Source organism: Rhizobium sp. BR 314 (assembly GCF_047445805.1).
GTDB classification, from domain to species: domain Bacteria; phylum Pseudomonadota; class Alphaproteobacteria; order Rhizobiales; family Rhizobiaceae; genus Rhizobium; species Rhizobium lusitanum_B.
In genome coordinates, this window is sequence record NZ_JARWLA010000038.1 from 1 (window position 1) to 57671 (window position 57671).

The window sequence follows — 57671 nt, forward strand, 5'->3', positions numbered from 1 at the left end:
GCGGAGCATGTCTCTAGGATCAGCGTTTTGGTGTGACGCGATCGTCGGAGCGTTCGATGAGCCTGGGCATGATGAGGGCTTGCAGTGCCTCGGGCGGTTCGCCTTCCATGCGGCGCAGGATGTAGCTGCCCAGAAGCTCGCTCGGCTCGTGGATCGGCAGGAAATAGGTGGTGATCGGCGGCGCGAAATACTGGCTGACATTGAGATCGTCGGTCGCATTGATCACCGCATCGCGGCCATGCACCAGACCGCGCTCGTGGAAGCCGGAAAAGGCGCCGAGCGCCGAGGCCTCGTTGGCGCAGATATAGGCCGTCGGCGGATCGGGCAGACGCGACATGACAAGCACGCTTTCGCGGCCGAAGGCCGGCGTCAGCCGGTCATGCGCCACCAGCACCGGATCGAAGGCAAGACCTGCGACATCGAGCGCCTGCCGATAGGCTGCAAGCCGGGTGATGGCATAGCTCAGATCCGCCAGCGGATTGATGAGCGCGATGCGGCGATGGCCACGCTCGACGAGCCGCGCCACCGACCGGCGGATCATCTGCTCGTTGTCGGCATCGACATAGGCATGCGCATCATTGTGGATCGTCGTGCCGTAGGTGACGAAGGGAAAATCCGCCGCCTGCATGATGCGGATGCGCGGATCGTCGGCGCGCGTGCCCGAGACGATGATGCCGTCGGCCTTCTTCAGCGCGACGATCTGCCGGATCGTCGAAAGGCTCTCCTCGAAATTGCGCACGGCATAAAGCGAGACGCGATACGGACTATCCTCCAGCGCCCAGGAAATGCCGCTCAAGAGCTGGGCATATTCGACGCCCTCCCATTCCTGCTGCTTCGGGCCGGGGGCCGTCATGATCGCCGCGACCTGATAGGTCTTGCCGGTGCGCAGCTGCACGCCATGCATGTTCAGCTCGTAGCCGACGCGTTCGGCAGCGGCGACGACGATCGCCCGCGTCTCCGGCCGCACCTGCGGCGAACTCTTCAACGCCTTCGATACCGTGGCGATCGAAAGGCCGGTTTCCTGCGCGATGGTCTTGATCGTCGGTCTCTGCATCCGGTCCGGCTCGCTACGACTTCATCTTACTCAGGGAGGCGGCCAGAAGAATATAGACCGCCGACGTCCAGGCGAACGCCCGGTCGCGCAATCCCATCCCCGACACGGCCGCGAAGTTCTCGGCCATACCGCTTCTCAACGCAACTGAACAGAACTTTTCCGAGATCGCACGGCCTATTTCTACCTAACCTTGACGGCGCGCCGCGGCAATACCCGTGACATCGCACTGTCGAATGAAAGGCAATGGAGATTCAGGTGAGATGGGCTCTTCGCTCGAGTCCGGTTTTGCAGGCAGCCATCGGCGCCGCGATGAAGCAATCGCGGATCAATCGCGGACGCTTCGTGGGAGATGGCAAGGCGGGCATTTTACCGCCGGCCTTGCCAAAGCCGATCAGGCGGCGCGCTTCAGCGCATCGCCAATAGTGGAGACGATCGTTTCGATCTGAGCACGCTCGATAATGAGCGGCGGCGAGAGCGCCATGATATCGCCGGTCACGCGGATCAAAAGCCCCTTGTTGAAGCAATCCACGAACACGTCATAGGCGCGCGTGCCGGGTGCGCCGTCGCGCGGCGCAAGTTCGATTGCACCGACAAGGCCGAGATTGCGGATATCGACCACATGCGGCAGGCCTTTCAGCGAATGCAGGGCATTTTCCCAATCGCTTGCCAACTCGCTGGCGCGTGTCAGAAGGCCCTCTTCCTCATAGACTTCCATCGTTGCGAGACCGGCGGCGCAGGCGACCGGATGGCCCGAATAGGTATAGCCATGGAAGAGCTCGATCTGGTTTTCCGGGCCGGTCATGAGGCCATCATAGACCTTGCGGCTGGCAAAGACTGCGCCCATCGGGATGGTGCCGTTGGTGATACCCTTGGCCGTCGTCACGAGGTCGGGGACGACGCCGAAATAGTCGGTTGCGAAGGGTGTACCCAGGCGGCCGAAACCGGTGATGACTTCATCGAAGATCAACAGGATGCCGTATTTGTCGGCAATCGCCCGCAAGCGCTCGAGATAGCCCTTCGGCGGCAGGATGACGCCGGCAGAACCGGACATCGGCTCGACGATGACGGCGGCGATGGTTTCAGCGCCATGCAACGCGACCAGCCGCTCCAGATCTTCCGCAAGCTCGATGCCGTGCGCCGGCAGTCCTTTGCTGAAGGCATTGCGCTCGACGTCAAGCGTGTGGCGCATATGGTCGGCCGGGATCTGCGGGAAGACGCGGCGGTTGTTGACGAGACCGCCGACGGAAATGCCGCCGAAGCCGACGCCGTGATAGCCTTTTTCGCGGCCGATGATGCGGGTGCGGGTGCCCTGCCCGATCGCCCGCTGATAGGCGATAGCAATCTTCAGGGCGGTGTCGACGGATTCGGAGCCGGATCCGGTAAAGAATACGCGGTCAAGCCCACCCTTCGGGCCGCCCGGTGCGTGCGCAGCAAGCTTTGCGGCGAAGTCGAAGGCGATCGGATGCCCCATCTGAAAGGTCGGGGCGAAGTCCATCGTCGAAAGCTGGCGTTCGACCGCCTGAGTGATTTTCTTGCGGCCGTGACCAGCGTTCACGCACCAGAGGCCGGCGGTACCATCGAGCACCTTATTCCCATCGATGTCGGTGTAGTACATGCCCTCGGCCGCAGCCAACAGTCGCGGCGCCGCCTTGAACTGGCGATTTGCCGTAAACGGCATCCAGAAATTGTCGAGAACCGGGGTGTTGGTGTGGGTAATCTTGTCCATCATCGCCTCCATTGCGCCAGCACTGAATCCGCGATTTCCCTGAGCCGAACAAGTCCTTTTCTATGCCGATTTAACCCTTTGATTTTCAAGAGGCGGCGTATAGAGTTTTCGATATTTCGAACACGTGAAACGCGGGATCACAATGTCCGTCGATATCGGCAATCGCCTCCGCCACCTGCGCCTCGGGCGCAATCTTTCCCAGCGCGAGCTCGCAAAACGCGCCGGCGTGACCAATTCGACGATTTCGCTGATCGAATCCAATTCGGCCAATCCGTCGGTCGGCGCTCTCAAGCGCATTCTCGACGGCATCCCGATCGGCCTTGCCGAATTCTTCGCCTTCGAGCCGGAAGCGCCAAAGAAAGCCTTCTACGCTGCAGAGGAACTCGTCGAAATCGGCAAGGGTCCGATTTCCTATCGGCAGATCGGCGAGAACCTGTTCGGCCGCAGCCTGCAGATCCTCAAGGAATGCTATCAACCCGGAGCGGATACCGGCAAGGTGCCTTTGGTGCACGAGGGAGAGGAAGGCGGCATCGTCCTGTCAGGCCGCCTCGAAGTCACGGTCGATGACGAGCGGCGCATTCTGGGGCCGGGTGACGCCTACTACTTCGAAAGCCGACGGCCCCACCGCTTCCGCTGTGTCGGGCCGGTGCCTTGCGAAATCATTAGCGCCTGCACGCCGCCGAGCTTCTGATCACCCGTACGTCGGAGGGCGCGAATGCGGATATGCCGTCAGCCGAATGTGAACGCATAGGCCTGGGCACCGGGATCGAGGAACTTGATCTCGAAGGTATGATCGGCGACGGCGCCGCTCGTGCGGACGAGTTGATAGAGCCTCTGCTCCGTCACAACGCCATTCCCGTTTGTATCCGTATCGACGCCGTGACTATCCCCGGGCGGCTTGCCGTCGATGGTGATCCGGAAGCGGACAGGTTTTCCATCCGCCGCCGGTCCAAGCACCAGATGCAGATCGCGCGCATGAAAACGATAGTACAGACTGGTATCGGCCTTGTTTGACATCGCCTCTTGTCCGCCCACCGTCCAGTTGCCGACGAGCCCCCATTCGTTGAGCTTCGGAGTTCCGGCAACATAATCATGCGCAGCGTCGTTTACCGTACCGGCGTCGTCGACGAAGTTCTGTGAGCGCAGATAGCCGACATAGGTTTCCGGCGACTGCACATCGGCCTCATCCGAGGCCGCGGCTTCGGCGCCCGTTGCCTTCACGTTGACGATATCGCCGGAAACATTCACCTTTCCCGCCTCAGCAAGGAGCTGCTGGATCACCCGCTCGGACTGATCATAATCGCCCTCGCCAAAGTGATGGTGACGAACCTGGCCCTGCGCATCGATGAAATAATGCGCCGGCCAATATTCGTTGTCGAAGGCGCGCCAGATCGCGTAATTATTGTCAATGGCGACGGGATAGGTAATGCCGAGTTCGCCGATCGCCTTCTTCACGTTGTCGGCATTCTTTTCGAAGGCGAATTCCGGCGCATGGACGCCGATGACGACAAGGCCCTGATCCTTATATTTCTGAGCCCAAGCTTCGACATAGGGAATGGCGCGCAGGCAATTGATACAGGAATAGGTCCAGAAATCGACCAGGACGACTTTGCCCTTCAATCCGGCTGCCGTCAGCGGCTCGGAATTGAGCCATTGGACCGCACCGTCAAGCGACGGGATGGAGCCCTCGGCAGACAGCTGGATAGCCGCGGCCTTCTGCGCCATTGTCATTGAGCCACCGGCGTCGGGTCCGTTCGAGTTCGCGCTCATCATCGCGCCGCCGTCGCTCTTCATGACCACGGACGACGGCTTGCTCTGATCCTGCGCACGGAAACGATCCACAAGGCCCTGCTCGAGCGAGGCGGTGCTGGCGAGTGAAGCCCGCGTCAACAGGCCTGTGTCGAGCCCCATCGCAATCGCAACAACGGCCACCAGAACAGCAACGCCGACGCCGCGTCGGAGCCACTCGCCAACGCCGAGCGATTGCTTCATGGCCTGATAGGCACGGCCGCCGATCAGGAGTGCCAGAGCCAGCGAGGTCGCAGCACCGAGGGCGTAGGCAAGCAGCAACAGTGTCGTACCCACGCTCGCCCCCTGCAGAGCCGCACCCGTCAAGATAAGGCCGAGCACCGGTCCTGCGCATGGCGCCCAGAGTAGCCCCGTCGCTACACCGAGGAGCAATGAGGCCAGCATCTTCGAGCCCCCACCGCGGCTGGCGCGATCGGCCGACTGCGACAAGCGTGCCCCGAGCGAAACCAATGGTCGGGTCAGATGGTCCGAGAGCGACGGAAAGAGCAGAATGGTGCCGAAGACGGCAAGCAGCGCCATCGCCGCATAGCGTCCGTATTCGTTGGCTTGTACCGCCCAGCCGCCGCCCAGAGCTGCCAGTGTCGCCACCGCCGCGAAGGTCGCCGCCATGCCGATAAGCATGGGCAGCGTGCTGCGCAGAAATGGCTGGCCTGCCCGCGCAAAGACGAATGGCAGCACCGGCAGGATGCAAGGACTGACGATGGTGAGAACACCGCCAAGATAAGCAAGAATGAAGAGGATCATGGTCGTCTCTGATTTCGGTCAGGCCGCAGCGGGATGGAATTTCATGGCTACGCCATTCATGCAGTAGCGCAGGCCGGTCGGCTTCGGTCCGTCCTCGAACACATGCCCAAGGTGACCGCCGCAACGGCTGCAATGCACCTCGTTGCGCACCATGCCGAAAGATGTATCGCGCGATGTTGCCACCGCTCCTTCGATCGAAGCCCAGAAGCTCGGCCAGCCCGTGCCGCTGTCGAACTTGGTGGACGACGCGAACGCATCCTGATTGCAGCCGGCGCAGGCGAAGTTTCCCTTTCCATGCTCGTTCAGCAGCGCACTGGTGAACGGACGCTCTGTCCCCTTCTCCCGGAGCACGGCATATTGATCGGCGGTCAAGATCTTGTGCCATTCCTCATCGCTATGGGTGACAGCAAATATCCCCGACGCCTTGGTTGCCGTTGCCCCCATGCCCAGTCGCAAGCCAATGCCGCCGAACGCGGCGGCGAGAAGTAACAGTCGTCTGCTCAGCATCACACTCTTCTCCTTGACGGATAAGCCGCCTGCCCGCAGAACGCTTGAAGCACCGATTTTCTCGGCGTTGATCATGTCCTGCCGCTATGGATACGAAAGCGGGAGCGATCTTGTTACGCACATGCCGGTGAAAACACCGAAACGTGATTGACCGTCACTCGGCAGCCGCCAACGGCTGCGCAATCGCTGCGGCAAAACTGGCCAGACTTGCGGAACGCAGCGGCAGATAGGGCTTATTGCTTTCGCGGCACAGACGTTTGACCATGTCAGCCGCCGAATGGCTGATGCAATCGACCGGGAAGATCGCCCAGGAGACGCGGCTGACCATGCCCGGCAATAGCGAGAGGTTATCTTCAACGCCGCCGTCATGGAGCATAAGATCGATATTCTGGTGTTCAGCGAGTTTCCGCAATCGATCGAAAAGGTTCTTGCGGCCGCCGACGTAAAGCAACGTCTGAAGCTCATTCGAAAGTCCGAGAGCGACTGCGGGTGCGGCTACCTCCGATGCGGTCAGCGCCGTCTCCAGGAGATTCAGCTCATGCTGCAGAGTACCGTTTTCCTCGGCAAGCGCCGCAGCGCGCCGCTCGGCCTCCGCGAGTCTCGCTTCCAGGGCGGCAACACGTTCGTCATATCCGCCGGCACGCTGGGCGGCGACTTGCAACCTTTGTTGCAATCTTGATTCCTCGCCATTATCGGCACGCGCCGGCTCGGCTGCAACGGTCTGCCTGCGCAACAGATCTGCTTCCAGCTCATTGATGCGTCTCTTTAGACACGCCTGATTATTGGTCGCCGCCTGAAGCCTGGCTTCCTGACGCGCAATCTTGTTGTCCTTGGCTTCGGCGTCCAACTGCAGCTTGCGTAACCGTGCAAGATCGAGCCGGCTGGAGCTGCCGACGAGATGCGACAGCATGTGCACTTCGCCGAAGACCTCCTGCCGCAGCGAGCGATCGCTCGCCGGGTGGCTCATGACAGCCCAGTAGGCTCCCGATATGTCTCCGTCATCGACGGCGACATTCCATTGAGACCTGACCTCAGACGCGGTCGAAAGCTTCGAAAATTGCTTCAGGATCCGGTCGTGGCGACGCTCAAGGGCCTTGTTCAAGAGCTTGCTGGCAATGTCGTGCTGTCCGGCAGCCCTGACGCCGCGACTATGCAGTGCATGATCAGTCGCCATCTTCGCATCGATGTCGCCGACCTTGGCAAGGACTTGCCGCAGCTCGGCAGTGGTCAGGCAGGTGCCGACGATCGAGCAATGAAACATCGACGGCAGCTCCCAAGTCTTCAGCCTCTGGGCTCTGACGACGACCACAGATTCCGCAAGCGGCAGCTGATCTACCTTCGGAAGCGAAAACGAAAGCGGCGGCTTATGATTGAACAGAACGGACATGGTCGCACTAGCGTTATATTTCGTTAGATATTACGCTAGTGCGTCTTCTGTCATCAGGCAAGCTCGGCCTTTACGGCCAAAGTCGCTCTCTTACCCAACCAAGCTTTTTGCGGCTGTATCGCAAACGATAATGGCGGCGGTCGCTGTCCCCCTGGCAGAACTCCACCTCATGCGGCATGACGATGAAGACCGCCCAGCTTGGCGCGACAAGGTCAGGCTCTTCCTGCAGTCTGTGATGCTGTCGGTTCAGTGCGTCCTCCAGCTCTTGCGTGGAGCCCAGCACCTCGCTCTGCCTGGCAAGCAGCGCCACCGCTTTCGCGCCTCGCGAGCGCGCACGAAAATCCGCGTCACGCTCGTGAATTTCGGCTTGCAGCGCCATCCCTCGCAGACGGACCTGTCGCCCGAGTGCCGGCCAATAGAAAGTCAAAGCGACTGCGGGATTGAGGGCGATCTGGCGCCCTTTTGGCCCGCTATCCGTCGTTGCAAAGTGCCAGCCTCGCTGATCGAGATTCTTCAAAATGACGACACGGGCATCCGGCCCACCATTCTCGTCGACGGTGGAGAGCACCATGGCATGCGGCTCCTTCACGCCGGCCTCGATCGCGTCACGAAGCCAATGCAAAAACAGTTCTCGCGGCTCATTCGGCGTCAGATCGGCATCGAAGGCGGGAAATGGCCCTGTTAAAGATTTCAGCAGGCGTAGTTCATCTCTCATCACCTCACCTCATGGCCTTGCAACAATGAGCCGCAGCGAGCCTTCGAAGAAGGGCTGCGTGCGAAGGACGCCATATCGACGATCCCAGCTTCCATCAGCGAGATCACGACCAAGTTCGGCCGCAAAGCGTTCACCGATCGACGGATCAACGAAGCTCCAGGCAGAATTGGCAAGCCGTGCACCAGGATCGAGCATACGCCCCGGCCGGCCGTAATAGGCCTCGCCGAAACCATCGACACAATTCAGTGGGATGGGTACCGGACGGACCTCAGCATTACCGCCAAGACCTGCAACAATGCTCGTCATGGATGGATAGCGGCGCGCCTCGACGGCGATCATTTCTGGCGCATAGGCATGCAACCAGGATCGCTCTAGCAACTCCGGGTCGCAGCTGAGAATGAGAACAGGTCCGCGCGTGACACGGCGCATCTCGCTCAGCCCGCGCTCAAGGTTCGACCACTGATGAACCGTGAACGTCGCCATCGCGGCGTCGAAGGCTTGGTCTGGGAAAGGAAGGTTCTCCGCAGCGGCATCGATCGCAAGGGGAAGAAGCGCCGGCCTTTGCGCACGCATCGATGCCGATGGCTCAACGGCGGTGACCTCCCGATCGACCGGCTCGTAGGAGCCTGCTCCGGCCCCGACGTTCAAGACCGTGGCCGCATCGCCGAGTGCCCGTCGAATGAATTCAGCGATGTGAGGATCCGGCTGCCGATAGCGGCTATAGCCTGCTCCGATGACGCCGTAATTGGCGTCTCCAGCGCTCCCATCCTGATGTCTATTGTGCATTTCATGTCTCCATTGCCATTTTCGGGCCAAGCTTCGGCGCAGATGAAAATGCTTATCGCACCGTCATCTCATTGTTCTGTGATCACACAGCGCTTGCGTTTAATTGGTAAGAAACATGCTATCTCGCAGAAAGAAAATCGATATGATCGAACAGTCAATGTTCGGAAAATGTACATGAGTAGGCGTATTCCCTCCCTCAATGCCTTGCGTGCCTTCGAAGCCGCCGGCAGGCTCGGCCGCATGACGCTTGCGGCGGAAGAGCTCAACGTCACGCACAGCGCGATCAGCCGGCAGATACAACATCTTGAGGACGTGCTCGGCATACCATTGTTCGAGGGGCCGAAGAACCGATTGAGACTTACGGAGGGTGGCGCGACCCTGCTCTCGGGCCTCACGACCGCCTTTGACCAGATCGACCTGTCGGTCCGCGCGGTCGCCGACGCGGAAGACGGGCAACTCGACGTCTCCTGCCCCGGCACATTCACAATGCGCTGGCTCATTCCGCGCCTTTATCGCTTTCAAGCACAGTATCCCAACATAGAAGTGCGCCTGTCGGCTTCGTCGAAACCTGTCGATTTCAGCCGGGATGGCTTCGATGTCGCCATCAGAGTCGGCGTCGCCCCGTGGCCGCAGGGCGCCGACGTCATTTCATTGTTTCCGGAACAGACCGGGGCGGTACTTGCCCCGTCACTGCTTGCCGAAACCACGCCCGAATTCGACAACCTGCCGCAACTCCACACGCGCACGCGACTACGTGCCTGGGGCGATTGGCTTGCCCGCTCGGAAAGGCTGGTGCGGACAGGACCGCGCGTCGAATATGAACATTTCTATTTCATGCTCGAAGCTGCCAGCGCCGGGCTCGGCGTCTGCGTGGCCCCGTGGCCCTATGTCGGCGACGACATCCGTTTCGGTCGGCTCATCGCGCCCTACGGCTTTCTCGAAAGCGGCCATGAATATGTTGCGCTTCGCCGGGCCCGGCGTAACAGGAAATCCGTTCTCTTCTGCGAATGGCTGAACGGTGAAGCCGAAGCCTATCAGCGATCGAGCCGTCCTCCCACGATCTGATCTTGCCGCATGTGCCATTCGCTAGCCGATCGGAGAAAATCCAGCTTCGCTCAAAATCCACTGGCCGCGGGGAGAGAATAGACAATTCCGCAAGTGCGCGGTTCTGCTGTCTGCGCCCTTTCGAATTGCCACGCCATACTCGATGAACGGCTGAAACGGGTCGGGGATATCGACAATGGCGAGCGCTGGATCGGCGGCCAGCAGACGCGCGTTCGAAGAATAGCTCATCATAAGATCGACTTCACCGTCGGTGATCAAATAGCCGCTGGGCTTGCCCGGAGGTGTCGGGGGAGAATTGCGCCCGCCGACCAACTGACGCGACCGGGACTTCATCGCCTGTCCTGTTCCCGGGTGTTGAGCCTCTATGCGATCGAAAACCTCGAAGGCGTAGTCACCGCCCGGATCATCGCCCGGCGTCGATGTGCCGATCCTGACCTCTGGGTTCGACAGGATAGTGAGGAAGTTTTCCGTCGTGAGGCCGAGATCGGCCCGGGCAACGACGCTCAGTCTGTTTCGGGCAAAACATGCGGCATTTTCTGTTAGACCGGCCGCCGCCAAGCGGTGCGGATGTTCCATATTGGCCGACGCGAAAAGATCGAATTCCGCACCCGCCTCGATCTCCTCACGCAGCAGCCCAGCCGGCCCGAGCGTCAGCGAAACTGCAATGCCGGTCTCCTCACCAAAGGCCTCTATGATCGCCGGGAAGGCATGACGCAGACTTCCGGCGGACAGAACCCGAACTGTGTCGCTCACAGGCGATTTCCTTTCCATTTCCTCTGGCGGAACAGCGGCACGAAAGCCGTCTCCATGAGCTCACCATTTCCAAGCACTGCCGAGCGGACCGGAACGCCATAGAGCGTTTCAAGGTTAGCCTCGGTCATGACCTCCGCCGTGGCGCCGAAAACTGCCGCAGCCTGGTCGAGCATGAGCAAGACCTTGTCGGCGACTGCCGCGGCATGGTTTGGCTGATGTGTCGTAAAGGCAATAGCCAATCCTTCGCGATCGGCAAGCGTAGCGAGGAGCGAAAGCACCACATCCTGATTTTTGAGGTCGAGCGCAGAGGCCGGTTCATCGAGCAACAATACCGCGTTCTCGCCGGCCAGCGCCCGGGCGATCAGAACGAGCTGACGCTCGCCGCCGGAAAGCGCGTCGATGTTGCGCTGCGCATAGCCAGCCATACCGGTGGCATCCAGTGCTTCCATCGCCTTCTGCACATCGATCCGATGCGGCGTGCGGAAGAGACCAATGTGACGGGCACGCCCCATCAAAACAACATCGAGCACGGAATATGGAAAGGAGCCAGCAAACTCCTGCGGGACGAAACCGGTGCTCTCATTCAGCCGCATGACACCGGAGGTCGGCTTTTGAAGCCCGGCCAGCACGCGCAGCAAAGTCGATTTGCCACGGCCGTTCGGCCCGAGGATGGTAACGATTTCGCCTGCATTGAGCGCGAAATCGAGATCGCGAAACTGCCACCGTTTCCCGTCATAGGATTGGCTTGCGCCTGATATCTGTACCCTGGCCAGATCAGAAGCCACAGGCGCCTCTCTGGCTCTGCCGCAATATAAAAGCGAAAACAGGCGTGCCGATCAGCGCGGTGAGAATCCCAAGCGGAATTTCCGAACCGGTCGCAGTCCTCGCAACGGTATCGATAACAAGCAGATAGAGGCCACCGATCAACAAGGAGGCTGGCATCATGACACGATGATCCGGGCCAACAAGCATGCGTGCTATATGTGGAACGACAAGCCCGACCCAACCGATGATGCCACTGACGGCGACCTGCGCCGCGACGATGCAGGAAACGAGTATCAGGGTGAGCCAGCGCAATGGCTCGACGTCGACACCGAGGGCGCGGGCATCCTCGTCACCAATCGACAGCAGGTTGATCCGCCAGCGCAGGCCCAGCAAAAGCAGGCCCGCGACGAAGATCGGCCCCGCCACCAACGAGAATTTCTGCCAATTGGCGGTGGCGAAGCTGCCAAGCAGCCAAAAGACCATCGCCGGCAACTTGTCCTCAGTATCGGCAAGATACTGCACCAGGCTCACCAGCGCTCCGAAAAAGCCGCTGACGACGACGCCCGCCAACACCAGCGCCAGGATGTTGCGGCGGGCGACGATGCCGTTCAGAGCATAGACGATGACGAGAGCCGACAGCCCGAATGCAAAAGCCGAGCCGAGCAGGCCATAGCGCGAAAAACTCAAGAGGATGGCAAGCGTGCCGCCAAAGGCGGCGCCAGAGGAAACCCCGACGACCTGTGGACCGACCAAGGGATTGCGGAACACCCCCTGCAGCGTCGCCCCCGACAACGCAAGACCGCCCCCCGTCAGCAGCGCCAGCAGGATACGCGGCATGCGCACCGTGAAGACAACATTGGCTTCCGTCGCCGTTACGGGCGTTGCGGGCGCCGAAATCGGCGACCAGAGAATTTCCACCACCCGCAGAAACCGAATATCGTATCGCCCCACTCCAAGAGAGACCACCGCCGCGACTGCGAGCAGCATCGCCAGTATGGCGATGACAACCCGCGGCGCATGCCGGGAAGCGACACCAGCGCTCATTGCGCTGCGCGATAATCGATACGGTAGAATTCCTTGTAGTAGACGTTGGCTTCCTTCTGCATGTCGATATCCTTGAACCACTCCGGATACAGCTCCTTCGCCATCCAGAGTTCGCCGAGCGCCATGGCTTCCGGCATCGGATAGCCCCAGGCCTTGGCATATTCCGGCATCAGGTAGATGCGTCCACTCTTCACCGCATCGATGGTCTGCCATGAAGGCGACTTCTTGATATCGTCGATAACGTTGGGGTAGCGCTCCTGCACGAAGATGACGGTCGGATCCCATTTCAGCACGTCCTCCATCGTCACCTGCTTGAAGCCGCTGATCGAGTTGGCGACGTTGCGAGCGCCGGCGCGCTCCATCATCAGACCGGTATATTTGCCGCGGCCGTAGGTGGTGAGGTCGGGATTGGCCATATAGACCGGTAAACGCTTGTCTTCCGGAATGTCGGCAAGGCGATCGGCGATCAGTTTGCGTGCCTTCTTGGTGACCGCAATCATTTCCTCGCCCTTGTCCTTGCGGCCGAGCACCTCGGCAATCAACCGCACGCCGATCGCAAATCCTGCATCGATCGCGGCCGGCTCATCCTTGACGGAGGGGTTGAGCTTCACCGCTTCTTCCGGCGGTACATCAAGAAGTGAGATCGCGACGACGGGAAGCCCTGCCTCCTCGATCTGCTTCACCATGTCGGCTGGTGCATAGTTGGTGACGAAGACGACGTCCGGCTTCAGCTTCAGAAGCTCCTCGATGTTCACCTTGGTCAGACCACCCGGCATCGGCAGCTTGGGAAGCTGCGGCGCGAGCCGCACATAGTTGGCGCCCAGTTGCTTCTTCCATTCGTCGAGAACACCAACCACTTTGTCCATAGCATCGAGCTGGACCGCAATGTTGAGCGTCTGATGCTGCAGGATGACGACGCGGTTGACCGTATCGGGAATATGCACCTGCCGGCCGATCTGGTCTGTGACGACATGATCGGCCCAGGCGGGCGCGGAAAACAGCAGACCGCCGAACAGAACAGAGATTTTCGCAAGGAAGAGCAGATGACGACGGCTGAGCATGGGATTCTCCTGAGATAGTCCCAATCGCTAGCATTATATTTTTCCGTATACAACGACCGTGTTGCTGCAGAAATCCGAAGGCTCGCGCCACCGGCATTGCACGCCGGAAACTCCGGAAATATTTGAGTTTTCTGAAATAGTGCAACGCTCCGGGTCGATGTCCGGAGCAACGAAAACGGCGCGAGGCAACCCTCGCGCCGCACCTCACCCACCAAGGTTCGACTGCGTGTCAGCGCGTCTCGAGTATCCGCATTAGGCGGCCACGATAGCTGTCGAGAATGACAGCCAGCACGATGACAGCGCCGATGACGATCGGTTTGATATTGTCGTCCGCGCCGAGCAGCTGCAGCCCCGTAGACAGTACCTGCAGAATGCAGGCGCCCACCAGCGTACCGATGATCGACCCTTTGCCGCCCGAGAGGCTGGTTCCGCCGATAATGACTGCGGCAATGGCATTCAGCTCGTAGCCGATACCCGCGACGGGGCTGCCGACGTTGAGGCGAAGCAGGTAGACCATGGCTGCGATGCCTGCCGTCAAGCCGGAAATCGTGAAGACGGCAATCTTGAACTTCTTCGGTTCATGCCCCGACAGACGAACCGCCTCCTCGTTGGTGCCGATCGCGAAGACGAAGCGCCCGAATACCGTGTAGCGCAGCACGAACCAGCCGATGAGCACAACAACGATCGCGATGAGGAAGATCGAGGGCAATACGCCCCAGAAGATCAGATTTCCGAAATCGACAAATGGTTGCGGCAGGCCGGTGATCGTTGAATTGTCGCTGACGACACGCGCCAGACCGCTCGCGACGTTCAGCATGCCGAGCGTGACGATGAAGGACGGTAGCTTCCACTTCTCGCACACCCAGCCATTGATCGCGCCAAGTACGGCACCGGCGCCCATGGAAGCGAGCGATGCGAGCACGATCGCCTGCCAGGGAGAGAACCGCGGATCAACCATGATCGTCGCACCGATAACAGTGCAAAGGGCAAGCAGCGAGCCGACCGAGAGGTCGATGCCGCCCGTCAGAATGACGAAGGTCATGCCCGAGGCCAGCACCGTATTAATGGCGATCTGCACGAAGATCTTCAGAAAATTCTCAGGCGTCGCGAAATAGGGCGCCGTTGCCGAGAAGAATATCAGGATGATGACGAGCGCGATGGCAACGCCGGCCTCCTTCATCGATATCCGAATGAGCTTGTCCCAGAAGCTGCTTTCTCTCGCCTCGATTTTGCTTTCAATGTTGCCGGACACGACTGTACTCCTTGTAGGCGAGCGAGAGGATCCTGCTCTCTTCGAATTGGTCCCGGGCTATCTCTCCGGCGATCTTGCCGTCCGAAAAGACGATGATGCGGTGGCATATGCCGATCAGCTCCGGCAGATCGGAGGATACGACCAGAACGCCCTTTTCTTCGGCGGCGAATTTCCACAGGAGATCATAGATTTCGGCCTTTGCACCGACGTCGATCCCCCGCGTCGGCTCGTCGAAGATCAACACCTTCGGGCCGCGGAACAGCCATTTCGCGATGACGACCTTTTGCTGATTGCCGCCGGAAAATGTCCTGACCAGCTGGTGTATGGACGGCGTCTTTATGCGCAGCTCCCGCACGAGGCGTTGCGAATAATCGTCTTCGACCCTGCGGCTGATCAGACCGTTGCGTGAAACCTTATCGAGATCCGTTATGGTGGTATTTTCGGCGCAGCTCATGTCGAGCATCAGCCCCTGCATCTTGCGGTCTTCGGTTGCCAGGCACAGCCCGGCCGCAACAGCATCCTTCGGCGAATTGATTTCGACCAACTCGCCATCGATACGAATTTCGCCGGCGGCCTTTGCGTCCGCGCCGAATATCGCGCGAACCGCCTCGGTGCGGCCGCTGCCGACCAGGCCAGCAATACCGACGATTTCACCCTTGGCAACGGAAAAGGACAGTTCCGGGCTGTTGCGTGTGACCTTCAAGCCCGAAACACCGAGCGCCTCACCGGAGATGACGCTGTCACCGCGAAAGGCGTTGTGATGTGAGAGCGTCCTGCCGACCATGAGCTCGACGATCTCCGGAATGCCCAGCCCTGCCAGCGGGCGAGTGATCACCTGCTGGCCGTCGCGAAGCACAGTCACATCGTCGCCGACTTCGAAAATCTCCTCCAGCCGGTGCGAGATATAGAGCGTCGTGACGCCACGTGCCTTCAGCCGTCTCAGAATTTCGAAGAGACGATCGACCTCCTTGGAGGTCAGGGTCGCCGTCGGCTCGTCGAGAACCAGAAGCTTGCTTTCATAGCAGAGCGCCTTGGCGATCTCGAGCAGCTGAAGCTGGGCAACACTGAGACGGCTCGCCGGCGTTGTTGGTGCGACGTCGAGCCCGACCTCCGCCAACAGCTCTGCCGCTCTGCTGTTCATTTCCTTGTAATTCACTAGGCCATAGCGGCGCGGGATATGCTCGAAGAGCAGATTTTCAGCGACCGTAAGGTTGGAAAGAGGATGCAGTTCCTGATGGATGACGCGGATGCCCGCCTTGAACGCTTCGAGCGGAGAGGTCGGACTATAGATTTCGCCATCGAACAGAATCTGTCCGTCGTCCGGCTTGAATACGCCCCCAAGAAGATTGATCAGCGTGGACTTCCCAGCGCCGTTTTCGCCGAGCAAAATGTGGCCCTTGCCGCGGCCAATCTGTATGGAAACGTCCTTCAGCGCGACAACGCCCGGGAAACGTTTGCCTATTCCTTCCAGCTTCAGAATGAAGTCATCATCTGTGACTGACACGTCCACCTCATGCATGTTCTATGTCGAATGGGAGATGGCCAACCCTCCGAGTGCTATGCGCAGGGTGCTCGGAAGCGAGCCTCATCCTGGGCATTCAGCGAGGAAGACGGTTGGGTAACGGATAGCGCCGGTCAACGACCGGCGCCTCCATTGCGCTTATAGCCTAGGGCTCGGACTACTTGATGTCCTTGGCGGTGACGAGCGTGACATCCGTCTTGACCCAGCCCGTGAACTTCTCGCCTGCATACTCGCGAAGGCCGTACTTGATGCCCATGGCCGCCATTTCCGCGCCATACTGTTCGACGGTGGCAAGCATCTTGCCGTCCTTGATCAAGGGCTTGACGGATGGGATGTTGTCGAAGCCGACGACCTTGATCTTGCCGCTCTGGCCGGACGCGTCGAGCGCCTTGACGACGCCGAGAGCCATGGAGTCGTTTGCGGCCATGACGCCCTGAATATCCTTATACTTGGTCAGGAAATTCGTCATGACAGTATTGGCTTCTTCGGTCTCCCAATGCGCCGTCTTGCTATCGAGGAGCTCGAGCTTGCCGGCCTTGATGGAGTCCATGAAGCCGACCTTGCGCTCCTTGGCGTTGTCGGCCTCGGGATTGCCTTCCAGAATCACGACCTTTGCGCCGGGACCCAGATCCTTGGCCAGCGCGTCACCTGCGAGCTTGGCACCCTCGGCATTGTCGGGCCCGAAGAAAGCCAGATCGATACCGGCTGCCTTCTTGGCGTCCGCATCGAGCGGCACGTCGATGTTGATGACCTTGACGCCGGCCTTCACCGCCTTTGCAAGCGGCGTAGCCATGGCCTTCGAGTCTGCGGGGGCCACAACGATGATATCGTATTTTTGCGTCACGAAGTTTTCGACGGCATCGACCTGTGAGGCGAAGTCACGTTCGTCCTTCATGCCGACGGCCTTGAAGTCGAACTTGTCCTTGTTTTCGGCCGCATATTTGTCCGCACCGGCCTTCATCTGCTTGAAGAATTCATTGGACAAGGATTTCATGATCAGACCGACCTTGGGCTTACCGGCGGCAAAGGCCGGCGAGACGCCGCAGGATAGGGCAAGCGCCAACGTGCCTGCAAGGCCGAGCTTCAGCGCCGTACGGCGCGGGGCATTGATCAAGACAGATTCATGCTTCTTGGAATTTGACATTTCTCTCCTCCCGAACGGTCCGAAGCTCAGCTCCATCTGAGTTGCCTGCGGCAATGAACCGTTTCCAAACATCTATTGGGTAGCAATGCTTCCGAGGATTGTCAAGGCTGTGAAAACGCCCATAAAATCGGAGGCAATTGCAATTATCGAAATATGCTGCACTATATCTATTGAACCGTTTCCACGAGACGTCTTGCTGTTTTCTTTGTATGGCCGCAACGGTCGTCAAATTTAGAGTGCGACGCCATGACGAAGGCGCTAGAGACCGTTGGCAGCAAGCCTGGATCAGGGATCTTTTGCTGCCGAAGATGAAGGACACATGTTTCCGTGATGCCAAAAGTCGGAATTCGAGACGTCGCCAAACTCGCAGGGGTTTCTACCGGGACGGTTTCGAGAGTCTTGAATGAGCATCCTTCCGTCACACAGGAAGTGAGGGCGCGCGTCAGCGGCATCATCAAAGAACTCGGTTACATGCCCGACCCCTCCGCAAGGAGCATGCGCAGCAAGGTCAGCCGCCTCATCGGGATCGTCATTCCGGATCTGACCAATCCCTTCTTCTCGGAACTGGTCCAATCTGCAGAACAGGCCGCGGCCAAGCACGGCTACAACATTATCGTCATGACGTCCTTCGACCATCCCGCCAAGGAGGCAGACCGGATCGGGCAACTGACCAGCAGGAAAGTCGATGGCATCATCCTCGTTCCCAGCAACGATTTCCATACGCTGAAGCTGCCTAAGGGGCTACCGATCGTCGTCATCGACCGCCTCATGCCCGGATATTCCGGGATTGCTTCGGATCATCGCAGCGGGGTTAGACTTGGCATCGACTATCTGCTGAAGCTTGGTCATCGCCGCATCGGTTTCATTTCAGGTCCGGAGGGTTCCGTTCCTGCCAATGACCGCCTGAGGGGTTATCTCGATGCCATGAAACAGGCCGGCGACGGTGGACGATTGGCAGAACCGCCGCTGATCGCCGAGGCAGGTTTCGACTACGAAAGCGGCCGTTCGGCCGGAAACTATCTCCTCGCCCGCGCCCGCCACGAGCGCCCGACCGCCATTTTTGCGAGTTCGGACCAGCAGGCGATCGGCTGCATGAGGGCGGCCTATGATCTCGGCATCCCGATCCCGGCAGCGCTTTCCATCGTCGGCTTCGACGGCATTCCTCTCTCAAACATGACGATCCCCCGGCTGACGACGGTGAAGCAGCCGATCCCGAAGATTGCAGCGGCGGCGGTGGCGGTTCTCCTGAATGAACGACCGGTGCCTGATGTCGACGACCCGGTCCTGTTTGCCTGCGAGCTCGCCGAAGGCGAAACGACGGCCGCACCCCAACCTGACTAGATATTATCGGCCGGGAGGATTGCAATTTAATCGCGACATGGCATTTGATGCTCAATCTGCAAGGGCGCCTACCATGATCGCAAAGTCCATCTCCCGCTCACATATCCGCACAGCCCGACTCACCCTACGACCGACATCCGTTGCCGATGCGCAAAGGGCTTTGGAAATCCAGAGCGACTGGGATGTGGCGCGCATGTTGGCTAACGCCACCTATCCTGCCGACCGGGAAGACATGGAGACCTGGTTTGCAAGCCATGAGCTGGAATGGGCCGAAGGGACTGCTTATCGCTTCGCTATCGAGCGAGAAGGAAGGATGATCGGGATCGTCGATGTCGACGGCATTGCCGCCGGCGAAGGCAGCCTCGGTTATTGGCTGGAAAAAGTGGCCTGGGGCAAGGGCTATGCCTTTGAAGCCGCCCAGGCGCTGATCGAGTTCGCCTTTTCTGAGGTAGGATTGTCGAGCCTCGTTTCCGGCCGCGCCGTCGATAACCCTGCATCTGGCCATGTGCTGACAAAACTGGGCTTCACCCAGCTTGACAGCAGAGGGCTTTTTTCGCGGTCACGCGGTGAAACGATCCTCCAGGCTCGCTATACCCTTGCGCGCTAGAGGCTGCGACGCGGCCTCCCATGTCAAAGGCACCGCAGGTCGCAGCCCTGCTTAAACAGACCTTCTAGAGTTCGACCTCGTAGACCTCTTCATGCGTCGCAACGAAAGCCTTGCCTTCCGGCGTCACCCAGCCACGGAACATCCCCGGCGTATTGTAGGGCGCAGCGACAATACCCTGGGCATCCAGGGCAACCAATCCGGCGCCGATCTGATGCGGGGCCAGATCATGGTTGATAAGCCCGTCCGTCGCGACCGCAATATCCTGCTTGAGATAGGCCATCCGAGATGCGATCTCGTGTCCAACGACATAACGGATGAAGAACTCACCCTTGCCTGTGCCAGAAACTGCACAGACGCCGTCGCGCGCATAAGTGCCCGCGCCAATGACCGGGCTGTCGCCCACCCGTCCGTCAGGCTTGTTTGTATAGCCGCCGGTTGACGTTGCAGCGGCGAGATGGCCGGCGGCATCGAGCGCCACGGCGCCGACGGTGCCGTGTTTTTCGTTTTCGGTCCCTTCAGTACCGGCAGCGGCGTGCCGTTTCATGGCTTGCAGCGCATCGACCCGTTTCTGCGTGGTGAAATAGGATTGCGGCTCGACCGGGAGGCCTTTTTCCTCAGCGAAACGATCTGCCGCGGGACCGGTCATGTAAACCGCGCGACCATCCTCCATTAACAGACGGGCTGCCTTGACCGGATTGCGGATCGCATGCGATGCGCTGATGGCACCCGCTTCCAACGTCGCGCCGTCCATGATCGATGCGTCGAGTTCGTGCGCGCCATTTTCGTTGAGGGCCGCGCCATGACCGGCATTGAAGTGCGGGCTGTCTTCCATGACAACGACAGCTGCCTCGACGGCATCAACAGCGCTGCCACCAGTCTTCAGCAGCGCATAACCTGCACGCAGAGCCGCACCGAGATCGCGTCGCGCTCCCGCCCACTCCTCCGGTGTCATGCTATTTTCCGGCATGACACCACAACCGCCATGAATGGCCAGCGCAATTTTCATCATTTCCTGCTCCGATCCAGCATCAGCGCTTCCTGTGCGCCGAGTGCCGCTCCCATAAGTGGCGTCCAACCAAGACGATCGGGCACCGCGATTCATTTAAAGGCGATATCGCCGATGACCCTTACTCTTACGCGCCGCGCACCGCCAGGCAGATAAGCAATTGGAATGTCCTCGACTTCGAGCGTCTTCAGGCTGGCGCGGCTGGCGCCGGAAGCAACTGCCGCGTTCTGAGCCTCCGCCTCTGCCTTCGCGAGAGCTTCGTCGCGGCTCAACCCCGAGAACACCTGGTCGACTTCGCCCGAAACCTGCGCCATCGCAGCGCCAAGCGCATTGGCAACGCCGGCATTTTCGACGCGAAGAACCTCTGAAGCACCCGCGATCTTATCGGGGATCAGGAAGGCGCCGCCGCCGACGGCGATCAGTTGCACATCCTCCGCCGAAGTCTTCATCTGGTCGAAGCTGTCTGTCACCATGTCGCGGATGCGTCCGAGGCTCGCCTTCACGAAGGCCGGGTCGAGGTCGCGAACGCGATCCTTGTCTCCCATCTCGATCAGACCGGCGGCGACGGCGACGTCCGACGTTGTCAGCGTGTTGCCGCCGAAGACGCGCGCCTCCGTCAGGATGCGATAGCCAACTGAACGCGGGCCGACCTTGCCTGTTTCCGGATCGATGATTGTTCCGCCGCCAAGTGCGATCGGCAGAAGATCCGGCATGCGGAACAGCGTGCGCACGCCGCCGATATGGACGATGTTGTTGGCCTCGCGCGGGAAGCCACCAACGAGGCAGCCGATATCCGATGTCGTGCCGCCGACATCGATGACCATGGCATCACTCAAGCCGGTGAGAAAGGCTGCGCCCCGCATTGAATTCGTCGGGCCGGATGCAAAGCTGTGAACCGGATTGGTCGCCGCGACATCAGCCAGAGCGACCGTGCCGTCATTCTGCGTCAGATAGAAGGGGGCTGTAACGCCTGCTTCGCGCAACGCATCCGAAAATGCCTGTACCGTCGTCCTGCCGAGCGACTGCAGTGCTGCATTGAGAAGCGCGACATTTTCGCGCTCGAGCAGGCCGATCCGTCCAAGTGTGTGCGACAGCGTGATCCTTGCATCGGGGATCACCGAACGGACGATCTCGGCAGCCTTGACCTCGCATTCCGTCGTCAGCGGCGAAAAGGTCGCCGATATCGCGATAGATGTGATACCGGCATCGCGGATCTTCATCGCCGCTTCGCGGATTTCATCCGGGATCATGGGCACGAGCGGACTGCCGTCATACTCATGGCCGCCGTGAACCATGAAGATCCGCGGATCGACGGCCGCGCGCAGATCGTCAGGCCAATCGCACATCGGCGGCAGGGACGCACCGGTCGGAAGCGCAATGCGGATAGCAGCCACACGTTCCAGCCGCGCCCGCTCGACGACGGCGTTGGTGAAATGCGTGGTGCCGATCATCACGGCGTCGATCGGCCGGCCGGATCCGCCGACATAGCCGGCGACATGGCTCAGGGCCGCTTTTACACCGGACATCACATCCTGTGTCGTGGGAACCTTGATGGAGGCGATGATCTTTTCACCGTCGATCAGAACGGCATCCGTATTGGTGCCGCCAACGTCAATACCGATGCGCTTCATGCGAATACCGATCTGAAATCAATGTCATAGCCGAAAGCACGCGGGCCGACAGCAGCGATCCCCGCGGGCGTGGTCAGGAGTTCCGGAGCCGGCAGGGCGACAACGGTCACGCGCTGGCCATAGCGCACAGACTCGGTGCCGATGGCGCCGCCGGAAATCGTGTCGAGAAGGCAAAGAAGATCCGGTGTCATCGCTACCGGTTCGCCATCGCGGAAGGCGACGGCCCATTCATTCTGGAAGGCAAGCTCCATGCGCGAACCCTTGTCAGCATCGATGCCTTCAATCACGGTGCGCCCACGTAGGAAGCCGCCCGTGGTTTCGCGTGCCACATCGATCACCTTGCCGCGGAACAATTGCTTGCCGCCCTCGTGATCGAGAACCGCCTTGACCGGATCGTCATGACGCGCGCGCGCCTCGATGACGGCGCGGCCAAGCTCCGTCGCCTTGGTGATGGTGTAGTGAATGCCCCAATTCTTCACCTCACGGCCGGTGCGCGGCGCCTTGCAGGTGGCGGCCGTCGAGCCGACTTCCGTGCAGACCTTGCGCGAAATCCGCTCCATCCACTTCCAGGACGCAGCCTTGGTGACGATGACCTCGTTGTCGCGCACGTCGACCAGGGAAAGCGGATACATCGGCAGATTGCCGATGGCGAAGGAGGTCATCTGCGCCTCGGGATAGGCACGTCCCATCGCATCGGCGTTGACGACCGGCCTGCCCAGGATCGCGGCAGCGAGGAAGGAGGACAGCGCATTCGAGCCGCCAATCTCGACGCTCATGATCGCGCGGAACGGCTTGCCGAGATAATCCTCCATGACCTCGACCGCACGCGCAAGATGCACGGGATCACTTAGACGCTCCTGTCCCACAAGCGGCGCCCCCATCTTCGAGACGACGGCAACCATGTCGTCATCATCGAGCGCCATCGGATCCATCACCTGTACGCGACGACCTTCGGCATAGAGCCTTCGAAGATTGAGGGTCGAAATATAGGGATTGCCACCGCCCCCGGTTCCCAGGATCCAGGCTCCCGTTGCGAGCGGCTCGATATTTTCTTCGGCGAATTCCTGAAGCATGTTTCACCTTCGGCAATAGAGCGGTTCAGCATTTCACGGAACTCTGAGCCGCTCTATCTCTTTGTTTCCTCGCAATTCCGGACGGAAACCGCTCCGCACTTTTCCCGGAGTTGCACTAGCTGTCCCGACCCCGAATGGGGCCGGGTCGGTGTCCTGTGCAGGCGAAGATCAGTTCGCCTTGCAGTCCCAATGGAAGTTCGAGAAATTCAGATCCCAGCTCTGCATGGGAATGAACGCGTAGCCCTGCAAGCACTTGTTCGCTGCATAGCGCCGATTCGGCGACACTGCCCACACGTCGGGTTGCAGCTCGGCGAGCTTTGCCTGCAGTTCCTTGTAGGTCGCATTCTGACCCTTGATGTCAGTGGTCGCCCGCGCCTTGTCGATCAGTGCGTCGACCTCGGGATTCTGCAGCCATTCCATCGACATCCAGGTGCCTGAAGCCTTTGAGTGGTACTGGTTGTAGAAGATCGCGTCCGGTGACGGATAATTGGGCGAGATGTTGACTTGCGTCGACGCCGGCGTGGTTTCCGGCTTCGACGAAAGCTCGACGATGCGGTTCCAGGGCTCGGGCTTGATATCGAGCGTAATGCCGATCTGTTCGAGATTGGCCTGCATCAGCAGCGCGACCTCGGATTCAAAGGCAAGCGAGGCGACGTAGCTGTTAACCAGGGTGATCTTCTGGCCGGCATATTTCGATTTGGCGAGCTCTTCCTTCGCCTTTTCGAGATCAAAAACGCCGGGCTGGATATCGTTGCTATGGGCGTCCTTGAAGACGGTCGAAAGCGGACCGGTCATGTCGAAGCCGGGGTAGATCGCCTCCTGGATGGTCTTGTAGTCGGTGGCATAGGCAATCGCACGCCGCACATGCACATCGTCGGTCGGATAGACCTTGCTGTTCAGCTTGATGACGAAGCCACCCGCCGTCGTCGACTGGAGCAGCTTATAGCCCGGCATCTTGCCGATCGTTTCATAAGTGTCGTTCCCAAGACCATGCGAGGAAAGACCTAACTCGCCCTTTTCGGCCAGCGCCTTGACGGTCGCATCGTCGCTCGTCTGAACGAAGCGCACTTCGTCGATCGGCGTACCCTTGGTCCAGCCGAGGAAATAATCGGCGTTGCGAGCGATCACCATATCGGCGGAGCGATTGTAGCTGACGAGCTTGTAGGGGCCGGAGCCGGCGGAGTGCTCGCCGACATAGGCTTCGCCCCATTTGTCATCCGGCTTGGAGTTGGCTTCGATCAGCTTCTCGTTCAGCGCCATCATCAGCGGTGTGACGGCCATGAACGGCGAGAACTGGCGATCTAGTTTGACGACGACGGTCTTCTCGTCCGGTGCGGTGACGTTTTCGGGCTTCACGAGGCCGACAACGAGATTGGATGGGCCTTTGTTGATGCCGATCAGACGCTGAATTGACCAGACGAAATCGGAGGCCTTCACGGGCGAGCCGTCCTGGAACTTGGCATCGTCGCGAAGATGGAACGTATAGGTCAGGCCGTCCTGGGAAATGTCCCAGGATTTTGCCAGATGCGGCACGATCCCGCCCGAAGGACTGACCGTCGTCAGGGCATCATACATGTTCACGATGGCCATGTAGCCCGTGTAGTCGGTGACCTTCGCCGGATCGAGCGAGCTGAAAATCTGCATCGTGTTGACGGCAATCGACACCTTGTCGGCGGCTGATGCCGCAACCGACGTCAGCGGCAATGCCGTGGCGCCGGCAAGCAGAAGCGCCGAAAGACGTAGACCGTTGGAACCCATCTTCATTCAAGTTCTCCTCTTTGTACGGGAACTGCCCCGCTTATGGTTAGGCTGCCTTCTGCCCTGGGGCTGGCAGCGGGGAATAGGTGATCTCCGGATATCCGAACGCGGCCGGGCCAACGACATCGAGCGCGCGAGCGCTGCGCAACAGCTCGTGGCAGGGAATGGCGACAACGGCGACGCGCTGGCCGTAGCGCAGCATTTCGGTGGTGATCGGATAGCCTGTATCGACATCGAGCAGCACGATTAGATCCGGCACGCAGACTTCGATCACGCCGTCACGACGGAAGACCAGGAACTCGTTCTGGATCGCCACATTCGCCGTCTGGCCGTTGCAATCGTCGAAGCCGGCCAGTTCCATATCGCCGATGACGAAGCCGCCGCGCAGATGACGCTTCAGGTCGGTGATCTTGCCGTTGAACACTCGCCGCCCGCCTTCCAGCGCGCAAACCGCGGCGATCGGATCTTCCTGTGCCCTGCGTGCGCGGATCACCGCTTCGCCAAGCGCGATCGCCTTGGTGAAGCTCTTTGGGATGCCGTACTGGTGGACGTAGTGAGCGTGCATCGGCGCCGTTGCCAGCATCGCGCCGCCGCCTTGCGCCACAACGCAGGCGCGAGCCATACGTTCGTGCCAAACTTCAGATACGGCATGGCTGAAGATCACCGCATTGCCGTGCAGATCGCACATGACCGACGGCGTCGAGCTGTGGCCGTAGATCGAGAAGGTCGTCATCTGCATTTCGGGAAAGGCCCGCCCCATCCCGTCACAATCGAGGATGGGCAGACCGCCGAGAGCCGCTGTGACCAGCGGGTTCATCGAATTCGCGCCGCCGATTTCCTCGCAGACGATGGCATCGATCGGCGTGCGGATAAGCTCTTCCATTGCCCGCAGGCAGCGTAATCCTTCACGCCCCTCGCGGATGCGCTCGACGCCGACGACGGGTGCGCCGATGCCGCCGATCGACATGCAAAGCGCATCCGGCTCGATGGCGTCTGTCGCGAGAACCTTCATCTCGTAGCCAGCCTTCATGGCTTCGAGGACGAGGAGCTTGCCCTGATAGGGGTTGCCGCCGCCACCGGTGCCGAGAATGCCCGCTCCGATTTCCAGCGCATCGAGATCCTCGGGCGTCAGCCGGCGCAGAGCGGCATCATCGTATTTCTGCTTACGCGTCTCAGGCATGATGGCCTCCCATTTCACCGACGACTTTGACGTGAATGCGCGTGGCGTTGCCTGGCAGATAGGCAAGCGGCGTGTCCTCGCGCTCGATAACTTCAAGGGTTTCTGCAAGGGCACCGGCAGCGATTGCCTTTTCACGCGCTTCGGCTTCAGCCTCGGCAAGCGCGCTCTCGCGCGTGCGACCGTCGACAAGCGAGAAGACCCGATCCGTCTCGCCGCTGATCTGGGCGATGGCGGCGCCAACGGCGTTTGCGACGGCAAAATTTTCCGGCATGATCACCTGGAGATCACCGATGCGATCAGGCATCAGGATCGAGCCGCCGCCGACTGCGATGACCGGCACCGGCGTAGAGGAAATGCGGCTCCGCTCGACGCAAGCCTCCAGCATGGCGTTGATCTTTGCCACTGCAGCATCAATTAGTCTCTTGTCGAGTTTGGTGACGAGCGCACTGTCACCGATTTCGGCCTTGCCGGCTGCTACAGCGATGTCGGTTGCCGTGAGTGTCGTGCCGCCGAAGCACATGGCTTCTTGGCGCACGCGATAGCCGACCGACTTAGGTCCGACGGTGATAGCCGTATCGCCGTTGACGACGAGCGAGCCGCCACCCAGGCCGATCGAGAAGACGTCAGGCATACGGAAATTGGTGCGGACCCCGCCAATATCGACCGTCGTAGAGGCCTGGCGGGGGAAGCCGTGCGAGAGAGAGCCGACGTCCGAGGTCGTGCCGCCGATGTCAACGACGACGGCATCCTTCAGCCCAGTCAGGAACGCTGCCCCACGCATGGAATTGGTCGGACCGGAGGCAAAGGTCAGCACCGGGAAAGCGCGTACGACATCGGCGGCCATCAGCGTGCCGTCGTTCTGCGTGATGTAGAACGGGCATGGGATACCTGCAGCGACAAGCGCCTTGCCGAAGGCAGCGACGGTGCGATCAGCAAGCGAGAGGAGGCTTGCGTTCATGATCGCCGCACTTTCGCGCGCCAAAAGGCCATGACGGCCGATATCCTTCGACATGACGACAGGCAGGCCGGGGCAATGCTGCTGCAGAATTTCCTTCGCTCGCAACTCCATGGCATCGTTGATGCCGCTGAAAACGCAGGTCACCGCGGCGGCCTTCAAGCCCTTTGACCGGATTTCGCCGGCGATGCGCACGATGGCATCCTCGTCGAGCGGCGAAAGTTCACGGCCATCGAACTCGTAGCCACCTTTGACCTGATAGCCGTGATTGCCGACGATCTCGCGCAGGTCATCGGGCCAATCAACCATGGGCGGCAGACCGGCGCCCGACGGCAAGCTCAGGCGGATGGCCGCAACCTCGTCCATATGACGGCGCTCGATGACAGCATTGGTGAAATGCGTTGTGCCGATCATGACGGCTGCGATGCGGGTACGATCGATGCCGGAGGCTTCGATGACCTTCTCCAGCGCCTCGACCACGCCCGACGTCACGTCTTCTGTCGTCGAGGCCTTGACCCCCGCCAGAACAGTTTTTCCCTCAAGGACGACAGCATCCGTATTGGTGCCGCCGACGTCAATTCCAACGCGATACACGTTAGGCTCCTCTTCGATCAGTCTGTGGTTTTGACGAGGAAGCGCATGCGCTCTTCCTCGCTCACGCTGGGCTTCAGGCGCTCTTCTTCGTCGGTGACGACGGGAATGGCGGCTATCAGCGCGCGTGTGTAGGGGTGATTGGGTGCGGCAAAGACCGCCGGCGTCGGTCCTTCCTCGACGACCTCGCCTCGCAGCATGATGGCGATGCGCGAGCAGAAATTGCGCATCAGCGATAGGTCATGCGAGATCATCAGATAGGTGAGACCAAGTTCTTCGCGCAGCTGCAACAGCAGCTCGATCACGGTTTTCTGCACCGACACGTCAAGCGCTGCCGTCGGCTCGTCCAGGATCAGGATCTTCGGCTCGGCAGCAAGCGCACGTGCAATCGCCACACGCTGCTTCTGGCCGCCGGAAAGCTCATGAGGGTACTTTGCCAAATAGGATTGCGGCAGGCGCACGAGATCCATGAGCTGCTTCATCCGCGCTTCGCGAGCCGGCCGATCCATGCCGATGGATTTCAAGGGCAGCGCAAGCGTCTGCTGAACATTGCGCTTGGGATTGAGCGAGGTGCCGGGATTTTGATAGACGATCTGCGTCAGCCGCTTACCACAACCCGGGGCCGGCGCGTCGATGGCCACGCTGCCCGACGTCGGGCGCGACAATTCCATGATGATGCGTGCGACCGACGTCTTGCCCGAGCCGGACTCGCCGGCCAATCCGAAGATTTCGCCTTGACGCAGCGTCAGGTTCACGTCGCGAACGGCATGGAAGCCGGGCTTCCTGCCGTAGATCTTGTTCAGCCCCTCCACCTTGACGATGGGAGCACGATCGCTCTGCGGCAGATCGACGACGCGGTCGCCATAAAGAGGCGGTACAGCATCGAGAAGCGCCTTGGTATAAGGCTGCTGCGGGCTGGTCAGAATCTCGCGACAAGGGCCGGCCTCGACGATATCGCCGTGATGCATGACCACCACACGATCCGCAACCTTGCGCACGACACCGAGATTGTGGGTGATCATGAGAAGAGCCATACCCTCCTCGACCACCAACTGGTTGATGAGATTGAGGATCTCGTCTTGCGTCGTCACGTCAAGCGCGGTGCCGGGTTCGTCAGCGATCAAGAGCTTCGGCTGGTGCAACAGTGCAAGCCCGATCAGAACGCGCTGACGCATGCCGCCCGAAAGCTCGGACGGATAGGCATTCATCACACGTTCGCCATCGGCAAGCTGCACGCGCCGCAAGATGGCAGCAATCCGCGTACGGCGCTCGGCCTTCGACGAACGGATACCATCGCGCTTGTCGGCAAAACGCATGACATCGTCGAGATGCGTGCCGATCTTGAAGACCGGATTAAAGGAGGAAAGTGGATCCTGCATGATCAAAGAAAAGGCGGTGCCTTTCAGCGCCTCGCGCTCCCGTCGCTGCATTTTAAGGACATCACGACCCGCGACAGAGATGGTGCCGGAACTGATGGTGGCGTTTCTTGGCAGGGTGCCGATGATTGCCTTCGCTGTCACCGACTTGCCTGATCCGGTTTCGCCGATCAGTGCGACGCGTTCGCCGGCTGCGACAGTCAGGGCGATATCGCGCAGCACCTGACGGGTGCGGCCGTAGGTCGTGAACGAGACGTTGAGAGCGTCGATCTTGAGAAGCGGCTCTGTCATGGAATCAGCCCTCCACATCAAACATGTCGCGCAAGCCGTCGCCTAGGAGATTGAACCCGAGCGTCACGTAAAAGACCGCGGCACCGGGGCAGACGACTTCCCACCAATAACTGGGCATAAACTGGCGGCCATCGGCGACCATGGAACCGAGGTCGGGAATGGGCGGCTTCACGCCGAAGCCAAGGAAGCTGAGGGTGGCGCCGAACAGGATGACGAAAGCCGCATCCAAGGTCGTCTTGACGGAAATGACCGCAACACAGTTCGGCAGAATTTCGCGGAACAGGATGTGCATGGGTCCGGCTCCGGCAAGCCGGGCTGCCTCGATATAGTCTTCCGACGCGATGGACTTGGAAACGGAGTAGATCAACCGCGCATGCCATGTCCACCACAGCAGCGTGATGGCGATCATCGCGTTCATCAGGTTCGGCTCAAGCAGGTTCGACACGGCAAGCGCCATGACGAGCGGCGGCATCGCCAGCATGACGTTCGTCAGACCCGTGATGATCTTTTCGACCCAGCCGCCGAAGTAACCGGCGATCAGGCCGAGCACCGTGCCGATCGGCACGGAAATGCCGAGCACGCCGATCACCAGAAGCAGGGAAACGCGCATGCCGAAAACGGTGCGGGAAAAGATATCCCGGCCCACCTTGTCGGTGCCGAACCAATGGGTGGCATCCGGCGCGACATGCCTGGCGCGGAAATCGACGACAGCGCCTACATGCTTCGGATAGGGCGTGAGCCAGGGAGCAAAGACTGCAAGCACGACAACGGAAATCAGGATCAGCGTACCGATCACCGCAGCCGGATTGCGGCTGAAGCGATACCACATCATATAGCCTGTGCTCAGAGCGCGATCGGAGGCGTCAAGCATCTTCATATCGGCCATCAGCGTGCCTCCTCGCGGCGCTGGCGCGGGTCGATGATCGAGATCAGGACGTCCACGACCAGGTTCGCAGCGATGAAAAACAGGCCGGCGACCAGCACCACGGCAGTCACCGCATTGAGGTCTTTCTGCAGAATGGCGTTCAGTCCGTAGGAGGCAAAGCCGCCCCAGGCAAACACCATCTCGATGACGAAGGCATTGCCGATGAGCGAGGCGAATTCGAGCCCCATGATCGTCAGCGGCGCGATCGACGACAGCTTGAGGAGATAGCGGAAAATGATGACCCGCTCGGGCACGCCGAAGCTCTGAAGAGTCAGGACATGGTCCTTGCGTTGGTTCTCAAGCATGGAGGACCGGGTGATACGGGTAATCTGTCCAATGCCGGCCATGGCGAGCGCGAAGGCTGGCAGGATGAGATGCTGGAGTGCGTCGAGAAACACGTCCAGACGACCGGCCGTCAGGCTGTCGATCAACAGGAACCCGGTCGGGCCGGCCTGAAAGCTTAGGGAATGATCGAGGCGACCGATGATCGGCCAGTTCGGCAAACAGCGAGCCGCCAGCAACTGCAGACTGATCGCAAACAGGAAGCTTGGGATAGTGACCCCAGTCAGCGACAGGATACGGCCGATATGATCCAGTGCGCGATCGCGGAAATGGGCTGTGATCACACCGAGCGGGATAGCCACCACGAACATGAAGATCACCGAGACGAGCACCAGCTCGACGGTCGCCGGCACGGTCTGCTCCAGATCGGTGGTAACAGGACGCTGCGAGACCAGAGACATGCCGAGATCGCCGCGCAGCGCCTTGCCGACATACTCGGCATATTGCGCCGGCAGCGGCTTATCCAAACCCATTTGCGCGCGCAGAGCATCGACCTGTTCCTGCGTTGCCGCCGGACCGAGTGCCATGCGCGCCGGATCGCCCGGCACGACGCGCGCAAGCGCGAAAATCATGATTGAGAGCGCGATCATGACCAGCACGAACGTGCCGAGCCGCGTCAGGATCGCGACCAACGGATGTTGCTGCATCGACGGGAGGTTCCTTGTTCGCCAGCTAACTGACAGACAACAATCCTCATCTGCGGGCGGCGAACAACTAGTTAAAAGTATAGTTTTTTGGCTTTAAGGTATAGGTTATTCATCCGCGATCGCTTACAAAGCGACATGGATGCACCGATCCCTCGCCAACGCCTTTGCCATCGCATCGCCGAGCAACGAGCCGGTGTCATCTTTCTGCGAGCCCCTGCTGGAGCAGGAAAGACCGTCACGCTTTCCATGGCCGCCGAGGGTATGGGCAAGCATGTATGCAACTTGCAGCAACCTCGCATGAACGACATCGAGGGTGGGTGGCTTTTCTGGGACGTGCCGGTCTCGGCTCGGTCGGCGCGTCTCTCCGCACCATTGCTGGAAAACATCGACATACTGGTCGTTGCCTGTCGTCCAGACCAGCGCATCAGCGGATTGGCGCGTCTCATTCTTCATCGCGGCTCGACGACGATCCGTGCGGACGAATTGACCTTCTTGGCGGAAGAATTGAGCGGCTTGCCGGCGGAAGACGCACGCAGCCTTCTTGAGCATTACGCTGGCTGGCCCGCCTTCCTGCCGCTGGTCGGTTCCAAAGCTCCGCGCCTGGCTACCGATTACTTGCGCGAGAATTTTCTTGGTCACCTTTCACCGGCGCAAACCGCCACCCTCTCGATCTGGCTTGAAACACCGATACCGACCGCCAACGAGGACTGGGCGGACTTGCTGCCTCCCCTCCTCATCGACGAGCCGGACAAGCACATCGAGCTCCGTCAGCTTCTCGTCATCGCCGTTAGCGAGCGTCTCGCGACATTCGAGAGCACTGTCGCCGTCATCGAAGTCGCATCTGCCTTCGAAAAAGCTGGGCGGGCACTGGCGGCCATGACCTTGCTTCTCGACCACGGGCACGAGGCACATGCAGCGCAGATTCTTGAGCGTTCCCGAGGGCTGGAGCTGATATACAGAAATAGCCTTGATGCCTTCCGTGACATCATCATGCGCTTCTCTCACGAAATGATCGCGACCAACGAGATCGTGCTTTTCGCGCTCGCGCGGATGCTATTGAAACTCGGGGAGCTGCAGCGTGTCCGCCATCTCGTCGGCAAACATCTGGGCTCGGATTATCTGGACCCGCTCAAGGTCTTGCTGCGCGGATCGCGCTTCTCCTTCGCTGCCCGAACCTTCAGGCTCAACCTCATGATCTCCGAGGATCTGATGCCCACCGACGCTATGATCACCCGCCTCGGGGAATTCATGGCTGATTACCCCATGGGCGATCACGGTAAATGGGCAGCCTACTACAATGCGCTGCTGGAGTTCGAAATCCGCCGTCGAAACTTTCGGGAGGCGGAAGCCGCCGCCGCCCGGGCGCTGATCTACCTTGGCCACATGGGCGGCCAGCCACTGCTCGAATTCTTCATTCACCTGCATCAGGCGGTGTTGCGGCTGATGAGCGGCGATGCGCTGTTTGCAAGGCGCGCCGCAAAAGATGCGCGCCTCAAGCTAGAGCAGGTGCCGCACATGGCGGAGGCGGAATTCCGCATGCTGCGCCTGGTGGAAGCCTGTATTGCCTATGAAGCAGGGCAGCCGCGCGATCTCCTCCAATTCGTTCAAGGCGAATTCGACGGTTTCGCCGCCGCCGAAATCTGGCCCAGCCTCATGCAATTTGCCCTTCACTACGCCTCGCAGATTCTAGCGGACCATTTTCCGATGGCGATACGGCCAGGATTTCTCGACGGACTTTGGATTCATCTGTCAGAGGGGCTGCAGTTCCACGCCATGATGGAAATCCGAACGGCCATCGCCTACCAGAATGCCGATCGCTGGGGCGATGCTGCTGCCACGCTTTCGGCAGTCCGCATGCGGATCGGCCGCAACTGGGTCGAGAGCGCGCATGAAGAGCTGACGCGCCTGACGAGGCGCGACGAGATCTCCTACACAATGGCCTGGCTGCGCGATGCTGTCCGCCTTGCGACGCCCCGTCCCTATCTCTCACGTCAGATCGACGCGCTGATCGCCAACCCCAAGGTGACGAACCGCGAGAAGGTCGCGCTGCAACTCTGGCATAGCTATGCCGCCTACCAACGCCGCGATAGAGCGGCAACCCGTGCTCACCTCTTGTCCGCGCTCGAAGCGTCGACCCGCCTCGGATGCCATGGCGTGCTCTCCGAGGAACGCATCTTTCTTTCCCCGCTGTTGAAGAACGAACGTATTCGCGGCTTCATCGAGACATCATCCGATGTCCGCACCGCACTTTCGCTCTTTGCCGCCTCCGTGAATTCGCCCCAAGCCCGCGCACTGCAAGGTGGCCTGTCGCAACGCGAGGCGCAGATGATGCAATTGATTGCCAGCGGCATGTCCAACAAGCGCATCGCCAATACGCTCAGCATTTCTGAGGTGACCGTGAAGTTTCACCTCGGAAATCTGTTTCGTAAGCTCGGTTGCCAGCGTCGGGCGGAGGCTATCCGTGCGGCAACCGCTCTCGGCTGGCTTTGAGCGCCGAAAGAACGAGCCGGTGGTCTATGGCAAAGGCCCTTCGGCCGAAGACTCGCCTCGCGCGTTCTTGGGCGGAACATTGCCATTCTGCTCGGCGCGATCGCGATGTAGTGCCGCTCGGGCGAGCAGCATGAAGGTGATGGGTGTCGTCACCGTTACGAAGATGCCGATCAGAAGTTCATGGATGACGAGGGAATGCGTCGATGTCGAAAAGAAGATCATCGATGCCACCATGATGGCACCGATACCGCCGCTCGTTCCCAGCGTGGGAGCATGGATGCGCTCGTAGAAGCTTCCCATTCTCAGAAAGCCGATTGCGCCGACGAGGGTTAGAAAGGCGCCGACTACAAGCAATCCACCGATGGGGATTGCGGCCCAAAGCGGTATGTTTTCGAATGGAGTGCTCATTCGATCACCTCGCCGCGCATCAGGAATTTCGCAAGTGCGACGGTCGCGACGAAGCCAAGCATGCCGATGACGAGCGCGGCCTCGAAATAGACCACCCGGCCCGTACTGATCCCGAAGGTAAGCAACAGCAGCATCGCGTTCACATACAAGGTATCGAGCGCAATGATGCGATCCTGGGCACGCGGGCCGCGAAACATGCGAACAGACGAGATCGCCATGGCAGCGACGATCATCAGCTGCGCGACCGAGACGGATATTTGGATGATCATCGCGCTCATGCGAATATCTCCATCAACAGGCTTTCATAGCGGTTGGCGACAGTTTCGCGCCATAGTGCCTCGTTCTCGAGATCAAGCACATGGAGCAGAACGGTATTGTCGTTGGAATCATATTCGAGCCATGCGGAACCGGGCGTGCTGGTGAGGATGACGGCGAGCAATGCCAACGAGATCTGATCCCGAACCCGGAGTTCCAGGGTCACGAAACCAGGTGTCGCGTTCCGCGAACCGCCGCGCAGGATGATCCACGCCACCTGCACATTCGATTTCAACACGTCGAAAACGACGCGAAAGAAGAGCTTGGGCAGCAGATACCACTTTCTCAACTTCGGCTTTTCGGGCCGCAGCGACGCCATGGCCCAGGAGGCAAAGACGGCGACGACGATGCCGAGAAGAAGATGGCCGAGCGTGAAGCCGTTCAGCAGGAGCCAGATCAGGATCAGGGCCAGGGTCAGCAACGGATACGGCAGCATCACGAACCTCCTGCCTTGCTCGACACGACTGCCGCATTGCGGACTGCGTTGACATAGACGCTGGGATCGCTGAGCGTCCGGATCGTTGCCTCCATATATTGCATGACGGAACCCGCCCATATGGTGAGCGCAAGCGTCAGGGCAAGCAGGCCCATGACCGGCAATATCTCGATGACGAGCACGCGCGGGACCGTGCCCTCAAGCGAGCTCCAGAATGTGCGAATGCCGGCGCGTGTCATGGAAATCAGGGCGGCAATGCCGGACAGGATTACCAGCAGGATCAACGCCCAGACGGAGGCGCTCGGCGGCACGCCGATCGCGCCTGTTCCCATCATGGCCGACAGCATCGCAAACTTGGCGACGAAGCCTGAAAGCGGCGGCAGGCCGGCCAGAAGGATGGCGCAGGCGGCAAAGCAGATGCCAAGCATCGCCGTGGTGCCGGGCATGGTGACCCCGTCGCCTTCCTCAGGCTCCTTCTCCTCGGCGTCCCCATAGGCTTCCATGGTAACCGCAAGAACGCTGGCGCCCGCATCCTGACCGCGCTCGACAAGCTCGATCAGCATGAAGAAGGCGCTGATCGTCAACGTGGAGCTGACGAGATACATCAAGGCACCGGCCGAGATGGATCCATCGTTGATGCCGATCACCATCAGCAGGGTTCCGGACGACACCAGCACAGAAAAGCCGGCAAGCCGCCCGAGCGCCTGCGATGCCAGAACCCCGATAATGCCGAAAATCAACGTCGCCATGCCTCCATAGAGGAGCATGGTCGCGCCGAAGCCGGCTGAAGGCCCTTGACCGAAAAGAAGCATGGTCAGTCGCAGGATGACATAGATCCCGAGCTTGCTCAGAATGGCGAATATGCCTGCAACGGGTGCCGACGCTGCACTATATGCGGTCGGCAGCCAGAAACACAGCGGCCACATGCCGGCCTTAATCAGGAAAGCGATGCCGAGCACGCCGGCGCCTGCCTGCATGAGCATGCGGCGGTCAGCGGCCATTTCGGGAAGGCGCACTGCAAGATCGGCCATATTGAGCGTTCCCGCCGTGCCGTAGATCAGGCTGACACCGATGAGAAAGAGCAGCGCTGCCGCGAGATTGACGGCGATGTAGTGCATTCCCGCTTTGACGCGAAGTGGCCCGGAACCATGGAGCAGCAGGCCGTAAGAGGCGGCCAGCATCACTTCGAAGAAGACGAAGAGATTGAAAAGATCGCCGGTCAGAAACGCGCCATTGACGCCCATGAGCAGCAACTGGAACATGGTGTGGAAATGGGCGCCGACCGCATGCCAGCGCGCAAGCGAGAAGATCAATGCGGCAACAGCGACAATCGACGTCAGCAGAAGCATGAGCGCCGAAAGACTATCGAGCACCAGCACGATACCAAAGGGCGCGCTCCAGTTTCCGAGAAGATAGGCTTGTTCCCGGCCCGCGGACCCGCCTTCCGTGCGGAAGAGCGCGAGCGCAATGCCGACCAACAGAAGCGCAGCCGCCAAGCTGACAAGCGCTTTCAACGTGCGGTCGCGCTCGTCGATGAACAGGAGAACGGCACCCGCGACCAGCGGCAACAGGATGGGAGCGATGATGAGGTGGTGCGACCAGCCTGTCATTTCCGGTCGCTCCTTCCGTCGACATGGTCAGTGCCGGTCAACCCGCGCGAGGCAAGCAGCACGACGAGGAAGAGCGCGGTGGTCGCAAAGCCGATGACGATCGCCGTCAGCACCAATGCCTGTGGCACCGGATCGGCGAGCGTCGATGTCGGCACGCTGCTCGACAGCAGCGGCGGCATGTTCGTCTTCACGCCACCGACGCCGAAGATGAAGAGATTGACGGCATAGGATAGTAGCGAAAGGCCGATAATGACCTGATAGGTGCGAGGACGCAGAATCAGCCAGACACCGCAGGCTGTCATCACACCGATAGCAACGGACAAGATGAGTTCCATCAATCCCCCTTTGCCTTTTCCGCCTCGATGGCGCGAAGGCGGTTGATACGGATCGATTGATGCGCAAGCGCGACAAGGATCAGGACAGTTGAGCCGACGACGAGCATGAAGACGCCGAGGTCGAAGAGCAGCGCGCTCGCGGCCGGTACCTTCCCGATCAGCGGCACATCCAGATACTGGAAATGCGACGTGAGGAATGGGTAGCCGAAGAACCATGCGCCTGCGCCTGTCGCCGTCGCAACGAGCAGGCCGGCCCCCATCCAGCGCAATGGCAAGATGCGAATGCGATCCTCCGCCCAGCGCGTGCCGCCGGCGAGATATTGCAACAGGAACGCGATGGACAGTATCAGGCCCGCCGAAAAGCCGCCGCCAGGCAGATCATGCCCGCGCATGAAGATATAGACGGACAAGGTGATCACGAAGGGGAACATCCATTGCATGATCACCGACGGGACTAGCAGATAGTCCCGCACGGTATCACCGGCGGAACGTTCCGGCCGCTCCTCGTCGAAGCGATTCTGGATCCGCTGCTGCTCCGGCATTTCCATGCTATCGGGAGCCGGGCGGAAACGACGCAGAAGCGCATAGACGGTGAGCGCGACCACGCCGAGAACGGCGATTTCACCCAGGGTATCGAAGCCGCGGAAATCAACCAGAATGACGTTTACGACATTCTGCCCGCCACCCTTTGAGTATGCATTCTCAAGGAAATAATTCGCAATGGCATCGGGTGCCGGCATGGTCATGACGGCATAGGATATGAACACCATACCGACGCCGCAGGCGACGGCAACCGTAAGGTCGCGAAAACGGCGGAAGCGGGCGCGCAGTTCCACGGTATCATCGACACCTTCCGTCCGCTTCGGTAGCCAGCGCAAACCGAGCAGAATGAGAACCGTCGTGACGATTTCAACAAGCAGCTGCGTGATCGCGAGGTCCGGTGCAGACAGCCAGACGAAGGTCATGCAGACAATCAACCCGACGCCGCCGAGCATCACGAGAGCCGCAAGCCGGTGATATTTGGCGAGAAATGCCGTACCGATCGCAAGGCAGATGCCGATCGCCCAAACCGATGCGAAGACCGGATCGGCGCCCGAAAAGGCGAAATGGGGCGCTTCAAAGCCGGATAGATAGAGCGGGAGCAGGCCGGCCGCAAAGCCGGTCACGACCACCCAGCGAAGCTGTGGCTGCAAATTACGCGTACCGATCCGCTTTTCGGCATTTCTGGCCCAATTCCATGAAACCTCGACCAGAACGCGCTCGAAGATACGTTGACCCTTCAGGCCACGGAACAGCGGTGGGCCGTCCTCGCATCGCGACAGATAATCCTTGAAGACGAAATAGAACACTGTTCCGCCGACGAGAGCGATGACGCTCATGACGAGCGGCAGATTGACGCCATGCCAAAGCGAAAGACTGTATTGCGGTGTGTCAGCGTGCAAAACGCTGACGACTGCCGCCTGTAGGAAAGGAGCGACGGATATGGCTGGTACGATACCGACGATGAGGCACACGATCACAAGCAATTCAATCGGGAAGCGCATCCAGCGCGGCGGTTCATGCGGCTTGACGATCGGCAGGTCTGTCGGCGCGGGACCGAAGAACACCGTTTGAATGAAGCGCAATGAATAGGCGACGCTGAAGGCGCTCGCCAGGGTCGCCACATAGGGCAAGATCCGGTCCAGAATGGAATCGGCATGCGTCTCGATGGCTTCCGCGAAAAACATCTCCTTCGACAGGAAGCCGTTCAGGAGGGGAACGCCGGCCATCGCAGCGCTCGCAACGATCGCCAGCGCACCGGTGAACGGAAGGTATCGGAACAACCCGCTCAAGCGCCGCATGTCGCGCGTGCCCGTCTCATGATCGATGATACCGGCCGCCATGAACAGCGATGCCTTGAAGGTCGCATGGTTCAGCATATGGAAGATGGCGGCGACGGTCGCAAGTGGGCTGCCGAGGCTGAGCAGCGTGGTGATGAGGCCCAGGTGGCTGATCGTCGAATAGGCGAGCAGCCCTTTGAGGTCCTGTTGGAACATCGCGAAATAGGCGCCGAGCAACAGGGTGGTGATCCCTGCCGCGCCAACAATATAGAACCACTCGTCCGTGCCGGCCAGAACGGGCCAGAAGCGCGCCAGCAGAAAAACGCCGGCCTTCACCAGCGTCGCCGAATGCAGATAGGCCGAGACGGGCGTCGGGGCGGCCATGGCATTCGGAAGCCAGAAGTGGAAGGGGAACTGTGCACTCTTGGTCAGCGCACCGAGCAGGATCAGCACCAGCGCCGGCGTATAGAGCGGATGATTGCGGATGAGGTCGCCGGACGCCAGAATCTTATCGAGATCGTAGCTGCCTACGATGTGACCAAGCAGGATCACTCCGATCAGCAGGCAAAAGCCGCCGATGCCGGTAATCGTCAACGCCATGCGCGCGCCATCGCGGGCGGCAGCGCTGTTATGCCAATAGCTGATCAGCAGGAAAGAGAAAATGCTTGTCAGCTCCCAGAATATCGAGAGCAGGATGACATTGCCCGAAAGCACGATACCGAGCATCGCCCCCATGAAGGCAAGCAGGAAAGAGAAAAAGCGAGGAACAGGATCCTCTTCCGACATATAATATCGGGCATAGACGATGACGAGGAAGCCGATGGCCGTGATGACCACGGAGAAGAGCCAGGAAAAGCCATCCATCCGAAGGCTGAAATCAAGCCCGAGCTGGGGCAGCCATTCGATGCTGTATCGCACCACCCCTCCGTCAATGACGGCTGGGTACGAACTGATTGCGATCAATAGCGCAATAAAGGTCACCGAGCCGGCGATCCAGGCCGGCGTGCGGCGCGAGGTCGTGCGCAAGAGGCATACGGAAAGAAGACTTCCGATAAACGGCAGAGCCAAAAGTACTAAAATGAAAATAGGCTCGCGGGTTATCCCAAAACGTCGTTCCTTCGCTTGGCCGGATCACCTCAGTCCCCGCAACGGCGAACACCTCTAGCAAACCGGCGTAATATGCCCTATATGATAGATATTGACCAATATGGGCAGTTTGAAACTGCACGTCAAGGTAAGAAGGCGATGATTTTAACACCAGCGCTCTGTCGAGCAGCCCGAGGATTTCTCGACTGGACCCAAATGGATCTCGCCGACCGCTCGGGGGTATCCCGCAGCACGATCCGCGACTATGAGGGCGACCGCCATAGCCTGCACCGGGCAACCGAGGCTCAACTGCGACTGGCTCTCGAAACCGGAGGAATCGTCTTCTTCCGCATCGATGGGCACAAAATCGGAATTTGCCTGAAGACTCCTAACACAGATGCGCTCACTCCGGCACATACGGAAAGCTGCGAAATCCTGTCCATATCGGGCGACCAGGATCCTATACCGCGCAAAACCGGGCAATGATGTTTGGCCTTTTGGCCCGAACACCAGCATTCCCCTTGAATTGAGCGACTGCCGCAGCCGTCGACCTGGGCTCCGGATTGATCATCCCATTAACGCCCCGCTCGCGAGAAGGTGAACGGGCGGGCCTTCAAATCAGCCATACTCGGACCGATGACGCCTCCGCGCCGTATCCCCAGGACGACCGGAGAGACCCCATGTCCGTCACCAGTGCCCCGGCAGCCGCCCAATACCGACCATCGCAGCGAATCTTGCACTGGCTGATGGCCATCGTCATCATTTCCGCCCTCGCCCTCGGCCTTTACTGCTCGTATCTCGTGCCGGGCAGGCCGTTGCGCCGCGCACTTCTCGACGTGCATAAATCGCTTGGTATGATGGCGTTCGTCCTGATCGCCATCCGCTTGCCGCTACGACTTTCGCTTGGCGAGCCGGCATATCAGGGGCCGCTCGATATCCTCAACCATTATGCAGCACGCGGCGCGCATATCCTGCTTTATGCGCTGATGATCCTGATGCCGCTTGCGGGTTACACAACCTCTGCGGCGGGTGACCATGACCTTCCCTGGTTCGGTCTTTTCCAATGGCCGAACCTGTTGCCCGTCAACAAAACACTGGAGCGGACCGCCGCCGATATCCATGAATACGGTGCCTACTGCCTTTACGTCATTGTGAGCGCGCATATCCTCGCCGCACTCTGGCATCACTTCTTTCGCAGAGACGACGTGCTCAAACGCATGCCGTAACGGCCGAAGCGGGGGCCCGCAAATCCACCGACGGTTACCGCATGCCTAGACGCGACAAGGTGAGACGCGACTGTTCGCACAGAGCTTCGTTCAGGCCACCGCGATAGTAGCTGAGCGCGATGACCGCGCCGTACAGCGCCCACCCTTCGGCTCTCAGCCAATCGGCATCATCCACCTCGCAGGCCATGCGAAAGACATCGCGGGCGGAGGGGTCGACCCACGACCACGCTGCCGCGTAGTCGGCAGCGGGATCGCCGACGGCGCAAAGGCCCCAATCGATCACCCCGGTCAGTTGCCCGCCCTCGGCTATCAGATTATCCGCCTTGAGATCGCCGTGCAGCCAGACGGGCGGTCCTCGATGCGCGGTGGCGCAAGCCCGCTGCCAGAGATCGTGGGCCGCAGGGGCGTCGATCTCATTCGCCAGAATGTCGATCGCCCCAAGCGTAACCGGAGACAGAACCTCCAGAGCCACGCCACGGCGATGATTGAGTTCTCCCGCAAGCGGCGCGCCTTCCGTGCCAACCAGATGCAAAGCCTTGAGAAATTCAGCCAACGCTAGTGCTGCGGCGGTCGGATCGGCAATATTGGCCGGAGAGGCGATCTTCCCTTCCATCCAGTCGAAAATGCCGAAGTTGCATTTCAGCCCAAGCTCGGTGCTTCCACGGAAGCGCAATCTCGGCACCTTTAGCGGCAAATCCGCAAGCCGGGGCAACCAATCGAGCTCTTTGTCGATCAGATGCACGGCAGCCTCGCGGCGCGGAAGACGCAAGAGCAATGCTTCGCCTATGCGATAAATCGCATTGTCGGTGCCGGAGGATCTCAGACGCTGTATCGGAAGATCTGCCCATTGCGGCGTCATCTCCGATAGTAGGTGCCGGATCGCATTCTCCTGCGGCGCGACATCATCGTGCATGCTGAAATCCGTTGCTATTTTCGTTGACGGGGTCGGGGTGGTGCAAATCCGGCGTCACTCAGCCTACCCGCCGGTTTACAGGGCTTCCGCGATCTGCACCAGTATCGGAAGCAATACAAATTTCGCATCCATTTTTCACCACTTCGCCTATTGGGCTTGACCTCAACTATGCTTGAGGTTGCATCATGCTCCGCGCTGGAGGCAATCGGTGATGAGAATACTGCAGGATGTGGACTTGGATGGCCTTGTATCGATGCCATTCGCAATCGATGTCATGGAAGCAGCTTTCCGAGCGAAGGCAGCAGGCCGCTTGATAGCTCCGCCTCGACATCATGTCTCGTTTCCGGGTCATGGCGATCTCGTCTTTACGATTGGCGGTGTTCTTGGCCAACAGCCTCTTGCCGGCTTTCGTGCCTATGAAACATTCAGCGGCATGGAGCACTCGCAGATCGTCGCAGTTTGGTCAGCGGATAGTGCGCAGCTCAAAGGCATTATTCTGGGTGAAAGATTAGGTCAAATCCGGACGGGAGCCATCGGAGGCCTTGCTATTCGTCATCTCACCTCTCCCGACGCCAGAACAGTTGGCGTTTTGGGCAGTGGCGCCCATGCTCGAACCCAGTTACTTGCCGCCGTGGCGGCAAGAGAGATATCGGCCATTCGTATCTTCAGCCGCGATCGGCGCAACCGTGTAGCCTTCGCTGAAAGCATGCAACGGCAATTGGACCTAACCGTAGAACCGGTTGGTAGCGTTGCAGAGGCAGTCGCGGATGCCGACATCGTTCTTTGCGCAACGAACAGCAATGTGCCTGTCATTCATGCGTCCGATCTGAAGCCTGGCGCGCACGTCAACACGATCGGTCCGAAAACGCTTTCTGGGCATGAGATCGGTCTCGACATAGCGGACGCGGCCAGCGTGATTGTCACGGATTCGCTCGATCAAACGCGGGCCTATCCCTCTCCCTTTTTTCTCGCCGGATCCAGCAACGAGCACCGCATGCGCGAGCTTGCAGATGTTGCTGTTCAGGCAGTCTCCAGCCGGACATCACCTCTCGACACAACATTATTCTGCTCGGTCGGTCTGGCGGGAACGGAGGTCGTATTGGCATCGGCCATTCTCGACATCCAGTGAGCAACCGATACCCCCGGAACAGCACTCGTTTCACATCGGCTCCCCAACTTCCACCGCATGGTTGTCCGGATCGTAGAAGCGAAAGACGCGCTGTCCCCAATCCTGCCGTTCGATGGGATGGATGAGCGCGACATGCTGCGCTATCCTTTCGAAGGCTGTATCGATATCGTCGTCCTCAAAATAAAACAGGACATTTTGACGCCCATAGGGTTCCGATGCTTCCGTGGGTGCCTTCCAGATCGTCCGCTCGAGCGCTTGCCCCTCATGAATTGCAAAGCCTGTCTCGAATAGGACGAAACTCCCGAAATCACTCAGGATCTTGAGACCCATGACGTCGCGATAAAATGCCTTGGAGCGATCGATATCGCTGACAAAGGGAATTGGATTGACGAAGCGCATTCTTGACACCAATGCAGTTGATTAAGATGGACCCCAAAAAAACGACCTTCCAAATTGCATCGAAAACGTGCATCTCCGATTATTATATCGTTTCCGGATGCAGGACCTGTGTCAATTCTTCGGGGATTGCGATCTTGGCCCGAGGCAATTGGAGGATTGATTGATGACCGATGATGCGCGCACGATGATCGTCATGGATGCGGGAAATTCACGTTTCCAGTTTCGGGCCGGCGCTTTGATCCGCGCCAACGGCCATATCCTCATCCACCGTGCAGTTAGAGACCCTTTCTGGGTTCTGCCCGGCGGCCGGGTGGAATTTCACGAAGCCGGCGCCGAAACGCTCGCGCGCGAAATCGAGGAGGAAATCGGCTGTGCGGCAACCATAGGGTCGCTGCGCTTCGTGATCGAGAATTTTTTCGAACTCGATGGACGAAGGGTTCATGAAGTCGGCTTCTACTACGATGCGGAATTGTCCCGGCCGCTGCCCTTTCACGAGGACGAGATCGTTCACCGGATCAAGGACGGGGGTACCGACCTCGAATTTCGCTGGGCGCGGCCGACGCGAGCTGTTCTGGAGCAATTCGATCTGAAGCCCGCGCCCTTGCTCGCCTTGATCGAGTCGATGCCCGCCGGCGTTCAACATATCGTCCGCCGCAATGCCGCAGGATGAGGCATCGCCGCCCTGAAATACAGAATGTTCTTGACTGCCTTTTGGAGGCGCAATCCACTTCTATTAGGTTGTTCCAACACTCGAATTTGCAGGTTGTTCACTGATGTCGCGGATCGTCATTCTGGGAAATGCGGGCGGCGGGAAATCCACTCTTGCGCGCAGATTGGCCGAAAGGCATGGGCTCAGCCATTTCGAAATAGACAAGCTTCTTTGGCTGGAAGGCTGGATACCGGCGCCTGTCGACACCTATTCCGAGCGTCATCGGCAGATCATATCGGGTGACAACTGGATCCTCGACGGGCTTGGACATCGCGATTCCATAGCATCGCGCATTGACCGCGCCACCCATATCGTCCTTATCGACATGCCGCTCTGGATGCATTTCTGGCTCGCCGCGGAAAGGCAGATCGCCTGGTCTTCCGGTGAATTGCAGCACACTCCTGGCGGCCTCTCGGCCATGCCGCCGACGCGCGACCTCTTTCGAACGATATGGGAAATAGATCAGGGCTGGATGCCCGGCATTCGGAGCTTGTGTGACAATGCGGCGAGAGCCGGCAAGAAACTGGTCCGCATTTGCAGCGTCGAAGAACTGGAGCTGCTTGCAAGAACGGCAGATGTCGCCGACTGGCTCTCTGCGACGTCATGAGACCGCGCGACGAGTATAGGACCTCAAAGGCTTGACGTCCGCCTTGTGTTGAGACTGGGCGGGCGGGACCGTGTCTGGAGGACGGCGCAAGGCGGCTTATCAACAAGAGCGGCACGAGCCGACGACCGATGCAACAGAAGGCTGTTGCGCGTCGTGACGCCGTCGGCCAACATGCCGGCGAGTCCGGTCTCGAGACCTCGCCTGAAATGCAGAACGACACTTGTTTCGGCACCGCCGATGCAGATCATGCGTTTCACCAAGAAGAAGGATTGAACGCATGACCAAAATCTTCGACGCTCCGGAGGAATTCGCAGCAACGGCACTTGCCGGCTTTGCGGCGCTTCATCCGCACTTCGTTCGACTGATAAAGGGGGGCGTTGTCCGCTCCACATCGGTGCCGAAAGGTAAGGTCTCGGTCGTCGTCGGCGGCGGGTCGGGTCATTATCCTGCCTTTGCCGGCTATGTCGGGCCGGGCTTTGTCGATGCAGTTGTCGCGGGCGATGTCTTCGCCTCCCCCTCGACGGCGGCGGTCGCCCGGGTGTGCCGCAAGGCGCATCATGGTGGCGGTATCCTGCTCAGCTTCGGCAACTATGCGGGCGACGTCTTGAATTTCGGCGTGGCTGCCGAACGTCTGCGCGCCGAAGGCATCGATGTTCGCATCGTGGCGGTGACGGACGATGTCGCCAGTGCCCCTACAGAAACCGTATCGAAGCGTCGCGGCGTTGCCGGCGATCTCGTGGTCTTCAAGATAGCCGGCGCGGCGGCCGAAGCAGGTCTGCCCCTTGATGAGGTCGAGCGCATCGCTCGGCATGCCAATGCCCGCACCGTATCCTTTGGCGTCGCCTTCGATGGCTGCACCTTGCCCGGTTCGGCCGGCCCGCTCTTCACTGTGCCCAACGGCAAGATGGCGCTAGGCCTCGGCATTCACGGCGAACCCGGCATCAGCGAGGAAGCGATCGTCAGCGCCAGCGAACTCGCGACGCTGCTCACGGAAAAGCTCCTGCCGGAGCGCCCCAAAGACACGCGGAAGGTCGGCGTCATCCTCAACGGCCTCGGCGCCACGAAATATGAAGAGCTCTTCGTGCTCTGGTCATCCATTGCGGGCCGATTGCAACAGGCCGGCCTGGAAATCGTCGCACCGGAGGCGGGCGAGTTCGTCACCAGCCTGGACATGCAGGGCTGCTCGCTGACCCTGGTCTTCTTGGACGACGAGCTGGAGCAACACTGGATCGCACCCTGCAGCAGCCCGGTCCTTCGCCGCGGCGCGACGATCCCCACGACACCGGCGATCGACAATCTGGCCGACGAGGATATGCTGACGACCTACCCGCCTGCCGATGGCGAAGGCCAGCGCGGCGGTGCTTGCATCGTCCGCATCTTCTCGGAGACTTCGCTTGTGCTCCACGAGGCGGAGGAACAGCTCGGCCGGATCGACGCCTATGCCGGCGACGGCGACCATGGACAAGGCATGGCCCGCGGTGTGACGGCTGCTCTGGAAGCAGCCAGGGCGGCAAGCGCTGCAAAGGCCGGAACCGCAAGCGTGCTGGCTGCGGCCGCCGACGCCTGGGCGGACCGCGCCGGCGGCACATCGGGCGCGATCTGGGGGCTTCTCCTTCGGTCCTGGAGTACCGCACTTAGCGACAATGGTCCTATCGATGACCGGGCCGTTGTTGCCGGCGCGCGGCAGGCACTCGATGGCGTGGTGAGGCTCGGTGGCGCCAAGATCGGCGACAAGACGCTCGTCGACGCATTCTCTCCATTCGTCGATACGCTGGAAAAAAGTTTCGCCGAAAGCGGGTCGCTTTCCACCGCCTGGAGGCAAGCAGCCTCGGCGGCAAAACTTGCAGCCGAGGCAACGGCGCAATTACTTCCCAAGCTCGGGCGCGCACGTCCCCTTGCAGAAAAAAGCCTTGGCCATCCCGACCCCGGCGCGGTTTCCTTTGCGATGATTGCGACCCGTGTCGCCACCTGCTTTGATAGTTGGAAGCAGGGCGCGACGGAAACATCGGAACACGGTCTGAGCCCGCCCCTCGCATGACGAGCGGCGCGGCCGTGACGACAAAAAACCATTCCAAGAGATGCGCAATCTTTGAGATGATCTTGTTTGCTTCAGCAAAGGATGGATCATAGCGTTGCTTCAACCATTGGACGTCCTTGCCCCCTCGGCGGCACCGTGAGCTTCGGATGCGTATTACGCGCCGGCAACAGCTTCATGGCCGCAGCGAAAGGTGACAAGCGCATTTGAAAAGGAACGCGTCGTTGACCATTCACACCACACCGGCCGCGGCATCGTTGCCGACCTTGGATCTCTCCCGCTTCTATGCCTCATCGCAAGAGCGGCAGGCTTTCATCGCCGAATTGCGCAAGGTGCTTCACGATCATGGCTTCTTCTACCTGACGGGTCATGGTGTCGATCCGAAGTTGATCGGCGATGTCGTGGCGACGGCAAAGCGCTTCTTCTCGCTTCCTCTGGAAGAAAAGCTCGAGATCGAAATGGTGAAGTCACCGCATTTTCGCGGCTATAATCGCGCCGGACAGGAACGCACGCGTGGCGAGCAGGATTGGCGCGAGCAGCTCGATATCAACACGGAAGAAGAACCAGCCGAACTCAGCCAGGATAGCCCGGCATGGCGGCGCCTGCAGGGACCCAACCAGTGGCCCGAAGCCCTGCCGGAACTCAAGCCCTTGCTGCTCGCCTATCAGGCGGAAGTGACGCGAATCGGCATTGATGTGCTCAAGGCGATCGCCGCGGCCCTCGGTCAGCCGGAAAATGTCTTTGCAGACATATATCAGCCTCAACCCTCGCAGCTCTTGAAGATCATTCGCTACCCCGGACGGGATGTAGCGGAAACCGACCAGGGGGTCGGTGCCCACAAGGACGGCGGATTCGTCACCGTGTTGCTTCAGGACACCACGCCGGGTCTACGCGTGCGTACCGAAGATGGCGTATGGATAGACGCGCCGCCGGTTCCCGGCACTTTCGTCATCAATACCGGCGAGTTGCTCGAGCTTGCGACGAATGGTTTCGTCCGCGCAGACGTGCATGACGTCATCGCACCGCCTGCGGGCGTCGAGCGCTTCTCGGTCGCCTTTTTCCTGGGCTCTCGCCCGGACGCCACGATTCCGGTCATCGACTTGCCAGAAGACCTGAAGCGTGCCGAACGCGGCATATCGGTCGACCCCCTCAACCCGATCTTCCGCGAAGTCGGCCAGAACCAGTTGAAAAGTCGATTACGGTCGCACCCGGATGTCGCGCGTGCCCACTATGCGGAGCTGCTCGCCTCGGAGTAGTCGTTGCCTCGAAATAGGAGCCGATGCGCAGCGCACATCGGCTCTGATCGCTGATATCACTTGGAGACGGACGCCTCTGGCAAACGGCCGTCTTAGCTGGTTCGACCGCGAGGCGCGCCAATACAGACGGTTAGGGCCGAAGCTCCCAATTCGGCCTGCTCGTGCCTTGACAAACTTAAAATGACCGTATTTTAATCACGCTCAAGATATGAGCAAACGGACTTGTCTTACTGACATGATACTGTTTGCCAACGGGCAACAGCGCCCCACAACGCCCCGGTTTCCGGGATATGCGTTGTGGGTTTTTTTGTTTTGGGAGATGCGATGCAGACCGCCGTGAAGATCGGCATTCTCTATTCGACCACCGGGCCATACGGCTCGCTGGGGCGCGAGGCTCAGCTTGGCGCCGAATTCGCACTTCACGACTATCGCCGCAATGGCGGCCGGAAAGTGGAGTTGGTCTTCTTCAATCCGCATGCGGATCTGGCCGCTTATCTCGAAGGCGCTCGCAGCCTGATGCGCGACAGCGGTTGCCGGCACATCGTCGGCACGATCACGTCCGCCGCGCGGAAGGAAGTCATTCCACTTGTCGAGAAGCATGACGGCCTGCTGTGGTACATGTGCCCCTACGAAGGCTTCGAGGCGAACGAAAACGTCATCTATATCGGCGCCTGTCCCAACCAGCATCTCATACCGCTATTCGAGCACCTCATCCCGCGCCATGGACCGCGGCCCTATCTCGTAGGCGCCAACTATGTCTGGGGCTGGGAGATGAACCGGCTCGCCCGCGAGCTGATCGTCAATGCCGGGGGAACGATCCTTGGGGAGCGTTATCTGCCGCTTGAGGAAACATCCGTCGAACGCATCGTCGCGGACATTGCGGAGAAGCGGCCGAGCTTCATCCTCAACAATCTGATCGGCCCCTCGAGCTATGCCTTCCTGGCTGCAATCGCCGAACTCGGGAAACGCGATCCGGCGTTCCTGCCGGAAAATTGCCCTGTCGCCAGTTGCGACCTGACGGAATGCGAGTTGACGGATATTGTGGGCGGCGCCGTCGGTCAGCTTTCAGCGCTTTCCTATTTCGACGGCCTGGAAACCAGCGAAAACATCGCCTTCAAGTCCCGACTCAAGGCATGGCGGCCTGACATCGGCAAGGTCTCAACCATTTTCGCAAGCTCCTACACCGCCGTCGCGCTTTGTATTGCCGCGATAGAATCTTCGGGCAGCGAGGATCCAGTAACGGTGCGACAGGAGGTGGTCTCCCGATCCTGGCCATCGGTGCTTGGCAACCTTGTGGTCGATCCGACGACGAACCATGCGGCACTCCCCTTCTATCTCGGACGCATCAACGACCAGCACGGGTTCGATCTGATCGCCTCGGAGCAGGCCATCCCCGCCGATCCCTATCTGATCACAAGCAGACAGAAGCCGACGCGGCATCTGCGGGTGGTGCAATCATGAACGGCACACCCAATTTCGCCGGCTGGCGCGTCACGCTCCTTGCGGAAGACGACACCAATACAGAGAGGCTGAACCGCCAGCTCATCGTTCTCGGCATGCGGGTGAACCGCCAATGGAAACCCATTCCAGCCAACGATCTACCGGATTTGGTCGTCGTCGACGTCGACCGTGGCTGGGACGAACTGATTCCATGGAGCGGCGACAAACCGCTGCGGCCCGTTGTTGCCGTGCTCGGTTCGGAAGCGCCCGGCCGTATCGCCTGGGCCATGCGCCAGGGCGCCGGCTCGATCATTCAAAAGCCGGTGACGGCATCTGCCGTCTTTCCCGCCCTCGTGCTGGCGGTCTCCATCCATGAGGAGCGTCTGACCACAGCAAGACGCATCGCCCATCTGCAAGAGCGCCTGAAACTGCGTCCGGTCGTCTTCACAGCAATCGAACGGCTCAAGGCCGAGCGCAAGATCGATGACGAGGGCGCCTATGCAATCTTGCGAAATTGCGCCATGCGCCGGCGCCTTCCGGTCGAACAAATCGCCGCCTTCTTCCTGGTCGGCTCCGAAACACTCTCCGAGGTCGGCTGATGCGGGTACTCAAAGAACTTTGCCGACAACCCGCAGGGTTGTTCGGCCTCATCATTGTTGTCATCGTCGTCGCCATGGCGATCGCGGCACCGTGGCTTGCGCCTTTCGACCCTGATAACCAGATGTTCGACGGCCTGACGCTGGAAGGAGCGCCCATACCGCCGGGCGGGCAATTCCTGCTCGGCACTGACACGCTCGGCCGCGACCTTCTTTCGCGACTGCTGTTCGGCGCAAGGACGTCTCTGATCATCGGCCTCGTTGCCAACGGCGTCGCCGTGACGATCGGCCTCTTCGTCGGGGTCATGGCCGGCTATCTGCGCGGCTGGGCCGGCAGTCTGCTGATGCGCTTCACCGACCTGATGATGGCTTTCCCTGCCCTTTTGCTCGCCATTGTGCTTGCGGCAATCCTGAAGCCCAGCCTTTGGATCGTCGCCATGGTCATTGCGCTCGTGAACTGGGTGCAGGTGGCCCGCATCGTCTACACCGAAACGCGCGCCCTGGTGGAACGCGATTTCATCATGGCCCAGCGGGCGCTCGGCGCCGGCCACGTCCGCGTCGTCGTCCTCCACATTTTGCCGCATCTGGTTCCCACAGCTATCGTCTGGGGAACGCTCGGCATCGCAACGACCGTTCTTCTAGAGGCGACGCTCTCCTTCCTCGGCGTTGGCGTGCAGCCGCCGCAACCATCCTGGGGCAACATCATTTTCGAAAGCCAGAGCTATTTCCAGGCCGCCCCCTGGCTCGTCTTCTTCCCCGGCGCGGTCATTCTGCTCACAGCCCTCGCCTTCAATCTCGTGGGTGACGCGTTGCGCGACATTCTCGATCCGACCCAGAGAGGCAGAGGCTGATGCTGAACGTTCTTGCACGGCGCCTCGTCCAATCGGCGCTCATCCTCCTCGGCGTCGCCGCCATCACCTTCATACTGCTCTATGCACTGCCGGCCGACCCCGCGCGCATGATCGCCGGCCGCAGCGCCACCCCGCAGACGGTTGACAATATCCGCCGCGAGCTTGGTCTCGATCAGCCGCTACTGGCGCAATTCATGCACTATCTGAATGGCCTGCTGCACGGTGATCTCGGCCGATCCTATGCCCAGAAAACTCAGGTCATGACCCTCATCCTGGCCCGCTTGCCAGCGACGATCACCCTGATGGCGGCAGGCATCTTCGTCGAAGTGCTGCTTGGCCTGACGCTCGGCATCATCGCAGCGCTCGATCGCGGCGGCCCAACCGACCGGCTCGTCATGGCATCCGCTTTCGTTGGCGTCTCCGCCCCGCAATTCGTCGTCGCATTGCTGTTGCTCTACCTCTTTGCCGCCACGCTTGGATGGTTCCCGATGAGCGGCTACGGCAGCTTCTCGAATATTGTGCTGCCGGCGGCCACGCTCGGCCTTCTCGGCGCCGGCTGGTATGCGCGCATGGTTCGCTCCGCCATGATCGACGTGCTGAACCAGGATTTCATCCGCACCGCACGCGCCAAGGGCCTCTCCGGGCGGCGCATCATCCTGCGCCATGCGCTGCCGAACGCCATCCTGCCGATCATTGCCATGATCGGCATCGATATCGGCCAGTTCATGGGCGGCGTGGTCGTAGTGGAAGCCGTCTACGGCTGGCCGGGAATCGGCCAATTGGCCTGGCAGGCGATCCAGCAGGTGGACATCCCGATCATCATGGGTGTCACGCTCACCTCCGCGCTCGCCATCATTCTCGGTAATCTGGCGGCCGACCTTATCGCACCGCTTATCGATCCACGCATTCGTTCGCATTGAATCACACCAAGAAGGGGAACTAACCTATGTTCAAAAGCTGGTTACTCAGAACGACGACCGCTGCCATGCTGGCCTTCACGCCGCTGGCCGGCCATGCCTCCGATCAGCCCACCCAGGGCGGCAGCATCACCGTTACCTATAAGGACGACATCACCACGCTGGATCCGGCCATCGGCTATGATTGGGTGAACTGGTCGATGATCAAGAGCCTGTTTTCCCGTCTGATGGACTACGAACCAGGCACCGCAAAGCTCGTCCCGTCGCTCGCCGAAAGCTTCACCGTCTCCCCGGACGGCCAGACCTATACCTTCAAGCTGCATAAAGGCGTAAAGTTCTCGAATGGACGAGAGATCGTCGCCTCCGACATCAAATATTCGATCGAACGCGCGGTCAACCCGAAGACGCAAGGTCCCGGCGCCGGCTTCTTCGGTGCGATCAAGGGCTATGAGGATATGGCCGCCGGCAAGGCCGACAACCTTCCGGGCATAGAAGCCCCGGACGCAGGTACTGTCGTTTTCCATCTGAGCCGCCCCGACGCGACCTTCCTGCATGTGCTGGCGATCAACTTCGCCTCCGTCGTGCCGAAGGAAGCCGTCGAAGCAGCGAATGGCGACTTCGGCAAGAAGCCGGTCGGCTCCGGCACCTTCATCCTGAAGGACTGGACCATCGGCCAGAAGCTCGTCTTCGAGCGCAACAAGGACTACTTCGCCAAGGGCGTTCCGCATGTCGACAGCTTCACCGTCGAAGTTGGCCAGGAGCCGCTCGTGGCGCTGCTGCGCCTGCAGAAGGGCGAAGTCGACATCGTCGGCGACGGCATTCCGCCGGCAAAATTCCTGGAAATCAAGAATTCTCCCGACGGCGCAAACATGATCGTCGACGGCGAGCAGCTGCATACCGGCTACATCACGCTCAACACCAAGGTGAAGCCCTTCGATAATCTGAAAGTCCGCGAAGCCGTCAACATGGCCGTCAACAAGGATCGCATTACGCGTATCCTGAACGGCCGCGCGACACCAGCAAATCAGGTTCTGCCGCCGCTAATGCCGGGATACGACAAGTCGTTCCAGGGCTTTGCCTATGACGTGAAGAAGGCCAAAGCTCTTCTCGCTGAGGCTGGGTTCCCGGACGGTTTCTCAACTGTGCTCTACTCGACCAACACCGATCCGCAGCCGCGCATCGCCCAGTCGATCCAGCAGGATCTGGCGGCAGTCGGCATCAAGGCTGAGGTTCGCGCACTTGCACAGGCCAATGTCATTTCCGCTGGTGGCACCGAAGGCGAAGCGCCGATGATCTGGTCGGGCGGCATGGCTTGGATCGCCGACTTCCCGGATGCATCCAACTTCTACGGTCCGATCCTCGGTTGCTCCGGCGCCGTTCCAGGTGGCTGGAATTGGTCGTGGTACTGCAACAAGGCCCTGGACGAGCGCGCCGTTGCGGCCGATTCCATGTCGGATCCGGCCAAGGTTGCCGAGCGTCAGGCGGCCTGGGGCAAGATCTTCACCGACATCATGGCCGATGCCCCTTGGGTACCCGTCATCAACGAGCGCCGTGTAGTCGCCAAGTCGCTGCGCATGGGTGGTTCGGGCAACATCTATGTCGATCCGACCCGCGTCATCAACTACGACGCGATCTTCGTGAAGCAATAAGCCAAGAAGACGACCAATCCGTCTCCCTCGCTGCCGCGAGGGAGGTGGGCCAAATGCCAGCGGAATTGAACTCGGAGACCATCATGTGCATCGCCTGCACCCACACCATTCATCGCGCGCAGCATCATTTCGGCTGGAACAGGGACTTTCCGCCGGCGCTGACGGCAAAACCTGGCGAAACCATCCTGTTCGAATGCATGGATTCATCAGGCGGCCAGATGGGCGCCGATGCGACGCTGGAGACGCTCGTCAATCTGGATTTCGCCAAGATCAACCCCGTCTCCGGTCCCGTCTATGTGGAAGGCGCCAAGCCCGGCGACGCCCTTAAGGTGACCATTCGCAAATTCCACCCGATCGGCCACGGCTGGACGGCGAATATTCCGGGCTTCGGCCTTCTCGCCGACCACTTCAAGGACCCGGCACTGCATGTCTGGAAGTATGACAGCGTCACCATGGCGCCTTCAGCGTTCGGCCCGGGCGGTCGTGTGCCCCTGAAGCCGTTTACCGGCACGATCGGCGTCGCACCGGCAGAACCAGGGCTCCACTCCGTTCTCCCGCCCCGTCGCGTCGGCGGCAATTTGGACATCCGTGATCTGACGGCGGGCGTCACGCTCTATCTGCCGATCGAAACGGAAGGCGCACTTTTCTCGGTCGGCGACACCCATGCGGCGCAGGGCGATGGCGAAGTTTGCGGTACGGCCATCGAAAGCCAGATGAATGTCGAATTGACACTCGATCTGGTTAAGGGCGCCAACCTTCAGACCCCGCGCTTTACGACCACCGAACCTGTCACGCGACATCTCGACGGCGCCGGCTACGAAGTCACCACAGGCATCGGCCCGGATCTGATGACGGGGGCAAAGGAAGCCGTGATGCGCATGATTGACCTGCTTGCTGCCGAGCATGGCCTCAATCCGGTCGATGCCTACATGCTCTGCTCGGTTTGCGGAGATCTGAGGATCAGCGAAATCGTCGATATGCCCAACTGGGTTGTTTCCTTCTATTTTCCAAGGATTGTCTTCGCGTGAGCAATCAAAGCGCCCGTTCAGCGGTTCTCTCCGTCCGCAACCTGAGCGTCGATGCTAGGACGCCGGAAGGGCTGAAGCGCATTCTCGATGATGTGAGTTTCGACCTCGAGCCCGGCAAGACGCTTTGCCTTGCGGGCGAGTCGGGATCCGGGAAGTCGGTGACCTCCCTCTCGATCATGGGCTTGCTTCCCAAGGCTTCGCTGAAGGTCGCATCGGGTGAGATCCTGCTAGAAGGGCGCAATATCGTCGGCATTCCGCACCGCGCCCTGCGTCAGATCCGCGGCGGAGAAGTGGCGATGATCTTTCAGGAACCGATGACCTCGCTCAATCCGGTCATGACGATCGGGGCGCAGCTCATCGAGGCCATTCGCGAACATCAGGCTGACACTGCTGGCGATGCCGCACAGATCGCCAAGTCGATGCTCGACGCCGTCCATATCACCGACGCCGCCAAGCGCTTGACCCAATATCCTTACGAGCTTTCCGGCGGCATGCGGCAGCGTGCCATGATCGCCATGGCCCTGTCATGCCGTCCGAAAGTGCTGATCGCCGACGAGCCGACCACGGCGCTCGATGTGACGGTGCAAGCCCAAATCCTGACGCTGATGCGGGAGCTTCGCGACGAATTCAATACGTCGATCCTGCTGATTACCCATGACATGGGCGTCGTCGCCGAGATGGCCGATCGTGTCGCGATCATGCAGAATGGCCGCATCGTGGAACAGGGCGATGCGCTTGATGTCTTCGGCAAACCCAGCCAGGCCTATACGCGCGAACTGCTGGCCGCCGTACCGCGCCTTGGCACACATGCCGGTACGGACGCGCCACCGCGCATTTCGAGTGCTCCCGCCATGGTTGCGCCGGCCACGCCGATCGTCGAGGTCGAGAAATTGAGCGTAACCTACGGCGGCAAGACGGGATTGTTCGGCAACGGCAAGACCGTTGCACCCACAGTCAACGAGGTGTCCTTCACGATCAAGGCCGGCCAGACGCTTGGGCTGGTGGGCGAGAGCGGCTCAGGCAAATCCACCACGGGCAAGGCCATCCTCAATCTCATCGGCTTTGCAGGAAGCGTGAAGATCGAGGGCCGTGAGGTTCATGGGCTGTCTGCCGCGAAAATGCAGCCGGTGCGCCGTACAGCGCAGATGATCTTTCAGGATCCCTACGCCTCGCTCGATCCCCGCATGAGTGTGGGTTCGGCGATCGCCGAGCCGCTCGTCATCCACAATGTCAGTAATGCGTCCGAGCGCAAGGATCGCGTCTCGGCGCTGTTGAAACGCGTCGGGCTGACGCCGGACGCTGCAAGCCGCTATCCGCACGAATTCTCCGGTGGCCAACGTCAGCGCATCTGCATTGCGCGGGCGCTGGCGCTCGAACCGAAGCTGATCGTTGCCGACGAAAGCGTGGCCGCACTCGACGTTTCGGTGCGCGCGCGCGTTCTCGACCTTATGCTTGAGTTGCAGGAACAGATGGGACTTGCCTATCTCTTCATTTCGCACGACATGGCCGTGATTGAGAAGATGTCGCATCACGTCGCCGTCATGCGCGGCGGCCGCATCGTGGAAATGGGCACGCGCCGGCAGATATTCGAAAATCCGGGCGACGATTACACGCGAAACCTGATGGCTGCCGTTCCGATACCGGATCCGGCTCACTATCGGCAAGCACGCGAGGGATTGCGACAAGCCAGCCAATCATAGCGACAAGAGAAGCGCCGACATCATCGCCGGCGCCATCCTCAAGGCAAAGTCGAATTCGGAGAGATTGTCTCGGCTTGCCCGAAAACCTCAGGATCAGTGCTGGTTATCGGGAACGATGACGCGCATGCCGTCGGTGGCGGCGCTCATCAGGAGCTGACAGCTAAGGCGACTATTTGGCTTCGGCTCCATTACGAACTCGATCATGTCAGCCTCTTCCTGTGAAGGCGGCGGCAGCAGATCGAGATGAGCCTCATCGATATAGCAATGACAGGTGCCGCAGGCCAAAGCGCCGCCGCATTGCGCGACGATACCATCGATGCCACTTCGGACGGCGATGGCCATCAGCGTTTCGCCATCTTCCGCATTCACACGCGTCTCCCCACCGGCGGAATCGACGAATACGACTTCACTCATTGCATTCTCCATGCTTTCAACAGAGCATATTCGCTTTTCTCCAAGTAGCGAAAATGCTTATCCTCTTGTTTTTCTAGGCATCTCGAGCGGAAAGCCGCTATGCATCCGGTTCAAGCGGGAACAAGACGGATGTTGAGGCGCTGCGGCCCGCGAACTGACAGCCCGCGCTTGTAGGCAGGACGCTCGTCCAGCAACTCGATCGAACGGGTACGCTGCAGCAGCGTCGAGAATATGATCTCCATGTCCAACCGTGCCAAATGATTGCCGAGACAGAAATGCGCACCGCCACCAAAAGCCACATGCCGGTTGGGCGTCCGCTCGATATTGAACCGATCGGGCGCCTCGAATTGCTCGGGATCGCGGTTGGCCGCACCGTAAAGCAAGCCGACCTTGGTGCCCTTCGGCAGGCTCTTGCCGGCAATGATCTTCTCTTCGGTCAGATAGCGATGGAAGAACGGCAGCGGCGATTCAAATCGGAACATTTCCTGAATCGCAGTCGGCATGACGGCCGGCGTGTCTCTGAGCTTGGCCAATGCGTCCGGATACTGCAGAAGCGCGTGCATTCCGCTGCCGAGCACATCGATCGTCGAGCCGTGGCCCGCCATCAGGATCAGCATGCAGGTGGAAACCAGCTCGTCCTCGGTCATTTCGCCGCTGGTGTAAGCCTGCGTGAGCCGACAGAGAAGGTCTTCGCGCGGGTTGCGCACGCGATCGGCAATGAGTTCCTTCAGCAGTTCGTAGAATTCGGTCGTCGCACGCTCGGCGATGGCCTTGCGCTCGTCGCTGCGGTCAACATCGAAATATTGCACGACCTGTTCGGACCACTTACGCAACTGTCCGGCATATTCGTCCGGCACGCCCAGCACAGAGCCGATAATATGGCCCGGAACCTCCGAGGCGAGATCCTCGACGAAATCGATCGTTCCGACATCGAGCAACCGATCGAGCAGCTTGTCGACGAACTCCTGGATCATCCCGCGCTGGCGCGCGACGAGAGCCGGGGTAAATTCTCGAAAGACTTTGCGGCGCAGGCGATCATGGGTTTCGCCGTCGGAGTCCAGCAGGCTGAACTGCACGAAGCGCGAATGGTTCGGCATGTCATGCCAATTCAGACGCACCTTCTCCGCTTCTATCTCCTGAGGTGATAGAAAGTACTCCATCGAGCGGACCAGCGTCTTGTCTGCAGCCGCAGCGGCGACATCCTGGTAGCGCGACAGTAGCCAAATATCGAAATGCTCGTAATAG

51 protein-coding genes and 1 pseudogene (1 of these 52 running past the window's edge) are annotated in these 57671 nt (G+C 60.1%); 19 read left to right on the forward strand and 33 right to left on the reverse strand.

Annotation, left to right across the window (positions count from 1 at the left end):
* Window positions 1–19: 19 nt before the first annotated feature.
* A complete protein-coding gene (locus QD461_RS30425; RefSeq protein ID WP_414090930.1) occupies window positions 20–1054 on the reverse strand; it encodes a LacI family DNA-binding transcriptional regulator in 1035 nt (344 codons plus the stop codon).
* Between the two features lie 391 nt (window positions 1055–1445).
* Window positions 1446–2780, reverse strand: coding sequence for an aspartate aminotransferase family protein (locus QD461_RS30430; protein ID WP_414090931.1), 1335 nt, complete (start codon window positions 2778–2780; stop codon window positions 1446–1448).
* 142 nt (window positions 2781–2922) lie between these two features.
* Here QD461_RS30430 and QD461_RS30435 point away from each other — a divergent pair, with 142 nt between their 5' ends.
* Window positions 2923–3471 (forward strand): cupin domain-containing protein, encoded by a 549-nt coding sequence (locus tag QD461_RS30435; RefSeq protein WP_414090932.1) that lies wholly within the window; start codon window positions 2923–2925, stop codon window positions 3469–3471.
* A gap of 38 nt (window positions 3472–3509) precedes the next feature.
* Here the strand turns inward: QD461_RS30435 and QD461_RS30440 are convergent, their stop codons facing one another.
* The 5 genes from QD461_RS30440 to QD461_RS30460 all read right to left on the reverse strand — a co-directional run bounded on the left by QD461_RS30440 (window position 3510) and on the right by QD461_RS30460 (window position 8728).
* Window positions 3510–5333, reverse strand: coding sequence for a cytochrome c biogenesis protein DipZ (locus QD461_RS30440; protein WP_414090933.1), 1824 nt, complete (start codon window positions 5331–5333; stop codon window positions 3510–3512).
* An 18-nt stretch (window positions 5334–5351) separates the two neighbouring features.
* Window positions 5352–5840 carry a peptide-methionine (R)-S-oxide reductase MsrB gene (gene msrB, locus QD461_RS30445; RefSeq protein WP_414090934.1) on the reverse strand — a complete coding sequence of 163 codons (489 nt, stop codon included), beginning with the start codon at window positions 5838–5840 and terminating at the stop codon, window positions 5352–5354.
* A 154-nt stretch (window positions 5841–5994) separates the two neighbouring features.
* Window positions 5995–7227 carry a DUF2325 domain-containing protein gene (locus QD461_RS30450; RefSeq protein ID WP_414090935.1) on the reverse strand — a complete coding sequence of 411 codons (1233 nt, stop codon included), beginning with the start codon at window positions 7225–7227 and terminating at the stop codon, window positions 5995–5997.
* Between the two features lie 70 nt (window positions 7228–7297).
* Window positions 7298–7942 carry a pyridoxal 5'-phosphate synthase gene (locus QD461_RS30455; protein WP_414090936.1) on the reverse strand — a complete coding sequence of 215 codons (645 nt, stop codon included), beginning with the start codon at window positions 7940–7942 and terminating at the stop codon, window positions 7298–7300.
* Window positions 7943–7951: 9 nt separating this feature from the next.
* Entirely contained in the window at window positions 7952–8728 is a 777-nt protein-coding gene (locus QD461_RS30460; protein WP_414090937.1) for a class I SAM-dependent methyltransferase, read from the reverse strand.
* 174 nt (window positions 8729–8902) lie between these two features.
* Here QD461_RS30460 and QD461_RS30465 point away from each other — a divergent pair, with 174 nt between their 5' ends.
* On the forward strand, window positions 8903–9793 hold the full coding sequence (locus tag QD461_RS30465; protein WP_414090938.1) for a LysR family transcriptional regulator: 891 nt from the start codon (window positions 8903–8905) through the stop codon (window positions 9791–9793).
* Between the two features lie 21 nt (window positions 9794–9814).
* Here the strand turns inward: QD461_RS30465 and QD461_RS30470 are convergent, their stop codons facing one another.
* From QD461_RS30470 to QD461_RS30500, 7 genes are all read right to left on the reverse strand, one after another.
* Complete coding sequence (locus QD461_RS30470; RefSeq protein ID WP_414090939.1) at window positions 9815–10546, reverse strand: molybdate ABC transporter substrate-binding protein; 732 nt, start codon at window positions 10544–10546, stop codon at window positions 9815–9817.
* Window positions 10543–11331 carry an ABC transporter ATP-binding protein gene (locus QD461_RS30475; protein ID WP_414090940.1) on the reverse strand — a complete coding sequence of 263 codons (789 nt, stop codon included), beginning with the start codon at window positions 11329–11331 and terminating at the stop codon, window positions 10543–10545. The genes QD461_RS30470 and QD461_RS30475 overlap by 4 nt, the downstream gene beginning before the upstream one ends.
* Window positions 11321–12355, reverse strand: coding sequence for a FecCD family ABC transporter permease (locus QD461_RS30480; RefSeq protein WP_414090941.1), 1035 nt, complete (start codon window positions 12353–12355; stop codon window positions 11321–11323). The genes QD461_RS30475 and QD461_RS30480 overlap by 11 nt, the downstream gene beginning before the upstream one ends.
* Window positions 12352–13416, reverse strand: a complete 1065-nt coding sequence (locus QD461_RS30485; RefSeq protein ID WP_414090942.1) for an ABC transporter substrate-binding protein — start codon at window positions 13414–13416, stop codon at window positions 12352–12354. The genes QD461_RS30480 and QD461_RS30485 overlap by 4 nt, the downstream gene beginning before the upstream one ends.
* 229 nt (window positions 13417–13645) lie before the next feature.
* Window positions 13646–14668: an ABC transporter permease gene (locus tag QD461_RS30490; protein WP_414090943.1), complete on the reverse strand. Its 1023-nt coding sequence runs from the start codon at window positions 14666–14668 to the stop codon at window positions 13646–13648.
* The gene (locus QD461_RS30495) at window positions 14652–16187 is read right to left on the reverse strand and encodes a sugar ABC transporter ATP-binding protein (protein ID WP_414090944.1); all 1536 of its coding nucleotides are present in this window, start codon (window positions 16185–16187) and stop codon (window positions 14652–14654) included. The genes QD461_RS30490 and QD461_RS30495 overlap by 17 nt, the downstream gene beginning before the upstream one ends.
* Before the next feature lie 160 nt (window positions 16188–16347).
* Window positions 16348–17334: a sugar ABC transporter substrate-binding protein gene (locus QD461_RS30500; protein WP_184705221.1), complete on the reverse strand. Its 987-nt coding sequence runs from the start codon at window positions 17332–17334 to the stop codon at window positions 16348–16350.
* Window positions 17335–17664: 330 nt separating this feature from the next.
* On the opposite strand from QD461_RS30500, the gene QD461_RS30505 reads away from it, so the two are divergent.
* Both QD461_RS30505 and QD461_RS30510 read left to right on the forward strand, forming a co-directional pair.
* Window positions 17665–18675: a LacI family DNA-binding transcriptional regulator gene (locus QD461_RS30505; RefSeq protein WP_184705607.1), complete on the forward strand. Its 1011-nt coding sequence runs from the start codon at window positions 17665–17667 to the stop codon at window positions 18673–18675.
* 73 nt (window positions 18676–18748) lie between these two features.
* Window positions 18749–19282: a GNAT family N-acetyltransferase gene (locus QD461_RS30510; protein WP_414090945.1), complete on the forward strand. Its 534-nt coding sequence runs from the start codon at window positions 18749–18751 to the stop codon at window positions 19280–19282.
* Between the two features lie 64 nt (window positions 19283–19346).
* Here the strand turns inward: QD461_RS30510 and QD461_RS30515 are convergent, their stop codons facing one another.
* The 9 genes from QD461_RS30515 to QD461_RS30555 all read right to left on the reverse strand — a co-directional run bounded on the left by QD461_RS30515 (window position 19347) and on the right by QD461_RS30555 (window position 31057).
* The gene (locus tag QD461_RS30515; RefSeq protein ID WP_414090946.1) at window positions 19347–20291 is read right to left on the reverse strand and encodes an isoaspartyl peptidase/L-asparaginase family protein; all 945 of its coding nucleotides are present in this window, start codon (window positions 20289–20291) and stop codon (window positions 19347–19349) included.
* An 89-nt stretch (window positions 20292–20380) separates the two neighbouring features.
* Window positions 20381–21919 (reverse strand): hydantoinase/oxoprolinase N-terminal domain-containing protein, encoded by a 1539-nt coding sequence (locus tag QD461_RS30520; RefSeq protein ID WP_414090947.1) that lies wholly within the window; start codon window positions 21917–21919, stop codon window positions 20381–20383.
* A complete protein-coding gene (locus QD461_RS30525; protein ID WP_414090948.1) occupies window positions 21916–22992 on the reverse strand; it encodes a DUF917 domain-containing protein in 1077 nt (358 codons plus the stop codon). Before QD461_RS30525 ends, QD461_RS30520 begins: the two co-directional genes overlap by 4 nt.
* A 168-nt stretch (window positions 22993–23160) precedes the next feature.
* Window positions 23161–24756 (reverse strand): ABC transporter substrate-binding protein, encoded by a 1596-nt coding sequence (locus QD461_RS30530; RefSeq protein ID WP_414090949.1) that lies wholly within the window; start codon window positions 24754–24756, stop codon window positions 23161–23163.
* Window positions 24757–24796: 40 nt separating this feature from the next.
* Window positions 24797–25930, reverse strand: a complete 1134-nt coding sequence (locus tag QD461_RS30535; RefSeq protein ID WP_414090950.1) for a DUF917 domain-containing protein — start codon at window positions 25928–25930, stop codon at window positions 24797–24799.
* Window positions 25923–27479 carry a hydantoinase/oxoprolinase N-terminal domain-containing protein gene (locus tag QD461_RS30540; RefSeq protein WP_414090951.1) on the reverse strand — a complete coding sequence of 519 codons (1557 nt, stop codon included), beginning with the start codon at window positions 27477–27479 and terminating at the stop codon, window positions 25923–25925. The genes QD461_RS30535 and QD461_RS30540 overlap by 8 nt, the downstream gene beginning before the upstream one ends.
* A 17-nt stretch (window positions 27480–27496) precedes the next feature.
* Window positions 27497–29143, reverse strand: coding sequence for an ATP-binding cassette domain-containing protein (locus tag QD461_RS30545; protein WP_414090952.1), 1647 nt, complete (start codon window positions 29141–29143; stop codon window positions 27497–27499).
* 4 nt (window positions 29144–29147) lie between these two features.
* Window positions 29148–30029 carry an ABC transporter permease gene (locus QD461_RS30550; RefSeq protein WP_184705203.1) on the reverse strand — a complete coding sequence of 294 codons (882 nt, stop codon included), beginning with the start codon at window positions 30027–30029 and terminating at the stop codon, window positions 29148–29150.
* The gene (locus QD461_RS30555; protein ID WP_414090953.1) at window positions 30029–31057 is read right to left on the reverse strand and encodes an ABC transporter permease; all 1029 of its coding nucleotides are present in this window, start codon (window positions 31055–31057) and stop codon (window positions 30029–30031) included. The genes QD461_RS30550 and QD461_RS30555 overlap by 1 nt, the downstream gene beginning before the upstream one ends.
* 135 nt (window positions 31058–31192) lie before the next feature.
* Here QD461_RS30555 and QD461_RS30560 point away from each other — a divergent pair, with 135 nt between their 5' ends.
* The gene (locus QD461_RS30560; RefSeq protein ID WP_414090954.1) at window positions 31193–33547 is read left to right on the forward strand and encodes a LuxR C-terminal-related transcriptional regulator; all 2355 of its coding nucleotides are present in this window, start codon (window positions 31193–31195) and stop codon (window positions 33545–33547) included.
* A gap of 24 nt (window positions 33548–33571) precedes the next feature.
* On the opposite strand, the gene mnhG is transcribed toward QD461_RS30560, so the two are convergent.
* The 6 genes from mnhG to QD461_RS30590 are packed head-to-tail and all read right to left on the reverse strand — an operon-like array spanning window position 33572 to window position 39572.
* Window positions 33572–33955 carry a monovalent cation/H(+) antiporter subunit G gene (gene mnhG / locus QD461_RS30565; protein WP_184705197.1) on the reverse strand — a complete coding sequence of 128 codons (384 nt, stop codon included), beginning with the start codon at window positions 33953–33955 and terminating at the stop codon, window positions 33572–33574.
* Window positions 33952–34233, reverse strand: a complete 282-nt coding sequence (locus QD461_RS30570) for a K+/H+ antiporter subunit F (RefSeq protein ID WP_414090955.1) — start codon at window positions 34231–34233, stop codon at window positions 33952–33954. Before QD461_RS30570 ends, mnhG begins: the two co-directional genes overlap by 4 nt.
* A complete protein-coding gene (locus QD461_RS30575; protein ID WP_414090956.1) occupies window positions 34230–34706 on the reverse strand; it encodes a Na+/H+ antiporter subunit E in 477 nt (158 codons plus the stop codon). Before QD461_RS30575 ends, QD461_RS30570 begins: the two co-directional genes overlap by 4 nt.
* Entirely contained in the window at window positions 34706–36316 is a 1611-nt protein-coding gene (locus tag QD461_RS30580) for a monovalent cation/H+ antiporter subunit D (RefSeq protein ID WP_414090957.1), read from the reverse strand. The genes QD461_RS30575 and QD461_RS30580 overlap by 1 nt, the downstream gene beginning before the upstream one ends.
* Window positions 36313–36651, reverse strand: coding sequence for a Na+/H+ antiporter subunit C (locus tag QD461_RS30585; RefSeq protein ID WP_184705189.1), 339 nt, complete (start codon window positions 36649–36651; stop codon window positions 36313–36315). The genes QD461_RS30580 and QD461_RS30585 overlap by 4 nt, the downstream gene beginning before the upstream one ends.
* Window positions 36651–39572: a monovalent cation/H+ antiporter subunit A gene (locus QD461_RS30590; protein ID WP_414090980.1), complete on the reverse strand. Its 2922-nt coding sequence runs from the start codon at window positions 39570–39572 to the stop codon at window positions 36651–36653. The genes QD461_RS30585 and QD461_RS30590 overlap by 1 nt, the downstream gene beginning before the upstream one ends.
* Before the next feature lie 78 nt (window positions 39573–39650).
* On the opposite strand from QD461_RS30590, the pseudogene QD461_RS30595 reads away from it, so the two are divergent.
* Both QD461_RS30595 and QD461_RS30600 read left to right on the forward strand, forming a co-directional pair.
* A pseudogene (locus tag QD461_RS30595) lies at window positions 39651–39944 on the forward strand (helix-turn-helix domain-containing protein); the annotation flags it as partial.
* A 293-nt stretch (window positions 39945–40237) separates the two neighbouring features.
* A complete protein-coding gene (locus tag QD461_RS30600) occupies window positions 40238–40783 on the forward strand; it encodes a cytochrome b (RefSeq protein ID WP_414090958.1) in 546 nt (181 codons plus the stop codon).
* 34 nt (window positions 40784–40817) lie between these two features.
* On the opposite strand, the gene QD461_RS30605 is transcribed toward QD461_RS30600, so the two are convergent.
* Window positions 40818–41696, reverse strand: coding sequence for an aminoglycoside phosphotransferase family protein (locus QD461_RS30605; protein WP_414090959.1), 879 nt, complete (start codon window positions 41694–41696; stop codon window positions 40818–40820).
* Window positions 41697–41907: 211 nt separating this feature from the next.
* Between QD461_RS30605 and QD461_RS30610 the strand changes: the two genes are divergently transcribed.
* Window positions 41908–42825: an ornithine cyclodeaminase family protein gene (locus QD461_RS30610; protein ID WP_414090981.1), complete on the forward strand. Its 918-nt coding sequence runs from the start codon at window positions 41908–41910 to the stop codon at window positions 42823–42825.
* 30 nt (window positions 42826–42855) lie between these two features.
* On the opposite strand, the gene QD461_RS30615 is transcribed toward QD461_RS30610, so the two are convergent.
* Entirely contained in the window at window positions 42856–43224 is a 369-nt protein-coding gene (locus tag QD461_RS30615; protein WP_414090960.1) for a VOC family protein, read from the reverse strand.
* A 163-nt stretch (window positions 43225–43387) separates the two neighbouring features.
* Here QD461_RS30615 and QD461_RS30620 point away from each other — a divergent pair, with 163 nt between their 5' ends.
* The 11 genes from QD461_RS30620 (at window position 43388) to QD461_RS30670 (ending at window position 56012) form a co-directional block, all read left to right on the forward strand.
* Entirely contained in the window at window positions 43388–43894 is a 507-nt protein-coding gene (locus QD461_RS30620) for an NUDIX hydrolase (RefSeq protein WP_414090961.1), read from the forward strand.
* Between the two features lie 103 nt (window positions 43895–43997).
* The gene (locus QD461_RS30625; protein WP_414090962.1) at window positions 43998–44540 is read left to right on the forward strand and encodes an adenylate kinase; all 543 of its coding nucleotides are present in this window, start codon (window positions 43998–44000) and stop codon (window positions 44538–44540) included.
* A 277-nt stretch (window positions 44541–44817) separates the two neighbouring features.
* Window positions 44818–46578, forward strand: a complete 1761-nt coding sequence (locus QD461_RS30630; protein ID WP_414090963.1) for a dihydroxyacetone kinase family protein — start codon at window positions 44818–44820, stop codon at window positions 46576–46578.
* 221 nt (window positions 46579–46799) lie between these two features.
* Window positions 46800–47831 carry an isopenicillin N synthase family dioxygenase gene (locus QD461_RS30635; RefSeq protein ID WP_414090964.1) on the forward strand — a complete coding sequence of 344 codons (1032 nt, stop codon included), beginning with the start codon at window positions 46800–46802 and terminating at the stop codon, window positions 47829–47831.
* A 324-nt stretch (window positions 47832–48155) separates the two neighbouring features.
* On the forward strand, window positions 48156–49292 hold the full coding sequence (locus QD461_RS30640) for a transporter substrate-binding protein (protein ID WP_414090965.1): 1137 nt from the start codon (window positions 48156–48158) through the stop codon (window positions 49290–49292).
* Complete coding sequence (locus tag QD461_RS30645) at window positions 49289–49870, forward strand: ANTAR domain-containing response regulator (protein WP_184705169.1); 582 nt, start codon at window positions 49289–49291, stop codon at window positions 49868–49870. The genes QD461_RS30640 and QD461_RS30645 overlap by 4 nt, the downstream gene beginning before the upstream one ends.
* A complete protein-coding gene (locus QD461_RS30650; RefSeq protein WP_414090966.1) occupies window positions 49870–50718 on the forward strand; it encodes an ABC transporter permease in 849 nt (282 codons plus the stop codon). The genes QD461_RS30645 and QD461_RS30650 overlap by 1 nt, the downstream gene beginning before the upstream one ends.
* A complete protein-coding gene (locus QD461_RS30655; protein WP_004110494.1) occupies window positions 50718–51638 on the forward strand; it encodes an ABC transporter permease in 921 nt (306 codons plus the stop codon). Before QD461_RS30650 ends, QD461_RS30655 begins: the two co-directional genes overlap by 1 nt.
* A 26-nt stretch (window positions 51639–51664) precedes the next feature.
* Window positions 51665–53284 (forward strand): ABC transporter substrate-binding protein, encoded by a 1620-nt coding sequence (locus QD461_RS30660; RefSeq protein ID WP_414090967.1) that lies wholly within the window; start codon window positions 51665–51667, stop codon window positions 53282–53284.
* An 83-nt stretch (window positions 53285–53367) separates the two neighbouring features.
* Window positions 53368–54312 (forward strand): acetamidase/formamidase family protein, encoded by a 945-nt coding sequence (locus QD461_RS30665; RefSeq protein WP_184705603.1) that lies wholly within the window; start codon window positions 53368–53370, stop codon window positions 54310–54312.
* Window positions 54309–56012 carry an ABC transporter ATP-binding protein gene (locus QD461_RS30670; RefSeq protein WP_414090968.1) on the forward strand — a complete coding sequence of 568 codons (1704 nt, stop codon included), beginning with the start codon at window positions 54309–54311 and terminating at the stop codon, window positions 56010–56012. The genes QD461_RS30665 and QD461_RS30670 overlap by 4 nt, the downstream gene beginning before the upstream one ends.
* A gap of 93 nt (window positions 56013–56105) precedes the next feature.
* On the opposite strand, the gene QD461_RS30675 is transcribed toward QD461_RS30670, so the two are convergent.
* The gene (locus tag QD461_RS30675) at window positions 56106–56426 is read right to left on the reverse strand and encodes a 2Fe-2S iron-sulfur cluster-binding protein (protein WP_184705162.1); all 321 of its coding nucleotides are present in this window, start codon (window positions 56424–56426) and stop codon (window positions 56106–56108) included.
* Window positions 56427–56536: 110 nt separating this feature from the next.
* Window positions 56537–57671, reverse strand: the 3' portion of a protein-coding gene (locus tag QD461_RS30680; RefSeq protein ID WP_184705160.1) for a cytochrome P450. It continues 98 nt past the right edge of the window; only the last 1135 of its 1233 coding nucleotides appear in the window; its start codon lies beyond the right edge, outside the window; the stop codon is at window positions 56537–56539.

Bases quoted from the DNA above. Each gene is read 5' to 3' on its own strand.
- QD461_RS30610 (WP_414090981.1), top strand. From the start codon at position 41,908: ATGAGAATACTGCAGGATGTGGACTTGGATGGCCTTGTATCGATGCCA.
- QD461_RS30450 (WP_414090935.1), bottom strand. From the start codon at position 7,227: ATGTCCGTTCTGTTCAATCATAAGCCGCCGCTTTCGTTTTCGCTTCCG.
- QD461_RS30585 (WP_184705189.1), bottom strand. From the start codon at position 36,651: ATGGAACTCATCTTGTCCGTTGCTATCGGTGTGATGACAGCCTGCGGT.
- QD461_RS30555 (WP_414090953.1), bottom strand. From the start codon at position 31,057: ATGCAGCAACATCCGTTGGTCGCGATCCTGACGCGGCTCGGCACGTTC.
- QD461_RS30495 (WP_414090944.1), bottom strand. From the start codon at position 16,187: ATGCATGAGGTGGACGTGTCAGTCACAGATGATGACTTCATTCTGAAG.
- QD461_RS30435 (WP_414090932.1), top strand. From the start codon at position 2,923: ATGTCCGTCGATATCGGCAATCGCCTCCGCCACCTGCGCCTCGGGCGC.
- QD461_RS30465 (WP_414090938.1), top strand. From the start codon at position 8,903: ATGAGTAGGCGTATTCCCTCCCTCAATGCCTTGCGTGCCTTCGAAGCC.
- QD461_RS30650 (WP_414090966.1), top strand. From the start codon at position 49,870: ATGCGGGTACTCAAAGAACTTTGCCGACAACCCGCAGGGTTGTTCGGC.
- QD461_RS30605 (WP_414090959.1), bottom strand. From the start codon at position 41,696: ATGCACGATGATGTCGCGCCGCAGGAGAATGCGATCCGGCACCTACTA.
- QD461_RS30655 (WP_004110494.1), top strand. From the start codon at position 50,718: ATGCTGAACGTTCTTGCACGGCGCCTCGTCCAATCGGCGCTCATCCTC.
- QD461_RS30600 (WP_414090958.1), top strand. From the start codon at position 40,238: ATGTCCGTCACCAGTGCCCCGGCAGCCGCCCAATACCGACCATCGCAG.
- QD461_RS30440 (WP_414090933.1), bottom strand. From the start codon at position 5,333: ATGATCCTCTTCATTCTTGCTTATCTTGGCGGTGTTCTCACCATCGTC.
- mnhG (WP_184705197.1), bottom strand. From the start codon at position 33,955: ATGAGCACTCCATTCGAAAACATACCGCTTTGGGCCGCAATCCCCATC.
- QD461_RS30665 (WP_184705603.1), top strand. From the start codon at position 53,368: ATGTGCATCGCCTGCACCCACACCATTCATCGCGCGCAGCATCATTTC.
- QD461_RS30460 (WP_414090937.1), bottom strand. From the start codon at position 8,728: ATGCACAATAGACATCAGGATGGGAGCGCTGGAGACGCCAATTACGGC.
- QD461_RS30620 (WP_414090961.1), top strand. From the start codon at position 43,388: ATGACCGATGATGCGCGCACGATGATCGTCATGGATGCGGGAAATTCA.
- QD461_RS30575 (WP_414090956.1), bottom strand. From the start codon at position 34,706: ATGCTGCCGTATCCGTTGCTGACCCTGGCCCTGATCCTGATCTGGCTC.
- QD461_RS30560 (WP_414090954.1), top strand. From the start codon at position 31,193: ATGGATGCACCGATCCCTCGCCAACGCCTTTGCCATCGCATCGCCGAG.
- QD461_RS30615 (WP_414090960.1), bottom strand. From the start codon at position 43,224: ATGCGCTTCGTCAATCCAATTCCCTTTGTCAGCGATATCGATCGCTCC.
- QD461_RS30630 (WP_414090963.1), top strand. From the start codon at position 44,818: ATGACCAAAATCTTCGACGCTCCGGAGGAATTCGCAGCAACGGCACTT.
- QD461_RS30625 (WP_414090962.1), top strand. From the start codon at position 43,998: ATGTCGCGGATCGTCATTCTGGGAAATGCGGGCGGCGGGAAATCCACT.
- QD461_RS30455 (WP_414090936.1), bottom strand. From the start codon at position 7,942: ATGAGAGATGAACTACGCCTGCTGAAATCTTTAACAGGGCCATTTCCC.
- QD461_RS30525 (WP_414090948.1), bottom strand. From the start codon at position 22,992: ATGCTTCAGGAATTCGCCGAAGAAAATATCGAGCCGCTCGCAACGGGA.
- QD461_RS30510 (WP_414090945.1), top strand. From the start codon at position 18,749: ATGATCGCAAAGTCCATCTCCCGCTCACATATCCGCACAGCCCGACTC.
- QD461_RS30640 (WP_414090965.1), top strand. From the start codon at position 48,156: ATGCAGACCGCCGTGAAGATCGGCATTCTCTATTCGACCACCGGGCCA.
- QD461_RS30580 (WP_414090957.1), bottom strand. From the start codon at position 36,316: ATGACAGGCTGGTCGCACCACCTCATCATCGCTCCCATCCTGTTGCCG.
- QD461_RS30505 (WP_184705607.1), top strand. From the start codon at position 17,665: ATGCCAAAAGTCGGAATTCGAGACGTCGCCAAACTCGCAGGGGTTTCT.
- QD461_RS30520 (WP_414090947.1), bottom strand. From the start codon at position 21,919: ATGAAGCGCATCGGTATTGACGTTGGCGGCACCAATACGGATGCCGTT.
- QD461_RS30425 (WP_414090930.1), bottom strand. From the start codon at position 1,054: ATGCAGAGACCGACGATCAAGACCATCGCGCAGGAAACCGGCCTTTCG.
- QD461_RS30550 (WP_184705203.1), bottom strand. From the start codon at position 30,029: ATGGCCGATATGAAGATGCTTGACGCCTCCGATCGCGCTCTGAGCACA.
- QD461_RS30530 (WP_414090949.1), bottom strand. From the start codon at position 24,756: ATGAAGATGGGTTCCAACGGTCTACGTCTTTCGGCGCTTCTGCTTGCC.
- QD461_RS30570 (WP_414090955.1), bottom strand. From the start codon at position 34,233: ATGAGCGCGATGATCATCCAAATATCCGTCTCGGTCGCGCAGCTGATG.
- QD461_RS30500 (WP_184705221.1), bottom strand. From the start codon at position 17,334: ATGTCAAATTCCAAGAAGCATGAATCTGTCTTGATCAATGCCCCGCGC.
- msrB (WP_414090934.1), bottom strand. From the start codon at position 5,840: ATGCTGAGCAGACGACTGTTACTTCTCGCCGCCGCGTTCGGCGGCATT.
- QD461_RS30675 (WP_184705162.1), bottom strand. From the start codon at position 56,426: ATGAGTGAAGTCGTATTCGTCGATTCCGCCGGTGGGGAGACGCGTGTG.
- QD461_RS30545 (WP_414090952.1), bottom strand. From the start codon at position 29,143: ATGACAGAGCCGCTTCTCAAGATCGACGCTCTCAACGTCTCGTTCACG.
- QD461_RS30430 (WP_414090931.1), bottom strand. From the start codon at position 2,780: ATGGACAAGATTACCCACACCAACACCCCGGTTCTCGACAATTTCTGG.
- QD461_RS30480 (WP_414090941.1), bottom strand. From the start codon at position 12,355: ATGAGCGCTGGTGTCGCTTCCCGGCATGCGCCGCGGGTTGTCATCGCC.
- QD461_RS30660 (WP_414090967.1), top strand. From the start codon at position 51,665: ATGTTCAAAAGCTGGTTACTCAGAACGACGACCGCTGCCATGCTGGCC.
- QD461_RS30485 (WP_414090942.1), bottom strand. From the start codon at position 13,416: ATGCTCAGCCGTCGTCATCTGCTCTTCCTTGCGAAAATCTCTGTTCTG.
- QD461_RS30535 (WP_414090950.1), bottom strand. From the start codon at position 25,930: ATGCCTGAGACGCGTAAGCAGAAATACGATGATGCCGCTCTGCGCCGG.
- QD461_RS30645 (WP_184705169.1), top strand. From the start codon at position 49,289: ATGAACGGCACACCCAATTTCGCCGGCTGGCGCGTCACGCTCCTTGCG.
- QD461_RS30515 (WP_414090946.1), bottom strand. From the start codon at position 20,291: ATGATGAAAATTGCGCTGGCCATTCATGGCGGTTGTGGTGTCATGCCG.